At 53.8% G+C, this 57671-nt stretch carries 53 protein-coding genes and 2 tRNA genes (1 of these 55 only partly in view); 36 read left to right on the top strand and 19 right to left on the bottom strand.

Going from position 1 to position 57671, the window contains the following annotated elements:
* The 4 genes from KUC_RS16850 to KUC_RS16835 form a co-directional block, all read left to right on the top strand.
* Positions 1–661, top strand: the 3' portion of a protein-coding gene (locus KUC_RS16850) for an SPOR domain-containing protein (protein WP_007114443.1). The gene continues 56 nt to the left of window position 1, outside the view; only the last 661 of its 717 coding nucleotides appear in the window; its start codon lies off the left edge, out of view; the stop codon is at positions 659–661.
* A gap of 3 nt (positions 662–664) precedes the next feature.
* Positions 665–1240 (top strand): CvpA family protein, encoded by a 576-nt coding sequence (locus KUC_RS16845; protein ID WP_007114442.1) that lies wholly within the window; start codon positions 665–667, stop codon positions 1238–1240.
* An 87-nt stretch (positions 1241–1327) separates the two neighbouring features.
* Complete coding sequence (purF, locus tag KUC_RS16840; protein ID WP_009286952.1) at positions 1328–2848, top strand: amidophosphoribosyltransferase; 1521 nt, start codon at positions 1328–1330, stop codon at positions 2846–2848.
* Positions 2849–2860: 12 nt separating this feature from the next.
* Entirely contained in the window at positions 2861–4057 is a 1197-nt protein-coding gene (locus KUC_RS16835; RefSeq protein WP_007114440.1) for an O-succinylhomoserine sulfhydrylase, read from the top strand.
* A gap of 117 nt (positions 4058–4174) precedes the next feature.
* Here the strand turns inward: KUC_RS16835 and KUC_RS16830 are convergent, their stop codons facing one another.
* Positions 4175–4453, bottom strand: a complete 279-nt coding sequence (locus tag KUC_RS16830; RefSeq protein ID WP_007114439.1) for a hypothetical protein — start codon at positions 4451–4453, stop codon at positions 4175–4177.
* 396 nt (positions 4454–4849) lie between these two features.
* Between KUC_RS16830 and KUC_RS16825 the strand changes: the two genes are divergently transcribed.
* The 3 genes from KUC_RS16825 to KUC_RS16815 all read left to right on the top strand — a co-directional run bounded on the left by KUC_RS16825 (position 4850) and on the right by KUC_RS16815 (position 7543).
* Complete coding sequence (locus KUC_RS16825; protein ID WP_040481415.1) at positions 4850–5419, top strand: cytochrome b; 570 nt, start codon at positions 4850–4852, stop codon at positions 5417–5419.
* A gap of 92 nt (positions 5420–5511) precedes the next feature.
* Complete coding sequence (locus tag KUC_RS16820) at positions 5512–6096, top strand: YceI family protein (RefSeq protein ID WP_007114437.1); 585 nt, start codon at positions 5512–5514, stop codon at positions 6094–6096.
* Between the two features lie 100 nt (positions 6097–6196).
* Positions 6197–7543, top strand: coding sequence for an MATE family efflux transporter (locus KUC_RS16815; protein ID WP_007114436.1), 1347 nt, complete (start codon positions 6197–6199; stop codon positions 7541–7543).
* Here the strand turns inward: KUC_RS16815 and KUC_RS16810 are convergent.
* The 4 genes from KUC_RS16810 to KUC_RS16795 form a co-directional block, all read right to left on the bottom strand.
* Complete coding sequence (locus KUC_RS16810; protein ID WP_007114435.1) at positions 7540–9024, bottom strand: hypothetical protein; 1485 nt, start codon at positions 9022–9024, stop codon at positions 7540–7542. The genes KUC_RS16815 and KUC_RS16810 overlap by 4 nt on opposite strands.
* 137 nt (positions 9025–9161) lie before the next feature.
* Positions 9162–10352 carry an amino acid aminotransferase gene (locus KUC_RS16805; protein WP_007114434.1) on the bottom strand — a complete coding sequence of 397 codons (1191 nt, stop codon included), beginning with the start codon at positions 10350–10352 and terminating at the stop codon, positions 9162–9164.
* Complete coding sequence (locus tag KUC_RS16800) at positions 10353–10691, bottom strand: 4a-hydroxytetrahydrobiopterin dehydratase (RefSeq protein WP_007114433.1); 339 nt, start codon at positions 10689–10691, stop codon at positions 10353–10355.
* A 29-nt stretch (positions 10692–10720) separates the two neighbouring features.
* Entirely contained in the window at positions 10721–11623 is a 903-nt protein-coding gene (locus KUC_RS16795; RefSeq protein WP_040481329.1) for a GGDEF domain-containing protein, read from the bottom strand.
* A gap of 245 nt (positions 11624–11868) precedes the next feature.
* Between KUC_RS16795 and cobA the strand changes: the two genes are divergently transcribed.
* The 4 genes from cobA to dcd all read left to right on the top strand — a co-directional run bounded on the left by cobA (position 11869) and on the right by dcd (position 15604).
* Positions 11869–12690 carry a uroporphyrinogen-III C-methyltransferase gene (gene cobA / locus KUC_RS16790; RefSeq protein WP_050804881.1) on the top strand — a complete coding sequence of 274 codons (822 nt, stop codon included), beginning with the start codon at positions 11869–11871 and terminating at the stop codon, positions 12688–12690.
* Between the two features lie 203 nt (positions 12691–12893).
* On the top strand, positions 12894–14051 hold the full coding sequence (locus KUC_RS16785) for a coiled-coil domain-containing protein (RefSeq protein ID WP_040481327.1): 1158 nt from the start codon (positions 12894–12896) through the stop codon (positions 14049–14051).
* Positions 14052–14225: 174 nt separating this feature from the next.
* On the top strand, positions 14226–15026 hold the full coding sequence (gene apbC, locus KUC_RS16780; protein WP_007114429.1) for an iron-sulfur cluster carrier protein ApbC: 801 nt from the start codon (positions 14226–14228) through the stop codon (positions 15024–15026).
* A gap of 11 nt (positions 15027–15037) precedes the next feature.
* Positions 15038–15604, top strand: a complete 567-nt coding sequence (dcd, locus tag KUC_RS16775) for a dCTP deaminase (RefSeq protein ID WP_040481325.1) — start codon at positions 15038–15040, stop codon at positions 15602–15604.
* Positions 15605–15688: 84 nt separating this feature from the next.
* Here the strand turns inward: dcd and purN are convergent, their stop codons facing one another.
* Together purN and purM are read right to left on the bottom strand one after the other, a co-directional pair.
* Positions 15689–16444: a phosphoribosylglycinamide formyltransferase gene (gene purN, locus KUC_RS16770; protein WP_007114427.1), complete on the bottom strand. Its 756-nt coding sequence runs from the start codon at positions 16442–16444 to the stop codon at positions 15689–15691.
* Positions 16441–17508, bottom strand: coding sequence for a phosphoribosylformylglycinamidine cyclo-ligase (gene purM, locus KUC_RS16765; RefSeq protein WP_007114426.1), 1068 nt, complete (start codon positions 17506–17508; stop codon positions 16441–16443). The genes purN and purM overlap by 4 nt, the downstream gene beginning before the upstream one ends.
* 244 nt (positions 17509–17752) lie before the next feature.
* Between purM and KUC_RS16760 the strand changes: the two genes are divergently transcribed.
* Both KUC_RS16760 and hda read left to right on the top strand, forming a co-directional pair.
* The gene (locus KUC_RS16760; RefSeq protein ID WP_040481323.1) at positions 17753–18883 is read left to right on the top strand and encodes an AI-2E family transporter; all 1131 of its coding nucleotides are present in this window, start codon (positions 17753–17755) and stop codon (positions 18881–18883) included.
* Positions 18880–19587 carry a DnaA regulatory inactivator Hda gene (hda, locus tag KUC_RS16755; RefSeq protein WP_007114424.1) on the top strand — a complete coding sequence of 236 codons (708 nt, stop codon included), beginning with the start codon at positions 18880–18882 and terminating at the stop codon, positions 19585–19587. Before KUC_RS16760 ends, hda begins: the two co-directional genes overlap by 4 nt.
* A gap of 110 nt (positions 19588–19697) precedes the next feature.
* On the opposite strand, the gene KUC_RS16750 is transcribed toward hda, so the two are convergent.
* On the bottom strand, positions 19698–20072 hold the full coding sequence (locus tag KUC_RS16750) for a phasin family protein (RefSeq protein ID WP_040481321.1): 375 nt from the start codon (positions 20070–20072) through the stop codon (positions 19698–19700).
* 306 nt (positions 20073–20378) lie between these two features.
* Here KUC_RS16750 and KUC_RS16745 point away from each other — a divergent pair, with 306 nt between their 5' ends.
* Positions 20379–21755, top strand: coding sequence for a class II fumarate hydratase (locus tag KUC_RS16745; RefSeq protein ID WP_040481318.1), 1377 nt, complete (start codon positions 20379–20381; stop codon positions 21753–21755).
* Positions 21756–21791: 36 nt separating this feature from the next.
* Here the strand turns inward: KUC_RS16745 and KUC_RS16740 are convergent, their stop codons facing one another.
* A complete protein-coding gene (locus tag KUC_RS16740; RefSeq protein ID WP_007114421.1) occupies positions 21792–22862 on the bottom strand; it encodes an endonuclease/exonuclease/phosphatase family protein in 1071 nt (356 codons plus the stop codon).
* 203 nt (positions 22863–23065) lie between these two features.
* Between KUC_RS16740 and KUC_RS16735 the strand changes: the two genes are divergently transcribed.
* A tRNA-Val gene (locus KUC_RS16735) sits at positions 23066–23142 on the top strand.
* A 22-nt stretch (positions 23143–23164) separates the two neighbouring features.
* Positions 23165–23241: transfer RNA gene (locus KUC_RS16730), tRNA-Val, on the top strand.
* Positions 23242–23295: 54 nt separating this feature from the next.
* Here KUC_RS16730 and msrC read toward each other — a convergent pair.
* The 4 genes from msrC to KUC_RS16710 all read right to left on the bottom strand — a co-directional run bounded on the left by msrC (position 23296) and on the right by KUC_RS16710 (position 26469).
* Complete coding sequence (gene msrC / locus KUC_RS16725) at positions 23296–23781, bottom strand: free L-methionine (R)-S-oxide reductase MsrC (RefSeq protein WP_007114420.1); 486 nt, start codon at positions 23779–23781, stop codon at positions 23296–23298.
* A 100-nt stretch (positions 23782–23881) separates the two neighbouring features.
* Positions 23882–24673, bottom strand: coding sequence for a MetQ/NlpA family ABC transporter substrate-binding protein (locus KUC_RS16720; protein WP_007114419.1), 792 nt, complete (start codon positions 24671–24673; stop codon positions 23882–23884).
* 103 nt (positions 24674–24776) lie between these two features.
* Entirely contained in the window at positions 24777–25430 is a 654-nt protein-coding gene (locus tag KUC_RS16715; protein WP_007114418.1) for a methionine ABC transporter permease, read from the bottom strand.
* Positions 25411–26469: a methionine ABC transporter ATP-binding protein gene (locus KUC_RS16710; protein WP_007114417.1), complete on the bottom strand. Its 1059-nt coding sequence runs from the start codon at positions 26467–26469 to the stop codon at positions 25411–25413. Before KUC_RS16710 ends, KUC_RS16715 begins: the two co-directional genes overlap by 20 nt.
* A 589-nt stretch (positions 26470–27058) precedes the next feature.
* Between KUC_RS16710 and KUC_RS16705 the strand changes: the two genes are divergently transcribed.
* From KUC_RS16705 to moaE, 10 genes are all read left to right on the top strand, one after another.
* A complete protein-coding gene (locus KUC_RS16705) occupies positions 27059–27715 on the top strand; it encodes a riboflavin synthase (RefSeq protein WP_007114416.1) in 657 nt (218 codons plus the stop codon).
* A gap of 201 nt (positions 27716–27916) precedes the next feature.
* Entirely contained in the window at positions 27917–29215 is a 1299-nt protein-coding gene (locus KUC_RS16700) for an NCS2 family permease (protein ID WP_007114415.1), read from the top strand.
* A gap of 38 nt (positions 29216–29253) precedes the next feature.
* Complete coding sequence (locus tag KUC_RS16695) at positions 29254–29799, top strand: adenine phosphoribosyltransferase (protein ID WP_007114414.1); 546 nt, start codon at positions 29254–29256, stop codon at positions 29797–29799.
* A 6-nt stretch (positions 29800–29805) separates the two neighbouring features.
* Positions 29806–30285: a xanthine phosphoribosyltransferase gene (gene gpt / locus KUC_RS16690; protein ID WP_007114413.1), complete on the top strand. Its 480-nt coding sequence runs from the start codon at positions 29806–29808 to the stop codon at positions 30283–30285.
* Between the two features lie 2 nt (positions 30286–30287).
* Positions 30288–30971, top strand: a complete 684-nt coding sequence (gene ung, locus KUC_RS16685; RefSeq protein WP_176459045.1) for a uracil-DNA glycosylase — start codon at positions 30288–30290, stop codon at positions 30969–30971.
* Positions 30972–31067: 96 nt separating this feature from the next.
* Positions 31068–31697: a uracil phosphoribosyltransferase gene (gene upp / locus KUC_RS16680; protein WP_007114411.1), complete on the top strand. Its 630-nt coding sequence runs from the start codon at positions 31068–31070 to the stop codon at positions 31695–31697.
* Positions 31698–31784: 87 nt separating this feature from the next.
* Positions 31785–33017: a uracil-xanthine permease family protein gene (locus KUC_RS16675; protein WP_007114410.1), complete on the top strand. Its 1233-nt coding sequence runs from the start codon at positions 31785–31787 to the stop codon at positions 33015–33017.
* 84 nt (positions 33018–33101) lie between these two features.
* Complete coding sequence (gene mobB, locus KUC_RS16670) at positions 33102–33710, top strand: molybdopterin-guanine dinucleotide biosynthesis protein B (RefSeq protein ID WP_040481317.1); 609 nt, start codon at positions 33102–33104, stop codon at positions 33708–33710.
* Positions 33711–33714: 4 nt separating this feature from the next.
* Positions 33715–34512 (top strand): cyclic pyranopterin monophosphate synthase MoaC, encoded by a 798-nt coding sequence (moaC, locus tag KUC_RS16665; protein WP_007114408.1) that lies wholly within the window; start codon positions 33715–33717, stop codon positions 34510–34512.
* A 2-nt stretch (positions 34513–34514) separates the two neighbouring features.
* A complete protein-coding gene (moaE, locus tag KUC_RS16660) occupies positions 34515–34982 on the top strand; it encodes a molybdopterin synthase catalytic subunit MoaE (protein WP_007114407.1) in 468 nt (155 codons plus the stop codon).
* Positions 34983–35230: 248 nt separating this feature from the next.
* Here the strand turns inward: moaE and KUC_RS16655 are convergent, their stop codons facing one another.
* Positions 35231–36841, bottom strand: coding sequence for a ribonuclease J (locus tag KUC_RS16655; protein ID WP_007114406.1), 1611 nt, complete (start codon positions 36839–36841; stop codon positions 35231–35233).
* Between the two features lie 230 nt (positions 36842–37071).
* Between KUC_RS16655 and purU the strand changes: the two genes are divergently transcribed.
* Together purU and KUC_RS16645 are read left to right on the top strand one after the other, a co-directional pair.
* Positions 37072–37926 (top strand): formyltetrahydrofolate deformylase, encoded by an 855-nt coding sequence (purU, locus tag KUC_RS16650; RefSeq protein WP_007114405.1) that lies wholly within the window; start codon positions 37072–37074, stop codon positions 37924–37926.
* A gap of 34 nt (positions 37927–37960) precedes the next feature.
* The gene (locus KUC_RS16645) at positions 37961–38632 is read left to right on the top strand and encodes an energy-coupling factor ABC transporter permease (RefSeq protein WP_007114404.1); all 672 of its coding nucleotides are present in this window, start codon (positions 37961–37963) and stop codon (positions 38630–38632) included.
* Positions 38633–38640: 8 nt separating this feature from the next.
* On the opposite strand, the gene lexA is transcribed toward KUC_RS16645, so the two are convergent.
* The gene (gene lexA, locus KUC_RS16640) at positions 38641–39321 is read right to left on the bottom strand and encodes a transcriptional repressor LexA (RefSeq protein WP_040481316.1); all 681 of its coding nucleotides are present in this window, start codon (positions 39319–39321) and stop codon (positions 38641–38643) included.
* A 267-nt stretch (positions 39322–39588) separates the two neighbouring features.
* Between lexA and KUC_RS16635 the strand changes: the two genes are divergently transcribed.
* From KUC_RS16635 to KUC_RS16620, 4 genes are all read left to right on the top strand, one after another.
* Entirely contained in the window at positions 39589–40281 is a 693-nt protein-coding gene (locus tag KUC_RS16635) for a TetR/AcrR family transcriptional regulator (protein ID WP_007114402.1), read from the top strand.
* The gene (locus KUC_RS16630; protein ID WP_040481315.1) at positions 40259–40795 is read left to right on the top strand and encodes a L,D-transpeptidase; all 537 of its coding nucleotides are present in this window, start codon (positions 40259–40261) and stop codon (positions 40793–40795) included. The genes KUC_RS16635 and KUC_RS16630 overlap by 23 nt, the downstream gene beginning before the upstream one ends.
* Positions 40796–40858: 63 nt before the next feature.
* Positions 40859–41890 carry a beta-N-acetylhexosaminidase gene (nagZ, locus tag KUC_RS16625; protein ID WP_007114400.1) on the top strand — a complete coding sequence of 344 codons (1032 nt, stop codon included), beginning with the start codon at positions 40859–40861 and terminating at the stop codon, positions 41888–41890.
* A 49-nt stretch (positions 41891–41939) separates the two neighbouring features.
* Positions 41940–42518 carry a hypoxanthine-guanine phosphoribosyltransferase gene (locus KUC_RS16620; RefSeq protein WP_007114399.1) on the top strand — a complete coding sequence of 193 codons (579 nt, stop codon included), beginning with the start codon at positions 41940–41942 and terminating at the stop codon, positions 42516–42518.
* A gap of 119 nt (positions 42519–42637) precedes the next feature.
* Here KUC_RS16620 and ppsR read toward each other — a convergent pair whose 3' ends face one another.
* The gene (ppsR, locus tag KUC_RS16615) at positions 42638–43471 is read right to left on the bottom strand and encodes a posphoenolpyruvate synthetase regulatory kinase/phosphorylase PpsR (protein WP_040481311.1); all 834 of its coding nucleotides are present in this window, start codon (positions 43469–43471) and stop codon (positions 42638–42640) included.
* Between the two features lie 275 nt (positions 43472–43746).
* Between ppsR and ppsA the strand changes: the two genes are divergently transcribed.
* Together ppsA and ggt are read left to right on the top strand one after the other, a co-directional pair.
* A complete protein-coding gene (gene ppsA / locus KUC_RS16610) occupies positions 43747–46122 on the top strand; it encodes a phosphoenolpyruvate synthase (protein ID WP_040481410.1) in 2376 nt (791 codons plus the stop codon).
* Positions 46123–46233: 111 nt separating this feature from the next.
* On the top strand, positions 46234–48024 hold the full coding sequence (ggt, locus tag KUC_RS16605) for a gamma-glutamyltransferase (protein WP_007114396.1): 1791 nt from the start codon (positions 46234–46236) through the stop codon (positions 48022–48024).
* Positions 48025–48032: 8 nt separating this feature from the next.
* On the opposite strand, the gene KUC_RS16600 is transcribed toward ggt, so the two are convergent.
* The 3 genes from KUC_RS16600 to acnB all read right to left on the bottom strand — a co-directional run bounded on the left by KUC_RS16600 (position 48033) and on the right by acnB (position 53308).
* Positions 48033–49976: a glycerophosphodiester phosphodiesterase family protein gene (locus tag KUC_RS16600; RefSeq protein ID WP_007114395.1), complete on the bottom strand. Its 1944-nt coding sequence runs from the start codon at positions 49974–49976 to the stop codon at positions 48033–48035.
* A 41-nt stretch (positions 49977–50017) separates the two neighbouring features.
* The gene (rraA, locus tag KUC_RS16595) at positions 50018–50515 is read right to left on the bottom strand and encodes a ribonuclease E activity regulator RraA (RefSeq protein WP_007114394.1); all 498 of its coding nucleotides are present in this window, start codon (positions 50513–50515) and stop codon (positions 50018–50020) included.
* 189 nt (positions 50516–50704) lie between these two features.
* Positions 50705–53308, bottom strand: coding sequence for a bifunctional aconitate hydratase 2/2-methylisocitrate dehydratase (gene acnB, locus KUC_RS16590; RefSeq protein ID WP_007114393.1), 2604 nt, complete (start codon positions 53306–53308; stop codon positions 50705–50707).
* Positions 53309–53868: 560 nt separating this feature from the next.
* Between acnB and KUC_RS16585 the strand changes: the two genes are divergently transcribed.
* Both KUC_RS16585 and KUC_RS16580 read left to right on the top strand, forming a co-directional pair.
* The gene (locus KUC_RS16585) at positions 53869–54552 is read left to right on the top strand and encodes a MiaE family protein (protein WP_040481309.1); all 684 of its coding nucleotides are present in this window, start codon (positions 53869–53871) and stop codon (positions 54550–54552) included.
* Positions 54553–54579: 27 nt separating this feature from the next.
* On the top strand, positions 54580–57671 hold a 3092-nt coding region (locus KUC_RS16580), incomplete at its 3' end, for an ATP-binding protein (protein WP_244264830.1).

Raw genomic sequence — 57671 nt, 5'->3', positions numbered from 1 at the left:
GGCGATCTTTGTGCCGTGGCTAATGAGTGACCCTGCGCCTAGGGAAGAGCGTCCCCAGCCGAATTTTGTGATTGAGCAGCCAGTTGAAGTGGATCGCCGTGACGTTCCTGCACCGGAAAGGCCTTCAACCATTGGTGAAACGTCGTTATCGTCGACTCCTCGTGGCGATGGTGAAGAAGGCGATATACCGATTGACGCCGATCCGCGGTTGCCGGAAGCCGATCAAATCACTGCTTCTAATCAATCGCCTTCCAGTTCAGAAATACCGGGTTCCAGTGAACCCGATGAAGCCCCGGCCCCCCCCAAGAGCGACCCTATTGCTGATTTAATTGCCAGCAATAGTGGCAGTGGTCAAAGCAGCAGTGGAAGCTCGTCACAAAGCGGGTCACAAAGTTCATCGCAGAGCGCACCCAGCCCCTCATCCAGTGCTCAAGGAGAGTGGGCGGTGCAAGTCGGCAGTTTTGGTGAACCCGGTAATGCGCAGCGCCTAAGCGAACAGCTTTCTGGTGAGGGTTTTACTGTTTATCAGCGTGAGCGCGATAACAATATGACCACTGTCTTTGTGGGGCCTTATGCCACTTCTGAAGAGGGAGAGTCCGCCATGTCCGCGATTAAAGAGCGAGCTAATGTACAGGGCCTTCTTGTTCGGGTAAGAGACTAAAACATGGCGTTAACATGGATTGATGCGGTGTTCTTAGCCGTGCTGGCGTTATCAATGCTAGCCGGATTCGTAAGGGGGTTTGTTCGCGAAGCGTTGGGTTTGGCCGCTTGGGTGGTTGCCTTAATGGTTGCCCGAGTGCTCGCCGAGCCAGTGGCCGAACTGATGAGCGGGTTTATCGATAGCTTTGATGCCCGCCTAGTGCTCGCTTTTATACTGGTGATCTTTGCTGTTATTTTGCTTTGCGGAATTGTGATTCGCTTGGTGCACGCCGCGATTGAGTGGGTGGGGATGGGGCTTTTGAACCGCGTAGCGGGCGCCGCTTTTGGCGTTGCCCGCGGGGCGGTTATTTTACTTATTGCTACCGTGCTGATTACCCTTACCCCGCTGGCGGAACTGCAGGCGTGGCAGCAGGCTGAGCTGCGACCAACTTTTATTCAATTGCGCGATTGGGCGGTGAGCCAGTTAGATCAGTGGGATCGCGAGCTGCCCGAAGCGCCATCGTCGCTGCGCGACATCTCTCTACCCGAGCTGCGTCTGCCCGGTTCGACGGAGCGTGAGGTTATCCCAACAGGTGATTGACCTGTTACTGAAGTTGATTCTACGAACGTTCGTGTTTGCCTAGGTAAGTGACTTAGGTAAGCCATGTCATTAAGCGAGGTAACGTGAATGTGCGGTATAGTGGGCCTTCTGGGCAAGCAGGCGGTAAATCAGGGAATCTACGATGCTCTGACCGTACTTCAGCATCGTGGCCAGGACGCTGCCGGCATGATGACATGGAGCGAGGGACGCTTCCTACTGCGCAAGAGTAATGGCTTGGTACGTGATGTATTTCACACCCGCCACATGGCCCGCCTAAAAGGAAACCTAGGCATTGGTCACGTGCGCTACCCGACGGCAGGCTCTTCCAGTGAAGCTGAATCACAGCCGTTTTATGTTAATTCTCCTTACGGTATTGCGCTGGCGCATAACGGCAACCTGACCAACTCAGAGCAGCTGAAGCAAGAGCTATTCTCTACCGATCTGCGTCATATCAATACCAGCTCCGATTCAGAAGTGCTGCTCAATGTTTTTGCTCACGAGCTGGGCAAGCAGGGATTGCATCTGGAAGCGGAAGATATCTTTGATGCCGTGCGTAGAGTTCACCGTCGCTGTAAGGGTGGCTATGCCGCCGTGGCGATTATTAACGGCTTCGGTATGGTGGCATTCCGTGATCCTTTCGGTATCCGCCCAGTAGTGTTCGGTACCCGCGAAGAAGAGAATGGCCAAGCGGTGATGATCGCCTCCGAATCCGTTGCATTAGACGTAGGCGGCTTCGAGCTTGAGCGTGATTTATCGCCTGGTGAAGCCATCTTTGTCGATATTGAAGGCAATATTCACACCCAGGTATGTGCTGACCGCCCTGAGCTGCGATCGTGCATTTTTGAACATGTTTACCTAGCTCGCCCGGATTCACTGTTGGACGGTGCTTACGTTTACGGCACCCGGATGCAGATGGGGCGTAAGCTGGGTGACCGCATTCTCAACGAGTGGCCGGATCACGATATCGACGTGGTCATCCCGATCCCTGATACGTCGCGCACCTCCGCCCTGGAAATGGCCCAGCACCTCGGTGTGACCTACCGCGAAGGGTTCATGAAGAACCGCTATATTGGTCGTACCTTTATTATGCCGGGGCAAACCCAGCGTAAAAAATCGGTACGCCAAAAACTCAATGCTATAGACGTTGAGTTTAAAGGCAAAAACGTTCTGCTGGTGGATGACTCCATTGTGCGCGGCACGACCTGTAAGCAGATTATTCAAATGGCCCGCGATGCTGGTGCTCGCAAGGTCTATTTTGCGTCTGCGGCGCCCCCGGTACGTTTCCCCAACGTGTATGGCATCGATATGCCTGCGGCGTCAGAGCTGATTGCTCATGGCCGTAGCGAAGAGGAAGTGGGCGATTTGATTGGCGCTGACCGTATCTTCTATCAAAACCTAGAAGATCTAAAAGCAGCCTGCCGCGAAGTGAATCCTGAAATGGAAGAGTTTGATTGCTCGGTATTTGACGGTAACTACGTGACCGGTGATATCGACGACGCCTACCTAGCCGCATTGGAAGCTAGCCGTAATGATTCCGCCAAGGATCAAAGCGCTGGTGACCATGCCCTGGTTGATATGCATAATCAGGACGATGACCTGGACGATTAGGAGAGAAGTTTGATGGATGATGACAATCACCAGGATGAATGGTCACTAGAGACATTGGCGATCCGGGCTGGCCATCAGCGCACCTTCGAGCAGGAGCACTCGGAGCCTATTTTTCCGACCTCAAGCTTTGTCTACGAAAGCGCGGCAGAAGCAGCACGTAAGTTCGGTGGGCAGGAGCCGGGTAACGTCTACTCGCGCTTTACCAATCCCACGGTACACACCTTTGAGCGTCGTTTGGCGGCCCTTGAAAGCGGCGAGCGCTGTGTTGCCACCAGCTCGGGTATGTCCGCTATTCTCTCCACTGCGCTGGCGCTGCTTTCAGCAGGGGACGAGATTGTGGCCTCCCGGTCGCTGTTTGGCTCTACGGTTAGCCTGTTCGATAAGTATCTTGGCAAGTTTGGTATTACCACGCGCTATGTTGAGCTTTCCAACGTCTCTGCCTGGGAAGCGGCAATTACTCCTAAAACGCGGCTACTGTTTGCCGAAACGCCCTCTAATCCGCTGTCAGAAATTGCTGATATTCCGGCCTTGGCAGCGTTGGCAAAGCGTCACAATGCGCTATTGGCTATTGATAACTGCTTTCTTACCCCGGCACTCCAGCAGCCCCTGGCGTTAGGCGCTGATTTAGTTATCCACTCGGCTACCAAGTACCTGGATGGCCAAGGCCGTGCAGTCGGTGGTGCCGTGGTAGGTAGCCATGCGCTGCTTGAAGAAGTCTTCGGCGTGGTGCGCACTTGCGGGCCTTGCTTGAGTCCCTTCAATGCATGGATTTTTACCAAGGGCCTGGAAACCCTGTCGCTGCGTATGAACGCCCACTGTGAAAACGCCTTGACCCTGGCGCGCTGGCTGGATGCCCACCCGGCGGTTACGCAAGTGTTTTATAGCGGTCTGGAAGGTCATCCTCAGCACGGTTTGGCCAAACAGCAGCAAAAAGGCTTTGGCGCCGTATTGGGTTTTGAAGTGAAAGGCGGCCAGGAGGGCGCTTGGCAGGTGATCGATGCGACTCGCATGCTCTCTATTACAGGTAATTTAGGTGATGTTAAAACCACCATTACCCATCCTGCGACGACGACCCATGGCCGTTTATCGGACACCCAGAAAGAAGTGGCGGGTATTGCGCCAGGGCTGGTTCGTGTGGCAGTAGGTCTCGAAAGCCAGCAGGATATCCAGCGCGACCTTGCCCGTGGCCTGGACATCCTGGCTGGCTAGTTGATAGTGAGCATTCAGGCGCGGTGACGAAAAACCCACCTTTGATGAAGGTGGGTTTTTCGCATTCCTGAAACCTAAAGGATCATATGCTGCTCAAGCAAAGAACCATTATGTGTTTTATGAAGCGTTGCGGTGGTGCAGATCTGACACCGCAATCTCGTCTTCATTACTGGAAGAGTGATTGATGTGCGAGCTTGGAGCAGCAACGCTGTTTTTCTCTGCACCGCCGTTAACCAAAGGCAAATCAGCCGGCGTCATGTGCAAAGTGTCAGTACTGTAATTCGCTGAAGAGCTAGGGTGAACAATTTGGTTAAGTTCGCCAGATCCCTGTTCAGCTAGAACGGCAGTAGAAGTCAATGTCATGGCAATAGCGGTGATAAGGGTAATTTTTTTCATGATTGGCGCGCTCTCTAATAGAAAATTTGTGTGCAGCTGTTTGATGACGCTGCATGATGTCTCTCAGGACATGTAATAATAGTAAGCGTGCAAACAAAATAATAAAATTGAATATAATTGCTTATATTTTCTTAAATTATTCGCTTTTTTAGAATGAAGTGTCGTGACCATTTCACAAAAGCGCTGCGTAAAAATTGTTAGCCGATTATTCAATGGTTTTTACGAATGAAATATTCTGCTTTTTTCAGAGGTTTTCAGTAGCCTATAGCGGTAAGGTTCTGGGCATGGTGAATAACGTAACGAATAGTGTAATCCCTGCTCTGATAAACGCGTTGGCGAAGCTGAAGTAGTCATAGAGAAGAAGTAGTCATAGATAAAATGAGGAATAGCATAATGTTGTGGAACAGCCGCAGCGGATGGGGGTTAATCAGTATTCTATTTCACTGGCTAAGCGCGCTGACCATTATTGGACTGTTTGCGTTGGGCTGGTGGATGACCGATCTGGGCTATTATGATCCTTGGTATAATCAGGGGCCCTGGGTACACCGCTCAATTGGTATCTTGCTGCTGTTTGCCACACTGGCGCGTTTGGTATGGCGCTTCGTCCAACCGACACCCCAAGCAGAGGGTAGCCGTTTAGAAACTATTGCGGCCCATTTAGGTCATATCTTTCTGTACATATTGGTTTTAGTGGTGATGATTAGTGGTTATTTAATCTCCACTGCTAATGGTCGGGGTGTCAGTGTGTTTGGTTGGTTTGAGGTGCCCGCGCTAGTGTATGGCTTACCCAATCAAGCCAGTTTGGCAGGCGATATTCACTGGTACGCTGCTTTAGCATTAATGATGTTAGCTGCGGGGCATGCTCTTGCCGCCTTTAAACACCACTGGTTAGATCGGCATAAAACATTGGTACGCATGCTGAACCCATTGCATAGCCAAGCTGGTGATCACAAGGCATCAAAGTAATAATATTGTCCATATACGTTTTTTCTAAACATCGCGAGTAAGATAACTACCTGCCCGCGGTGCCTATTAAGTAAAGCAAGGAGCAATTCAATATGTTCAAGAAGACAGCATTTGCATCCGCGATTGCCGCTGTAGCGCTGGTACCTTTGAGCCAAGCGCAGGCAGCTGACTATCAAATTGATACCGAAGGCCAGCACGCCTTTATTCAATTTAAAATTAATCACCTTGGCTTCTCGTATATTCTGGGTAGCTTTGAAGAGTTTGATGGTCAGTTCTCCTACGATGCTGACGATCTCGATGCCTCTTCTGCCGAAATTGAAGTGCAGGTTAATAGCCTGAACAGCAACCACGCGGAGCGTGATCGCCATTTCCTAAGTGATGATTTCCTCAATGCTAGCGAGTTTCCGACCGCGACATTCAGCTCAACAGGCTTTGAATCAACGGGTGATAATGAAGGCGTGTTGACAGGTGATCTGACCCTGCACGGCGAAACTCAAGAGATTGAAATGCCGGTTACACTGATGGGTGAAGGTGATGACCCTTGGGGTAACTACCGTGCTGGTTTTGAAGGCAGCACCACGCTGATCCTGAGTGATTATGGAATCGATATGAGCGATTTCCCAGAATCCATGCATGAACTTGAGCTATACGTTACGTTTGAAGGCATTCGTCAGTAAACTGTGACTGTTGTGTCTACGCCACTGCCCTTTAAGGGGCGGTGGCGTTTTACGTTTAACCATACCAAATGTTGATACCGTCAAAATAAGGAGAGAGTGTTTGGCAGCTGTCATACATCAAAAAGAGTTGGCGATAACCCTATGGCGCCAAACCTGGCCGATGGCCATCGGAGTGTTAGCGCTATTGGGTTTTCAACTTGTTGATAGCGCCTTTATTGCCCGTTTGGGTACTGCACAGCTAGCTGCGCAGTCGTTCACCTTTCCGCTGTCATTTTTAATTATTGGCATTCAGGTGGGCATGGGCATTGCTATTGCCGCACTTATTTCCCGGGCGCTAGGCGCAGGGGAAGGGGGGCGAGCGAGGCGCTTAAGCAGTTTGGTGTTAATGGCCGGCGGTGGCGTTATCGGTGTGTTAGCGGTCGCTTTGTGGCTATTCCATGTGCCCATTTTTCAGCTACTGGGGGCGGATGTAACCACGCTCTCGTATATCCGTATCTACTGGGGCCCGCAGCTGTTATCTGCTTGGCTGGGGGCGCTGCTCTATTTTAGCTACAGCGTGTTTCGAGCCCATGGGGATACCCGGTTACCGGGCAAAATGATGGTGCTTAGTAGCCTTGTTAACCTTGTGCTCGACCCTTTGCTGATTTTTGGAGTAGGTAATTGGGAAGGCTGGGGGTTACCTGGCGCTGCCTGGGCAACCGCCATTGCCTTCTCTGTGGGGCTGTTGGTGACCTCGCGTAAATTATTCAAACGTCAGTGGGCATCTCAACAGGGGCTGTGGCCAGAGGCGAAACAGTCGTGGCGGCCGTTTACGGGCATTGCCGCCCCCGCTATGGTCAGCCAATTGATGCCGCCCTTGGCGGCGATGCTGGCAATTTCAGTGGTGGCAGGCTTAGGTGAAAGTGAAGTGGCGGCCTGGGGCTTGGCGAGTCGTTTGGAAACACTCTCACTGATGGTTATTCTGGCCATGACCATGTCGCTGCCGCCCTGGTTAGGCCGCTGCTATGGTGCTGGTGATTGGGGGCAGATACAGCAGCTTATGCGTTTGTCAGTTAAGGTCGCGCTAGTTTGGCAATTAGGTCTGGGTGTATTCCTGGCGCTAGGAGCACCCTGGCTAGCCATGGCCTTAGCGGGCAACCCCGAGGTGCAAAACGAGCTGACACTGCTGATTCGCTTTCTGCTGCCCAGCTACACAGCACTGGGTGTCTGTATGCTAGTGGTTTCGGCGGGCAATGCGCTAGGTTGGCCGCTGCGAGCGATGCTGTTATCCAGCGCTCGGCTGTTTATTTGCTATTTGCCCTGCCTATGGCTGGGCTCGCAGTTCTTCGGCTGGTGGGGGCTGGCGGCGGGCGCCGCCGTGGGTAACCTGTTAGCGGGCTTAATGGCGTGGCAAGTCATGCGGCGCATTTTATCCCGCCCGCATCGGCAGGCGGGATTCGTCAATTAACGCAGTCGCGAAGCTTCTTGAAAGGAGAAGTAGATAAACAGCAGTGCCATGCCTAAGTAGCCGATCACGAACTCTGGGGCGGCATTGAGTGACAGTTCGGGGGCGTGCATCAGACCGACGAACGAAAAGCCAGCGGCAATGGTAGCAAAGGCAGCCGCGCGTCGAAATTGGTGGTCAATCACTGACACCGTCATCGCACCGAGCAGAATGGCCATAAACATGGCCCCTTGGCCCATTACCACAATGGCGCTAGAGATGTCGGTGACGACCTCGCCAGCTCCGCGGTTAAAACGCGTCATCACATAGTTGGCGAAGTAGGGCAGCATGGCCAGCGCCACGGCGGGGTAGTAGCGCGTGTCATTGGCTTGAAACGCGGTGGCAATCATCGACATGCCGACAAAGACCAAAATCGGTGCGACCACTGAAACGGGAATAATCGCGGCCAGGGCAGCGATTAAGCCGAACATGGTGGCTAGCGCATACACGGCACCGTTGAGAAGGCTGTAGCCCCGGCCTGCGCCCATCCACTTGGCCCCCACGGTAGCAATATAGACCGTGGTAGGAAAGACGCCACCAAATAGCGCACCAATCATAGTGCCTGCACCATCGACTGCCTGACACTCGCGCACATCGTACTTATCGCCTGCAGCTTCCATCGCCTCGACGTTGTTCATCGTCTCAATGGCGTTATAGAGCGTAATCGGTAGCACTACTGTGAGTACCGCAAGCATACTGGTCAGCAGCAATCCAAGCCCTTCAAACCAGGCTAGGTTGGGGAGTAGTGGATAAAAACCTAAATGAGTAAATGCATCGCTAAAGCGCTCGGTACCGGCGTCGCCAATTAAATAGGCCATGGCGGTACCAACGATAATGGCGAATAGCGAGGTAGGCAGCTTAAACGGCATGCTCACTCTTGCGACCAGGCCAACAATGATGATCGCTAACACCAGCAGACCAATAATCGGCATTTCCAGCGTTTTGAACAGCATTTCACCGGCGATAAATGTCAGTGCGACACCGGCAACGGCACCCAGCATGGCGGCACGCGGCAGGTGATACTGCACCCAGCGGCCAATCACGCTGATCGCGGCTTCGATGGCGCCGCTTATAAAGCAGGCGGCGACCGCCACTTTCCAGGCCATTTCTGCATCACCGGTGAGCTGTTTGGCGGGTAGCAGTACGCCGAATAGAAACACGAACATGACCGGCGTTGAGATACCGTAAGAGAGCGCTGTGACATCGGCGCGGTTCTCTTTGCGTGCCAGCCTTGCCGCGCTCCAGGCGTAGTAGAAGTTACCCACCATAACCGCTACCGCAGCACCCGGAAGCACTTGGCCGTATACAATAGAGGAGGGGAAGCCCATGCCCAGCATGGTGATGGCGATAATCACAAAGTTGGCAATGTTATTTTGGAACAGGGCGAAGAACGCGTCGGTATCTTCTTTTTTGTACCAGGGGTAGTGGGTGCTGGCAGCCGCCATGATAAGCCTCTTAATTATGGTGTGTTGTATACAAGGCAACGCTGAGTGTGCCGAATTGTTGACTAATCGGTCAAGCGCCTTGCACACAAAAACGCCCAGGAAGACCTGGGCGTTTGTAGTACGGTAATGCTTGGACGTTAGTCGTTTACAGCGGCGATAGCTTTGGCCAAGTAGGGCAGGTTCTCGTGGGAGAAGCCCGCTACGTTGGCGCGCCCCGAGCGCACCATGTAGATGCCAAACTCATCGCGCAGACGATCTACCTGTTCCGGCGTTAAGCCAGTGTAGGAGAACATGCCGCGCTGCTCGGCTACGCAGGCGTACTTTTCGTCCAGTCCATAGGGCTTCAACGCTTCGACGAAGTCGCGACGCAGGGTGTTAATGCGATCGCGCATTTCGGTGAGTTCTTCACGCCATAGCGCTGTTAGCTCTGGGTCGTGGAGAATCTCGCTGACGATAGCGCCGCCATGAGCAGGCGGGTTTGAGTAGTTTTCACGTGCCACGATCGCGACCTGCGAGCGGATGTTATCCATCTGTTCGCTGTCTTTTGCCACCATGATCAAGCAGCCGGTACGCTCACAATAAATACCGAAGTTCTTCGAGCAGGAACTGGTGATAATCGCTTCGTCGAGGTTCTCCGCCAGCAGGCGAACGCCGTAAGCATCTTCATCCAAACCTTCGCCAAAGCCCTGATAGGCAAAGTCGATCAGCGGTAGTAGCTTGCGCTCACGGACAATCTCTAGCACTTCTTGCCACTGGTCGTGGGAAAGATCGAACCCGGTAGGGTTGTGGCAGCAGGCGTGAAGTACCACTACATCGCCTTCTGGAATGCTTTTTAGCGCTGCGCGCATACCGTCAAAATCGAGACGGTTATCGGGATCAACGTAAGGATACTTGTGCAGCTCAATACCTGCCGCGGTAAAAATACCGTGGTGGTTGGGCCATGTGGGGTCGCTTACCCAAATCCCTTTGCCCGGCAGCTGGGAGGAAATAAAGTCAGCTGCTAAGCGCAAAGCACCGGTGCCGCCAGGCGACTGCGTCGCACTGGCACGGTTGGCTTTTAGTACCGGTGACTCAGTGCCTAGTACCATGGGAAGCACTACTTCGCCATAGCTAGGCGCGCCGTGAGAACCGATATAGGTTTTCGTCGTTTCATTCTTGAGCAGGCGAGCTTCTGCTTCCTTAACGGCGCGCATTACCGGCGTGTTGCCTTGGGTATCGCGGTAAACACCAACACCTAAATCCACCTTTTGCGGATTGGTATCCTTTTTGAAGGCTTCGATCAGCCCGAGAATGGCGTCTCCTGGGACTCGCTCAATATGCTCAAACATTTAGTCGGCTACCTCGTCGGTTCTGGCGGCAAGAATGAAGTCATTAACATGCAGGCCTTTGATAGCGTGAGACCACCACGTGATGGTGGCTTTGCCCCACTCAGTCACGATAACGGGGTGATGGCCCGCCGGCTCTGCAATATCGCCAACGCGTTGGGTAAATGCCAATGCGCCGGCAAAGTCACGGAATTTAAAACTTCGCGACAGCTTCATGATGCCATCGTGCTCGACAATCTGCCACTGGCTGAGGCTTTTTAGCCGCTCTTGGGCTTCATTTTTGCTTAACGGCTGAGCATTTTTGCTGCACGGTTCGCAAATAGCGTCGGCTAGCGTGGTCATCGTTTGGCCCCTGTATTTGGTTATCCCTTTTAGCGTAGATGGCAAACGCAGTCGCGACCAACGTCTTTGGCACTATACAGCGCTTGGTCGGCGCGCTCGATCAAACTGGTGAGGGGTTCACCACAGCGATACTCGGCAACCCCAATGCTCAACGTCACCTGGCCCGGACCCATGCCAAAGTCGCATACACTGATGGCTTGGCGTAAGCGGTCGGCAAGTGCATGGCATGGCTGCAGCGGCGTGAGCGGCAGCACGACCATAAACTCTTCTCCTCCCAGCCGGGCAATCATGTCTTCACAACGCAGTAGCGACTGGGCGTGAGTTGCCAGCTGTTTAAGTACGTCATCGCCATGCAGATGGCCCCAACGGTCGTTAAGGCGTTTAAAGTGATCGATATCGATCATCATGATGGAGAGCGGTGTGCCATGACGGGTACTCAACGATGCAACATGGGTTAAGTGCATCATCAGTTTGCGCCGATTGGGCAGTTGAGTCAGGGGGTCTGTATCGCATAGCTTGCGAAGCCGCTGTTCTTCGCCGACCTGATGGCTAATATCCATCATTATGCCGTTCCACTGAACACCATCGACGACGGGCTTGGGCTTGGCGCTCACCGCAATCCAGTGAGGTTTGTCTTTAGGAAACGGTAGTCGAAAGCGTGTCGTGAGAGGCAGCATCCAGCGGGCCGAGCGTTCGATCGCCGACATTATCCTGGGGTGGTCGTTGCCGGTCAGTTGCTCAACCAGCTGGCCAGCATTTTGCGCGAGCAGGTCGCAGTCAATATGTTTAAGAGCCGCGCCGCCGCCCTCTAAATAGGGGAACCGCATATGGCCATTGCGAGCGCGGTGGAACTGAAAGATAACGCCTGGTATGTGGGCAACAAGGTGGTCTGCACTGACTCGCTCGGGTGCGTCTATATCATTCACGGGCATGCGTGAATCTCCAAACATATGCCAATTTAAATTCGATCGTGAAGATTAGACCTAAATATGTAATCAGGATGTAAGCCATTGCAGACAAAATGGCTATTATCTATATTTTTTTAGAATATATATGTTCTATTTTTATATATATTCGATTGTATTCTAAGCAACAGACAAGGCGTTATTGGCATTTAGTGGTAAAATTAATTACTTTTTGGCATATCAAAAACTTTTTTTATTCCTGGGGTGGTTTCTTGGAAGCAGCACGAAAGCAAACGTCTCAGCCATATGGCTTGGTAAGCCTAGTGGGCGCCGGCCCAGGCGATCCAGAGTTATTAACGCTAAAAGCTTATAAGCGCCTGCAGTCAGCTGAAGTGGTGCTGTATGACCGTTTGGTTAGCGATGAAATTGTCGCCTTTATACCGCCACAGGCGCAGCGTTTCTATGTTGGTAAAGCACGCTCACTGCATAGCGTTCCTCAAGAAGGTATTAATCAAGCGCTTGTAAAGTGGGCTCAGCAAGGTAAACGCGTCGTGCGCTTGAAAGGCGGGGACCCGTTTATTTTTGGCCGTGGCGGAGAAGAGCTCGAGGCGCTGGTGGCGGCACAAGTGAGTGTGGAAGTGATTCCAGGGGTGACGGCGGCATCAGGCTGTGCGGCATATGCAGGCATTCCTTTAACCCATCGCGATCATGCCCAGTCGGTGCGTTTTGTCACTGGGCATTTACAGCAAGGCGAGTGTGAGCTTGATTGGGATGCGTTAGCGCGGCCCGGGCAAACCTTGGTGTTCTATATGGGGTTAGGCAGCGTTAATGTGATCAGCCAGGCGCTGGTTGAGCACGGCTTAGCGCCAGAAACGCCGCTGGCGCTAATTGAACAGGGGACAACCCGACAGCAACTTACCCACGTAGGTACTTTGTCTACGCTGCCAGATGCTTTCTTGGCGGGCCACATTAAACCGCCTACGCTACTAATAGTGGGTAGCGTGGTGTCACTGCATACCACGTTGGATTGGTTTGATGCACTAAGTGGAGAGGCTTCTGGCTTTCATGAGGGAAAGCATCCACCTTCAGACTAAAATAATAAACATATTTGTCTGACTGGTAACACTGCGGCAACATTTATACACGATTTTGCAAGCAGACTGGCTAGATACAGTGAGCTGTGTATGCTTAAGGGGAGATCATCCACGGTTAGCGCGTTATCCACGTACTTGATCATCGCGCAGCTGATTATCGTTAGCTTGGACAAACGTTAGCTTAGACCATAGAGGAACGCATAATGTCGGAAGCAAACCACTCGGATCCCCAGTCGCCTGCCAACAAGCCAGAGCCGGCTAAAAAGTCGGACATGAAAACCCTCTTCCAAGATAACCGGGTAAAAGCAATTGCTGGTATCGCAGCCATTGCGGTTATCTGGGCGATTATGGCGCAGTCTAATGCAGGCTCCCGCCAGGATCGCGTCGAAAGCTTAGAAGAGCAGCTCGCCAGCGCTGAGCAAGAAAATAACCGAATGAGCCAGCGCATCAGAGAAATCGAGGAAGCTGAAACCAATTTAGCTGCGCTGCGGGAGGACATGGCATCCCTGGAAGCACAGCAGGAAGAGGCTCGTTCGTCCCTTGAAAGCGCTCAAGGCAATGTCGGCGATGTTCAATCGCGTTTAGAAGCGCTTGAGACCGAGCGAGATGCGCTGGAAGAAGAAATTGCCTCTGTTAACGAGCAGGTAGCAACCGCTGAGAGCGAGATGACTGAACTGCGCGAAGAGCGTGATGAAATCATTAGCACCCGAGATGAGGCGGAAAGTGCCCTCCAGCAAGTAGAAGAAGCGCGTTCTAGCGCTGAAGAAGCCCGCCAGGAGGCTGAGGCAGCCCGCCAGGAAGCTGAGCAGCAGCGTCAGCAAGCGGTTGAAGAGCTGGGCAGCACCAAAGAGGAGCTGACTACGCTAGAAGATCAGATCAACCAGTCAAATGAACAGCTAAGCGGCTTAGAAGAGGAAATCTCGACTTCCCAAAGCGAGCTTGATGAGCTAAAAAATGAGCGTGACTCACTCACCAGCGAACGAGATGAACTGAAAAGCGATGTGGAGTCACTGACGGTGCTACGCGAAGAGGAAGAACAAAGCTTGAGTCAGGTGCGTAGTGAGCTGGATGACGTTATGGTCGCCCTGGACATGGGCCGTGAAGAAGTGGCAAGCGTTGAGAGTGATATCGAACAGCGTGAGAGCCAGCTAGAGCGTTTAGAGAGCCAGTTAAGTGAATGGCGCGAGGAGCTGTCGACGTTAGACAGTCGCTTGGCAGATGCGGAAGAGTCAGCTGGCGAGGCTGTATCATCTTCACAGGACAACTCGTCTGAAGAAGGTTCGTCAGGTGGGCCCTCTGCTAGTGAGAGCGCCAACGACAGCGATGGTAGCAGTGAAGAATCGCAGCAAAACGCTGGTTAATAAAAGGCTAGATGTTAACGCTGTAATGGATGTTCCGTGTTAACAGAGTAAGAGCGGATGCTGGGGAACCGGCATCCGCTCTCTTGTTGTTGGTTTATGATTTAGGCTGCGAGGCGTATCATTCACTCAACGTTAATTCAGTTATTAAGAGCCTAAGACGAGGAGTGCCATTGAATGGATGGGGTTAAGCATATTATTGCAGTGGCATCGGGCAAGGGAGGCGTGGGAAAATCCACCGTCACCGTGAATTTGGCATTAGCGCTGGCAGCTCAGGGCTATCGTGTGGGTGTCCTAGATGCGGATATCTATGGACCCAGCCAGGCGCAAATGCTCGGTGTTAAAGAGGGCGTGCGCCCTCAAGCGGCTAGCAACGACAAATTTCTACCGCTCCAGGCCCATGGTATTCAGGCCATGTCGATGGCGTTCATGGTCAATACTCGCGAGCCGATGGTTTGGCGTGGGCCGATGGTGGTGGGCGCGTTCCAGCAGATGCTGACGCAAACTCAATGGGATAATCTCGATTTTCTGTTGATAGACATGCCCCCTGGCACCGGTGATATCCAGCTGACCCTGGCCCAGAAAGTGCCAGTGGCGGGTGCGGTGATTGTAACCACCCCGCAGGACATTGCCCTTTTAGATGCACGTAAAGGGATCGAAATGTTCCGTAAGGTTAACGTTCCGGTGCTTGGCGTGGTTGAAAATATGAGCCTCTACCACTGCGAAAATTGCGGTCATGAAGCGGCTATTTTTGGCACCGGCGGTGGCGATAGCATCGCTCAAGAGTACGATACCCAAGTGCTTGGACGACTACCACTGACGCTCTCCATCCGGGAACTGACTGATTCGGGGCGCCCAAGCGTAGTGTCTGAACCTGAGGGGGCAGTGAGTCAAACCTTTGTGGCTATTGCCAAAAAAGTTGCTGAAGCGGTTAGCGCGAATCAAAGCGACGGCCCAACTATTTCCTTTAGTGAGTGATAACGACATAAATGAGTATCAAATCTGATAATTGGATTCGTCGTATGGCCAAAAGCGACGCGATGATCGAACCGTTTGAAGCCGAGCAAGTGCGCTATGTGAACGAACAGCGAGTGATTTCATACGGCACATCGAGCTATGGCTATGACGTGCGCTGCTCAGATGAATTCAAAGTCTTCACCAATATTCATTCAGCGATTGTTGATCCCAAAGCGTTTGATGCTAAAAGCTTCGTCGATATTAAAGGCGACGTATGCATTATTCCGCCAAACTCTTTCGCGCTGGCGCGTACGGTAGAGTACTTCCGTATTCCCCGTAACGTGCTCACTATTTGCTTGGGTAAATCCACCTACGCGCGCTGTGGCATTATTGTCAACGTGACGCCGCTTGAGCCTGAGTGGGAAGGTCACGTTACTCTGGAATTCTCTAATACCACCAATCTGCCGGCGAAAATCTATGCTCATGAAGGCGTTGCGCAGATGCTTTTCCTAGAGTCCGATGAAGTGTGCGAAACCTCGTATAAAGACCGGGGCGGGAAGTATATGGGACAGCGTGGGGTGACCTTGCCGCGTACCTAATTATCGAAATGCTTTGCTACAAAAAAGCGCCTTACGGCAAAAAACTGTAAGGCGCTTTTTAATGCTTATTGTGACGATACCATTCTAGCCCTGCGACTCTTCGTCGAGCTCCTCATCAAGCTCTTCTGCAGCGTCGGCGTGGGAAAGACGCATTCCGTGTTCCGGCAGAAGATGACCGTCCATTTTGGCGCCTTCGGCACTAAACTGCAGCCTGCCTTCCAAAAACCACTGCACCGCAATCGGGTAGATTAGGTGCTCCCGGGAGCGAACCTTCTCTTGCAGTGTTTCAGCTGTGTCGTCATCGCTGACCATCAGCTCCGCTTGCAGTACGACCGGGCCACCGTCTAGCTCTTCGGTGACGAAGTGAACGCTACAGCCGTGGCTGGCAACACCGTCTGCGAGAGCGCGGGCGTGAGTGTTGAGCCCTTGGTAGTCCGGCAGCAACGAAGGGTGGATATTCAGCATCCGACCCAGGAAGCGCTGGACAAAGCGAGGCGTTAAAATGCGCATAAAGCCCGCCAGCACAATCAGATCCGGCTCGTGGCGCTCAATGACTTTGATTAAGGCGCCGTCATAAGCTTCGCGGCTATCGTATTCCCGGTGGGGTAGAGCAACCGCGTCAATGCCTGCTTGATGGGCGCGCTTCAAACCATAGGCGTCAGCAATATTGGAAATGACCGCGACAATCTCTCCGCCGCCTAATCGGTCGTGAGACTGAGCATCAATCAGCGCCTGCAGATTGCTACCACTGCCTGAGATAAGCACCACTATGCGGCGTGCACCGAGGGGTTCTGGCGTTACGTCTTTAATGGTATCGCTCTGGTAGTCCGTGTTGGTCATGCCGAGAGGTTCTCCAGAATAACGGCGTCCCCTTGGCGCTCAACGATCTGGCCGAGGTGGTAAACTGATTCGCCCTCGGCTTCTAGATGAGCCATCGCCTGCTCTGCTTGATGTTGCGGCACCACAACGACCATGCCAATACCGCAATTAAGCACGCGGTGCATTTCGGTTTCATTAACGTTGCCGTTGGCCTGCAGCCAATCAAACACGGCTGGGCGCTTCCAGCTAGCAATATCAATATGCGCAGCGAGATTGTCGGGCAGTACGCGAGGAATGTTTTCAAGCAAACCGCCGCCGGTGATGTGCGATAACGCGTGTACGGCAATATTGCTGCCGCGCATTAAGGAGAGCAGTGATTTAACATAGATGCGCGTGGGCGCCATGAGCGCATCGCCAAGGGTTTTACCGTCGATGTCGGTCTCTAACGAAGCGTCGCTGACCTCGAGGATTTTACGAATCAGCGAGTAGCCGTTGGAGTGTGGCCCGGATGAAGCAAGTCCCAATATGACGTCGCCTTCGGCCACTTTGTTGCCATCTAAAATATCTGCTTTTTCAACCACGCCCACGCAAAAGCCCGCTAAATCGTAGTCGCTGCCTTCATACATGCCCGGCATTTCGGCGGTTTCGCCGCCTACCAGGGCGCAGCCAGCCAGTTCGCAACCAGCGCCAATGCCGGTGACAACGTCAGCAGCAATATCCACATCGAGCTTACCCGTGGCATAGTAGTCTAGGAATAACAGCGGTTCGGCACCGGCCACAATGAGATCGTTGACACACATAGCGACCAAGTCAATACCAATGGTGTCGTGTTTGCCAAGATCCATCGCCAGGCGCAGCTTGGTGCCGACGCCATCGGTACCAGAGACTAGCACGGGCTGCCGATAGCCCGCTGGGATCTCGCAGAGCGCGCCAAAACCGCCAAGTCCGCCCATTACCTCTGGGCGAGTAGTGCGCTTGGCAACGTGTTTAATGCGGTCAACTAAGGCGTTACCGGCATCAATATCGACGCCTGCGTCCTTATAGCTGAGTGAAGGAGTAGCCGAAGAAGTGGAGGTCTCGGTCATGACGGATCCTGTGAAGCAAATAGCGGTGCTGGTAGTGCTGGCGACATGGCCAGTGCTGGACGATAACTGGAGCGGATTGTAACACTCAGCGGCGCAGGCCGCACCGCTGTCACACATTATGAAAAGCTTACAAGCGGCTTTCACTCATATGCGGCATAGTAGCGATGAGCAGCGATAGTAGCGATAAATGAAAATAGCTACGATAAGTGAAATGGTCGGGTTAAATCACGTTTGAGAGGGAACTATGCGGAATTCTTGGTGGGGTGTTCTATTTTTGGTGGTGATAGGCGGTTTAATCTATTTGTTAGATGCGGTTTTGATGCCTTTTATTGCCGGGATGATTCTCGCTTACTTAGCTGATCCGCTGGCTAACCGTTTTCAACGCTGGGGCATGAATCGGCCATTCGCGGTGGGTAGCGTGTTTTTAGTGCTGCTGGTCGTGCTTGTGGTGAGTATGTTGATTTTAATACCGCTTCTTGTTCAACAGCTTAAACAGCTGGGCGAGGCTATTCCAGGTATCTTCAATTGGGTAGAAAATACTCTCGCTCCCCAGGTGCAAGAGTGGACCGGTTATGACTTAACTGCGGAGTTAACCAATGCGCGTGAGACACTGGCCGAAAACTGGCGCGATGCAGGCGGCTATTTAGCCCAGGCGCTAGGACAAATTGGCCGTTCCGGTATGGCCTTTGCATCATGGATCACCTATGTGGCGTTGATTCCTGTGGTTACCTTCTATCTACTCTTGGATTGGAACCGCCTACTGACCAGTATTGCCAATCTCGTGCCGCGCCAGTGGGCAAACGATACCTTCCGGTTGGCGCGTCGTTGCGATGAAGTGCTGTCATCGTTTTTACGTGGTCAACTGCTGGTGATGCTCTGTTTAGGGATTATTTATGCGGTGGGCTTAACGCTGATGGGGCTTAATTTTGGTCTGTTGATCGGCTTTGTATCCGGATTAGTAAGCATTGTGCCGTTCTTGGGCTTTATTGTCGGCCTGGTGATTGCCCTTGTCGTCGCGCTGTTCCAGTACGCCACATGGTGGGCGGTGCTAGGCGTTATCCTGGTATTTAGTATTGGCCAAATGGCCGAGAGCGTTGTTCTGCAGCCTAAATTATTGGGCGATAAGATTGGCCTACACCCGGTCGCGGTTATATTCGCCGTGCTGGCGGGTGGTAATCTGTTTGGCTTAACAGGGGTGTTGTTGGCACTGCCCGTTGCTGCGGTGATTCTAGTGCTGCTAAAAGAAGTTAAAGTTCGCTATCAGCATAGCGAACTGTACGATGAAAATAATACCGACAAACATACGCCAATCATTGAGACCAGTTCTTCACACCACGACGAGCTGGGCCACCATGATGGACGGGAGTCACCATGAGCCGAGCACCGGCACAGCTTCCCTTGGGAATTGGACTGCGTGACGACGCGACCTTTGATAATTACTATGTGGCGCGTGCAAATACGCCGCTGGTAGATAAACTTGCCCAGCAGCTGGCCCCGGAGGGTGAGCAGTTTCTTTATCTGTGGGGAGCGCCAGGAGTGGGGCGTAGCCATCTACTTCAGGCGGCTTGTCATGCGGCATCTGATGCAGATAAACGCGCGCTTTACTTACCGCTGGATGAATTGGGCCATTTTCCGCCGTTAATGCTGGAAGACATCGAGCGTTTGGATCTTGTTGCCATTGATGACTTGGAGTGCGTAATTGGCCGCAAGCGCTGGGAGGAAGCGCTGTTTCACGCCTTTAACCGGCTAAGAGATGCTGGGAAAAAATTAGTGATTGCCGCCAGCGCCTCCCCGCGACAGCTAAACGTGGTGCTGCCCGATTTGGCTTCGCGTCTGACCTGGGGAGTGACTTTTCACGTGCGCACTTTAGAGGATGACGATGAGCGGTTGGCAGCTCTAAAGCTGCGTGCCAGCGTGAGAGGTATGCAACTTCCCGATGACGTTGGGCGCTATATTTTGCATCGTGGCCCTCGCGAGTTAGGCGAACTTTGCCGTGCGGTGGAAACCCTGGATAAAGCATCACTATCAGCCAAGCGTAAATTGACCATACCGTTTGTAAAATCCGCCCTCGGCTGGTGAAGCGCCGGGTAAAAACATGCTAAAGATAATCACTAAAACGCCCCAGAAGGCTAGAGCCAGCAGGGGCGTTTTACACGATTTGTTTACCAGCTTATTGTTTCAATAAGCGATTAAGCGGTTTTGCTTAACTTGCTAGCTGCGGTTTGCGCCTGCTTAACGTTGTCTTCGGTAATTTTCTGGCTTTTCTGGATAAAGTCCTGCTGTAGAGATACGACTTTATCGGTATCGCCTTTAACACGCTCAGCCAGCTCTTTAGCAACTTTTTGCTGACCTTCCATGTAGCTACGCAGGCCGTCTGCGTCTTTCACATCCATCACTTGACGCATTTGAGCAATGCCAGTGTCGACATAGGCTTTGCTAGCGTCCATCTGAGCGTTAATCATTTTTTCGCTGTAATCGATGCTCAACGCCATGTAAGCGCGTACAGGCGCCATAAACATGTTGTCAAACTGCTGAGTCATTTCGTTAGTATTTAATGTACGCATCGTCATACCCTCCAGGGGTTAGTCTTGCCAAAAGCAGCTATCCAGAGGTTGGCGCTGCCTATTGAGTGGTTAGCTTTTTAAGCTATCTTGCGTTGCAGCATAGCAAGTGTTTTTGTGCAGTGCAACATTTGGCTTTTGGCATTTACTCAGCGGGTGGTGGGGCAAGCTTGCCTGGATGGCCGAACCCGCTAGCTTGAAGGGAATCGAGGTGGTTTCGCACTAGTGAACAAAAGCGTGAGCGAACGAAAACGTGGTGATACGCTCAGATAGCCAGCACTATGAATCTGACTGATGGGAGAAAGAGCAATGGCAACACGGATGGAACGCGATAGCATGGGCGAGCTGGAAGTGCCTTCCAAGGCCCTGTATGGCGCGCAGACCCAGCGAGCGATCAATAACTTTCCTGTCTCTCATTCGCCCATGCCCCCAGCCTTTATTCACGCCGTCGCGCGCATCAAGCTCGCGGCAGCTCGGGCGAATCAAACCCTGGGAGGGCTGGATAGCGCCCGCGGCGAGTCAATTCAAAAAGCCGCCCGGGAAGTGTTAACCGGTAAACACGACGAGCATTTTCCCATCGACGTATTCCAAACCGGTTCAGGTACCTCTACCAATATGAACGTCAACGAAGTGTTGGCGACATTGGCAAGCCGTGAGGGCCTCGAAGTCACCCCGAATGACCACGTCAATATGGGGCAGTCCAGCAATGATGTGATCCCCACGGCGATTCATCTATCAGCTGCCATCGCAGTACACGAATCGCTACGCCCAGCCCTGGTTCACCTGCGCGATACCATCGACCAGCGTGCCGGTGAGCTTAGCCATGTGGTGAAAACCGGCCGTACTCACCTGATGGACGCCATGCCGCTACGCATGGATCAAGAGCTGGGCGCCTGGTCGAGCCAATTAAGTCAGGCCATTGAGCGCTTTGATAGCGCCATGAAGAGGCTGTGTCGATTAGCCCAGGGCGGAACCGCCGTGGGTACTGGCATTAACGCACCGATCGGTTTTGCTGAACAGATAGCGCAAGAGCTGAGCGAACAGACGGGGTTGATGTTCACCCCAAATGACAGCTTCTTTGCTAGCCTCTCTTCCCAGGATGCGGCGGTGGAGCTTTCTGGGCAATTGAAAGGTTTAGCCTGTGTGATTATGAAAATTGCCAATGACCTGCGCTGGATGAATTCAGGGCCGTTGGCTGGACTAGGGGAAATTGAGCTTGAGGCATTACAGCCCGGTAGCTCGATTATGCCAGGGAAGGTTAATCCTGTTATTCCTGAGTCAGCCGCTCAGGCTGCCGCACAAGTCATCGGTCTGGATGCCGCGATCACCATTGCAGGGCAGAGCGGCAATTTCCAGTTAAACGTTATGTTGCCGCTGGTGGCTTTCAATTTGCTTACCTCAATTAGCTTAATGAGTAATACCGCCCGGCTGCTGGCTGACCGTGCGATTGCCACCTTTAAGGTTCGTGAAGATAATTTAAAAGGCCCGCTGGCGAGGAATCCCATTTTGGTGACGGCGTTAAATGGCGCTATTGGCTACAACGCCGCCGCGGCTATTGCCAAAGAGGCATACCAAGCGGGGCGGCCAATTATTGATGTGGCTGAGGAGAAGACTGATCTCGACAGGGAGACGCTAGAGCGGCTGCTGGACCCGGCCGCGTTAACTCGGGGAGGCATCCCCGAGTAACACGAATTAAATCAGCTAACTACAAGTGACCGGCGTTTAGGTTTCTTGCCGTTCGGTTTTGCCTTCCTGAATTGTTTCGTTTGCTTCGCTGCGCTCCTCTGTATTCGCTTCGGGCGTTTCATGCTCATCTTGGCGCGAGGGGCGATAGCAAAAGGTTGCCAGTATCGGGAAGTGGTCGGAACCGAAGTAGTGAAGCCGCTGCATGCCGACTAAGGTAAAGTGCTCGGTGACAAAGATATGATCGAGAGGCCAGCGTAGCACTGGGTATTTAGCGTGAAAAGTGCTAAATAACCCGCGTCCCCGGCGTGGGTCGAGCATGCCGCCAACACGGCAAAAAAGCCGTGTGGTGCGCGACCAGGCCACATCGTTCAGATCCCCAGCGACCAGCGTCGCTTGGGGATCTTCATGAATCTTTTTACCCACCAACAGCAGCTCAGCATCCCGCCACAGGGATTTTTCACTCTCGCTGGGCGCCGGTGGCCGGGGGTGCAGCGCGTAGAAGCGAATACTCTCGCCGCTGGCTAGCGTTACTCGGGTATGAATGGACGGAATGTCGTCTTGAATCAGCCACTCAACGGAGGTGTCGGTGAGTTTCAGATGCGAGTAGAGGTGCATACCGTAGAGGTTGTCGAGCGGAATTTTAACGCTGTGCGGCCACTGCTCGGCGAGCGCTGGATCCAGCTGATCCTGCCACCACTGGTCTGACTCCAGGGTTAGTACAATGTCTGGTTGATGCTGACTGATCATATCGATCAGCGCTTGCGCCTGGCGATTAGGGGTCAGCACATTGGCGATCAGCAGCGTGATCTTTTTATCGGCATCGTTACTCTCTGCCGTTTTAACCTGCACAGGCCACAGCGGCGTCCAGGGCAGAATATAGTAGACTTGCACCAGTAAAGTGATGCCCGAGGCGAGTAGAGCTGTCCATAACCAGGGGCCGGGCTCAATGAAGATAACGGCTAATAACCAGGTGATTAAGGCTAGAAAGGCGATCTGCAGGCGTGGAAATTCAAAGCTGCGAATCCACCACCAGTGTAAATGTATGCGTGCAACCAGCGTCGCCAATAACAGCACGATAGCGATGCTTCCTAGCAAAATACCCAGCATGGTTTATCTCCCTATAGATAACGCCCAGCACATTAAAGCGATAAGCCTAGCGCTAGAAGGTTACAGGTGTCGAATGAACATATATTTGTAATGGGGTTAACGCTTGGGAGAAGGGTGTTGAAAAAGAAAAGAGCTTGCAATTCAGTGATGAGGGCGTAAGATATGCATCCGTTGCAAGGCATGTGACTTTTGAATAGTCCAATAGAACCATAGCTCAGTTGGTTAGAGCGCCACGTTGACATCGTGGAGGTCGGCGGTTCAAATCCGCCTGGTTCTACCAGTTAATGTCAGCATCTCTTTTCAGGACCATAGCTCAGTTGGTTAGAGCGCCACGTTGACATCGTGGAGGTCGGCGGTTCAAATCCGCCTGGTCCTACCAGTTTTTATCAGAAACGCCTCAGGCAGTGATGCTTGGGGCGTTTTTGCGTGGGTGTTATGTAGCGGACACAATCAGGTCGGGCAGGTCGGTCTGGTGCATAAACGTTGCTACCAGGGCTTCAATGCCTGCTTGGTCTTGTTGGCTGAAGCGTGCATGTAGTGGGCTATCCAGGTCGAGTACACCCCACAGTTGGCCTTCCACCACGATGGGAACCACCAGCTCGGAGCGAGAGTTGGCATCGCAGGCAATATGGTCGGCGACTGCATTCACGTCGTCCACTCGCTGGGTGGTCTGCAGGCGGGCAGCCGTGCCGCATACGCCTTTGCTAAAGGGAATCGGGTGACAGGCGGGCTGCCCCTGAAAGGGCCCTAGGGCTAAAACCTCGGGCTGGCGCTGAAGATAAAAGCCTGCCCAGTTCAAGTCGCTAAGCTGCTGATGAATAAAGGCACAGGTTTGCGCACTGTTGGTGAGCCAGTCGCGTGTATCGAGCAGCGCTTCAAGCTGGCGATTGAGAAGTGGGTAGTCAACACTGTTTTGCATGTGGGCTCCTATGCTACTAACGCAACAGGCCGACACTTTTTCATATGGCTGCATATGAGTGTCGGCCTGGATGTTATCTATTGGCTGCTAAATCGGGGTGTTACTCGATCCAGCCAGGAACTGCTGCGCCTTTAAACAGCTCTTCGGCTTTTTCAATCACTTCATCGCGCTGATAGGCGTCGACCAACTGACGAATCTCTTCGCGCTCTTCGTCACCGCCGCGAACCGCGATCAGGTTGACGTAAGGGGACTCGGGGCCCTCTTTGATCAAGGCATCATCCAGACTTAAACCAGCCGGCTGCGCGAAGGTGTTGTTGATGAAGGCCATGTCGACATCGGGCAGTACGCGGGGTAGTTGGGCGGCTTCGATTTCGCGGAAACGGAAGTCGCGGGGGTTTTCAGCGATATCGATAGGCGTTGATTCGAGAAATTCCGGATCGTTAAGGGTGATCAGGCCTTCGTTGTGCATCAAAATCAGCGCGCGACCTTCATTGGAGGGGTCGTTGGGCAGCGCGATTTGTGCGCCGTCAGGCAGGTCATCGATGCTGTCGTATTTTTCGGAGTAAGCGCCAATTGGGTAAACGAAGGTGTAGCCAGCGATAGCCAGGTCATAGCCACGGTCGTCGACCATCGACTGTAAGTAGGGCTCATGCTGGTAGGCATTGGCGTCTAGGCTGCCGTCGGCCAGGGCGGCATTCGGGGTAACGTAATCTGTGAACTCGATGATTTCCACATCAAGGTCGTACTCTTCTTTGGCAATGCGCGCAGCCACTTCCATCACTTCGGTTTCGGGTCCAGCAACGGTACCCATTTTGATACTGCGCGTTTCAGCATTGGCGACGTTAACCGCGAGCGCCAGGGCGGTAAGGCTACCAATAATTAATTTTTGCATAAAATCTCTCCAGTGACGTTGTGCTTAATAATGCAATGATGCGGTAATAAAAAACCGCTGTCTAATGCATTTTGGTTATAACGAATGATTGTTGTACGCAATGTCACTTGCGGTCACTTTTGCGTACCAAGTAGTCGCCCAGGCTCTGAAAGCCCTGCACCATGATGACCAGGATCACCACCGTAATAAGCATGATGGTAGGGTTGAAACGGTTATAGCCGTAGCGAATGCCTAAATCGCCGAGGCCGCCGCCGCCCACTGCGCCTGCCATGGCGGAGTAGCTGACCAGCGTCACAACGGTAATGGTTAAGCCTGTCATGATCCCACCGCGAGCTTCTGGAATTAGCACTTTGCGAATAATTTGCCAAGGCGTTGCCCCCATGGCTTGGGCGGCTTCAATTAACCCCGGCGAGATTTCATTAAGTGCCGCCTCGACCAATCGAGCGACAAACGGGATAGCGGCAATCGTCAGTGGTACCGACGCGGCATTAATACCAATCGAGGTGCCCACCAGCATGCGCGTAAAAGGAATGATCGCCACCATCAAAATAATAAACGGAATAGAGCGGCCGACGTTGGTAATAATGCTCAACACCTGGTTGAGAACCGGCTTGGCCAATATTTGCCGCGGACGGGTAACATAAAGCATCACCCCAAGAGGGAGGCCGACGAGGGTAGAGATCAGTCCTGAAACGGCCACCATATAAAGGGTATCCAGCGTGGCCTGTAAAATTAAATCAATCATTGCGCTGGACATGGCCGAGTACCTCTACTTGCAGTTGATGAGATTCGAGATAGTGCATGGCTTGCTGGGTTTGCGTCGGGGTGCCCAGCAGTTCCGCGATCATCAGGCCCAGGGTGCGTTCCTGAATCGACTCTACTTTAGCTTGTAAGATGCTGACATCGACCTCGCACTCCCGGGCAAGGCGCGAAATCAGCGGCGTTGAGACCGCATCGCCCGAGAAGGTTAGGCGTACCACCGGGTGAGTATGTTCACTGGGGGCATCAAGGAGCCTTTCGATTAGCTCTTTGGGGGGTGTTAGCTGTAGGAAATCGTTGAGAAACTCACGACCCAACTGGGTGCGCGGGGCGGTAAAGAAGTCGCCGACTTCCGAGTCCTCCACCAGTTCGCCGTCTGAAATCAGGCTCACCCGGTGGCAAATCGATTTAACTACTTCCATCTCGTGGGTGATCAACAGGATGGTAATGCCCAGTTGATGGTTAATATCGCGCAGCAGCTCCAGTATTGAGCTGGTGGTTTGTGGGTCTAGCGCAGAGGTAGCCTCATCGCAGAGTAGTACCTGTGGTTTGCTGGCTAACGCTCGGGCGATCGCGACCCGCTGCTTCTGGCCACCGGAAAGCTGGGCAGGGTACTGATTGGCTTTATCTGCCAGGCCGACCATCTCCAGTAGCGGAATAACGCGATCGCGAACGGTGTGGCGCTTTTGCCCCATTAGCTCCAGAGGCAGGGCAACGTTGTCGAACACCGTGCGTGTGGTTAGCAAATTGAAGTGTTGAAAAATCATGCCAATACGGTGGCGCGCTCGATTGAGTGCTGCGTTACTCAGGCGCGTCATTTCTTGACCATCTACTGTCACGCTGCCGCTAGTGGGGCGCTCTAACAAGTTAACGCAGCGAATGAGTGTCGATTTGCCCGCGCCGGACAGGCCAATAACGCCGTGAATCGTGCCCTTGGGCACATTGAGAGAGGCGTCTTTAAGTGCATGGATGGCGTGTGCACCGTTGCCCTTGTTATTACTGAAATAGGTTTTACTAACGTTGCTAAGTTCAATCATAGCGTTTGCCTTACCGGTAGGCCGAAAACAGTGTGCGGGAGTGCGCGACCCACGCGGTTAAAAAGCTCGGAGCGAGCAGAGCGGCTAAGCTCTCGGGTCACTAAAAATAGGGCGGCTAAGGATAGGGCGGGGAATAAAAAAGCCACCCTAGTGGGTGGCCATCAACGCTGGACACACCCTTTTAGCTGCACTTCACTAGGTCAACAACCAATTCTAAGTCAGTGACCAAGTGGACGCCCGCAATCTGGGTACAAATCGGCGTCATTACATTTGCGGCAAAATTTTAGAGTTTGGTAGCTATCTTGTCAATTTTAGCCCTCTGGTTTTATGTTTAAAGCCTGTGAATTAGCATTATTTTCTATCGTTGATGAATATTTAAGTTTTTAGTTCTGCATGGGCGATTTAAGAAACGGGTGGCGTAGAATAGGTAGTCCAAGAAACCATCAATACAGAGGGCACAAATATGAGGCACCAGTAGTAAGCTTGTGCCAATTATTCAGCATTTTGACTGCTCAGTTCTTACTGTTCAGTCTTTACTACTCAATTTTTACGACACGGTTTTTTTAATACATTAGGAGAGAAGAACCTTATGTTTACAGGCATTGTGCAAGGGGTGGCCAGAGTAGTGGCGGTACGTGAGCTGGATGATTTTCGCGTACATGTGGTGGAATTGCCGCCCTCGATGCGCGAGGGGCTTGAGATTGGAGCATCGGTTGCTCACAACGGTGTTTGCTTAACGGTAACAGCGATAGAGGGCGATAACGTTAGTTTTGATTTGATGCGTGAAACGCTGCGATTGACTAATCTTGGTGCAGTCGCCCCTGGGCAATGCGTCAATATAGAGCGCGCTGCGCGTTTTGGTGATGAAATTGGTGGCCACTCCATGTCGGGCCACATCATTTCCATGGCAGAAGTGGTAGCCATCGAAGAGGCGCCGAACAACCGTCGGTTGTGGTTTTCAATACCGGAAAGGCTGGGCCGGTTTGTGTTTGAAAAGGGCTATATCGGGGTGGACGGTATCAGCCTGACCATTGGTGATGTACGTCATACAGAGAGCAGTGGTGTGGAGTTCAGTGTCAATTTAATTCCGGAGACGCTGTCGCGCACTACGCTTCAGGATCGAGCGCCCGGTGATCAGGTCAACATCGAAATTGACCCGCAGACACAAGTGATCGTTGAAACCGTGGAGCGCGTGCTTTCTCAAAAAACGGGGTTCGGTAATAGCCGCTGCAGCGTCAATAATTAGCTTTAACGGCTACTGGGTTGACCGATCGGTTAGATCATGGCCTAAAGATTGCTTGGCATTAGGCGGCGGGGCTATTTCCGCCAACACTGGTCGCCACGCTGAGGCGCTCGCATCACGGCGAGCGTTTCGGTAGTATGTGCGGCTTTTCTCAGCACCAGAACGCATACTCATGCGGCGTTAGCGCTAAGGATAAGAAGATTCATGAAACTTCTGGATAACTATTTCAAGCTCTCCGAGCACAAAACCAATGTGAAGACAGAAGTTATCGCCGGGATTACCACCTTCCTGACGATGGCCTACATCATCTTTGTTAACCCGAGCATCCTGTCTGAAGCGGGGATGGACTACGGCGCGGTGTTCGTCGCGACTTGCTTGGCGGCAGCGATTGGTTGTTTCGTCATGGGAATGTGGGCCAACTACCCAATTGCCCAGGCGCCAGGCATGGGCTTGAACGCCTTCTTCACCTACGGCGTGGTGTTGGGGATGGGCTATACCTGGGAGGCGGCGTTGGGGGCGGTCTTCTTCTCTGGTTTAACGTTCTTCTTGTTAAGTATTTTTAAAATTCGTGAGTGGATCATTAATGCCATTCCAATGACGTTACGGCTGGGGATTGCTGCTGGTATTGGTCTTTTCCTGGCGATGATTGCGCTTAAGAATGCTGGTATTGTGGTCGCCAACCCCGCTACCTTTGTTTCATTGGGTGACCTTTCCCAACCGCCGGCTATTTATGCGCTGCTAGGCTTTTTTGTGATAACCGCTCTGGCGTACCTTAAAGTTACCGGCGCAGTAATGATTGGCATCTTAGGTGTGACTGTAGCGGCGATGGTGCTTGGCCATAATGAGTATGGTGGTCTGATGTCGATGCCGCCCTCCATTGCGCCTACCTTTATGGCGATGGATTTGATGGGCGCGCTGGATGTGGCGATGCTCAGCGTGATCTTTGCTTTCCTGTTTGTTGATCTATTTGATACATCAGGCACGCTGGTCGGTGTTGCCCATCGTGGCAAGCTGCTGGACAAAGATGGCAAGTTACCGCGCATTGGTCGCGCCATGATGGCCGACAGCACCGCGTCAATGGCGGGTGCCGCCTTGGGTACTTCCACTACGACGAGCTACATTGAATCTACTGCGGGTATTGCATCGGGGGGCCGCACCGGCTTAACGGCGGTAGTCGTGGGTGTTTTGTTCCTGATCAGCTTGTTCTTCGCGCCATTGGCGGGTTCGATTCCGGCCTACGCTACCGCGGGTGCGCTCCTGTATGTGGCTGTACTGATGGCGGGCAGTTTGGCCCACGCTAATTGGGAAGACCCCACCGATGCAGCGCCTGTGTTGATTGCTGCCCTAGCAATGCCGCTGACATTCTCGATTGCCGAAGGGATCGCGCTAGGCTTTATTAGCTACGTGGCGATCAAGGCGCTTTCGGGCCGCTTTGCCGACCTGAACCCAGCGGTGATTATTTTGTCACTGCTGTTTGCGGCAAGATATCTTTTCTTGGTTTGATTAAATACTACCCTTTTTATTACTCAATGAGAGACGCGATGAGCATCTACGGCGACTACATTAAGTCCGTTATTCGCACGGTTCCCGATTGGCCTGAAAAGGGCGTGAATTTTCGCGATATTACCCCCTTGTTGCAAAATAGCGCTGCCTTTCGCAAGCTGATCGATAGCTTCGTACACCGCTATCAAGAGATGAACCTGGATGCCATCGCGGCCATTGATGCGCGGGGGTTTATTATTGGTGCGCCGCTTGCCTATGAGTTGGGCTGTAGCTTTGTGCCAGTGCGTAAGAAGGGTAAGCTACCCTTCAAGACGATTAGCGAGACTTACACGCTTGAGTACGGTCATTCTGAAGTGGAGCTGCACTCCGATGCGTTCCAGAAAGATGACCGTATCCTGCTAATGGATGACTTGATCGCCACCGGTGGCACCATGCTGGCAGCGGCCAATCTGATTCAGCGCAGCGGTGGCCAGGTGGTTGAAACGGCCACCATTATCGATCTGCCTGAGCTGGGTGGTTCACAAAAAATTCGCGATGCCGGTTACAGCGTATTCGCCGTTTGTTCTTTCACCGAAGACGAGTAACTCCCCATGAGCAGCGATCGTTATCACCAACATTTCACTGTCTCCTGGGATCAGTTGCACCGTGATGTGCGCACCCTGTGTCATCAGATGATTGAGCGTGATTTTAAAGGCATTGTCGCGATTACCCGCGGCGGTTTAATTCCCGCCGCGCTGATTGCTCGGGAGCTTAATATCCGCCTGATCGATACCGTGTGTATTAAAAGCTATGACCATATGGATCAAGGCGGCCTGGATATTATGAAGGGCGTCGATCATGACGGTGAAGGCTGGTTGCTGGTCGATGACTTGGTGGATACCGGCAAAACAGCGCGGGCAGTACGCAAAATGTTGCCTAAAGCTCACTTTGTGACTATCTACGCCAAGCCGGACGGTCGCCCCCTGGTGGATCAATACCTGACGGAAGTTTCCCAACAATGCTGGATTCAATTCCCCTGGGATATGGGCGTTGCGTACGTTGAGCCGCTTGTCGATCAAATGAAGAGGTAATGATGGCCAATCCACTTCCCGGCGATTGGAGTCAGTGGCTGGGTAATGAGTTTCAGGCTGACTATATGCTGGCGCTAAAAGCCTTTTTGGCGCAGCAGAAAGCGGCCAAGAAAATTATCTACCCACACTCCACACAATGGTTTCGCGCCTTTGAGCTGACGCCGTTGAGCGAAGTGAAGGTGGTTATTTTAGGCCAAGATCCCTATCACGGCCCTAATCAGGCTCATGGCTTATGTTTTTCCGTGCAGCCCGGTGTTCCTGTGCCGCCATCGTTGGTCAATATCTACAAAGAGTTGGCCACCGATGTCGGTTTCACCCCTGTGCGCCACGGCCATCTGGAAGCATGGGCCAAGCAGGGCGTGCTGTTGTTAAACACCTCGCTTACCGTTGAGCAGGGCAATGCGGCCTCGCATCGCGGTAAAGGGTGGGAGCCGTTCACCGACCGCGCCATTGAAACTGTTAGCCAGCACGCGCCGCCGTGTGTATTTCTGTTATGGGGAAGTCATGCGCGCCAGAAGAAGGCGTTAATCGACCAGGGGCGCCACTTAATACTTGAAGCCCCGCATCCTTCACCGCTCTCTGCGCACCGGGGCTTTTTCGGTACTCGGCATTTTTCCCAAGCCAATCAGTTTCTGCAGGCCCAGGGTCGAGCCCCCATTGAGTGGCAATTGCCGGAAACCCCTTAACCTCGTAAGTGGTTGCGGGTAGAATACGCGCAATTTTGTGCCTAGCTGATGCAACCCTGGTTGCCATTCTGAATCCCCCTGCAGTGAGGAAGTCCCATGAGTGTTTACGCCATTAACCATCCGCTTGTTCAACATAAGCTGGGACTGATGCGCGAAGCTGACTTGAGCACTAAAAGCTTTCGTGAACTGGCAGGTGAAGTCGCCAAGCTGTTGACCTATGAAGCAACCAAAGGTCTGGAGCTGGAAGATCATGAAATCCAGGGATGGAACGGCGAGCCGATTGCCACCCGTCGGCTAAAAGGTAAGAAAGTCACCGTTGTACCGATTCTGCGTGCTGGGCTCGGCATGCTGGAAGGCGTAACGGATCTGATTCCCAGTGCACGGGTAAGCGTTGTCGGTCTATACCGCGATGAAGAGACGCTGCAGCCGGTGCCTTATTTTGCCAAGTTTGCCAACGATATCGAAGAGCGCATGGCCATCGTGATTGACCCCATGCTGGCGACGGGTGGATCGATGGTGGCGACACTGGACATGCTGCGTGAACGCGGCTGTGAAAGTATGAAGGTGATCGTGCTCGTCGCCGCCCCTGAAGGCATCAAACGGGTACAAGATGCCTACCCTGATATTGAAATTTACACCGCCTCAATCGATGACCGGCTGGACGAAAATGGCTATATCGTCCCTGGGCTGGGTGATGCTGGCGACAAGATTTTCGGAACTCGCTAAGCGTCTTTAAATATATTGCCCCTTACGCCCAGCGTCAGGGGCATTTTTTTGCACTCCTGCTATCGAATAATTACTAGGGATTCACTTATGCGTGAAGCTACCAGTCAGGCTGAGTCGTGGCCGAAAGTCATCTTAACCGGCGCCCAAATGTTGTTTGTGGCGTTTGGTGCCCTGGTGTTAGTGCCTCTTCTGACCGGTCTTGACCCAAGTGTTGCACTGTTCACGGCCGGGGTGGGAACCCTAGTATTCCACGCGGTGACCAAACAGAGCGTGCCGGTTTTTTTGGCCTCATCGTTTGCTTTTATTGCCCCGATTCAAGGCTCTGTGGCGAGCTTCGGCGTGTCAGCGACCATGGGCGGGCTTATGGCGGCAGGGTTGGTCTATGTGGCGATCTCCCAGGCCGTGCGTTTAAAAGGTACTGCTTGGCTGCACCGCTTGCTTCCCGCTGTAGTGGTGGGGCCGGTGATTATGGTGATTGGCCTGGCGCTGGCACCGGTGGCGGTTAGCATGGCGACCGGGGAAACCAGTGACAACATCGGCTATGGCGCGGCAATCTTTCTCTCGATGACCAGTTTATTAGTGACGTTAGTGCTGGCCGTGTTTGGACGGGGGCTTCTTCGCTTAGTGCCGATTATCGGCGGCATTGTCACCGGCTATTTTTTAGCGCTGCTGATGGGTGTTGTGGACTTTACGCCTGTGCGTGAGGCGGCGTGGCTATCGATACCCAGCTTTACCGCACCCAGTTTTCACTGGGCGGCTATTCTGTTTATGATTCCGGTCGCGATTGCCCCGGCGGTAGAGCATATTGGCGATATGGTGGCGATTGGCTCGGTGACCCGCAAAAACTACCTGGAAAAGCCTGGCCTACATCGCACGCTGTTAGGCGATGGGTTGGCGACCAGCGTGGCAGCGCTATTCGGCGGGCCGCCGAATACGACCTACTCGGAAGTCACAGGGGCGGTAACCCTCACTCGGGCGTTTAATCCCAAGTACATGATCGTCGCCGCTATTATTGCCATTGTGCTGGCATTTGTGTCCAAGCTTGGCGCGCTATTGCAGACCATTCCGGGCCCGGTAATGGGCGGTATAATGACGCTGTTGTTTGGCTCCATTGCGGTCGTCGGTATGAATACGCTGGTGCGCGCTGGTCAGTCGCTGACGGCACCCCGCAATTTAGTGGTGGTCTCACTAATACTGGTGTTCGGCATTGGTGGTATGCAGTTTGGCGGTGGCCAGTTCACCCTGCAGGGCGTTAGTCTTGCCGCCTTGGTGGGTATCGCGTTGAACTGGCTGTTACCCCGCGAGCAAGAGGGCGAGTAAGCTAATCGCCAGTAACACCGTGTGCATCGCAAGGATGACAGGTCTTGTAAAGTGCGTTTAGAGATCATCAGGAGTGTCGGCAGCATGGAAAACGAACTAACCGCAGCTTTTCCAGTTCTGGGGATTGCTGCCTGGAGCGGTACCGGTAAAACCACGCTGTTAGAGAAGCTGCTGCCACGATTAGCCGAGTATGGTTTGAAGGTCGCTGTGATCAAGCATGCACACCACTCGTTTGATGTCGACCAGCCCGGCAAAGATAGCTATAAGCTGCGCAGTGCAGGTGCCGCACCGGTACTGGTGGCTTCTCGTCAACGATTTGCGCTGATGCAGGAAACCCCCGGCCAGAAAGAGCCGGATTTAGCCCAGTTAATTGCCATGATGGCGCCGCACCAACCCGACTTGGTGATTGTCGAAGGTTTCAAGGCTTGGCCGATTCCCAAGCTGGTGTTATACCGCGATGGCATTGGTGATACGACTATTTTAACCGGCCAATGGGTTGAGGCAGCCGCGCTGAGCGCACCATCGCCTATAGACCTAGCGGCTACGGTGACCCAGTTAAATCTAGACGATAGCGAAGCAATAGCGAGCTGGATAGTCAGTTGGTTAAGCGCGAAAACCGACGCTAGATTCTCAAGTTCTTCGGCTTCAAGTACTTCGGTTTCAAGTGCTTGGGCTTTAAAAAAGAAACGGTGACAACATGTATCTAACCCATCTCAATACCCGTGGCGAAGCCAATATGGTAGATGTCGGCGATAAGCAAGAAACCCGCCGCGAAGCCGTCGCCTCGGGCCGCATTGTGATGCAGCCTGAAACGCTGAAATTGCTTAGCGATGGTGAATTGCCCAAGGGCGATGTGCTGGCCACAGCGAGAATCGCCGGTATCCAGGCCGCCAAGCGCACCCATGAGCTGATTCCTCTCTGCCATTCACTGGCGCTCTCCAAGGTGTCAGTTGAGTTCGATATTGATGTTGCCGAATCCTGCGTTCACGTGACCTCATTGTGTCGCTTAAATGGCCGCACCGGGGTTGAAATGGAAGCCCTTACTGCCGTCTCGGTAGCCTGTTTGACGCTTTACGATATGTGCAAAGCGGTCGATAAAGGTATGCGGATCGAGGCCATTCAGCTCGATAGCAAGCAGGGTGGCCTGCGCGGTGACTACCAGCGTATGAACTCCCAGGCGCCCATTGTTACTGGCGACGGCGTGGCCGGAGAAGTCAGCTTGGGCGAGCGCTGCCCTTCACCCTGCGTGCGGGTTAAGTTTTTAGCTGAACTGCGCGAGCGAGTAGGCGAAAGCGAGGCGGTTGTGAGCCTTGATCAACTGGCTAGCCGCGACATTAGCGGATTAAAGGCCGCACTAGTCGAGCAGGATAGTCGCTTTAAACAGCTCACTGACCAGCGCACGCTGTGTGCAATTAACCAAGTCATGGCCAATGACGAAGCGTTAGTGACCGATGATGACGAAGTGGCATTTTTCCCGCCAGTTACAGGGGGGTGAGTGTGGATAATAAGCTGGATATTAAAGTAGCGATTCAAGCAGCCCCATTCTCAATGGCCTACGGCTATGACGATGCCTTAGCGGGGCGTAGCGATATTGGCGCGGTGGTGAGTTTTACCGGCTTAGTGCGTGATTTTAATGAAAAACCGGATGTCACGGGGTTAACGCTGGAGCATTACCCGGGCATGACCGAGCGCACGTTGACAGACATTGGCGAACAGGCTTGGCAGCGCTGGTCGCTCCAGGCAGTGCGGATTATCCATCGCGTTGGCTATCTGGCGCCGGGTGACCCAATTGTGCGGGTGCTGGTGGCTAGTGCACACCGGCGTGAGGCATTCGAAGCCTGCGATTTTATAATGGATTACCTGAAAACCCAGGCGCCCTTCTGGAAGAAAGAGCACTCTACCCAGGGTGAGTATTGGGTCACAGAACGCCACTCTGATCAGCAGGATGCAGCGCGCTGGGAATGAAGTGCCGCGTCACTGTGCTCCTCGCAATAACACGAAACTGTCATTGCGAACGCAGTGAAGCAATCTCGGGGTTAGGCGTCAACGCTGGTTGAGATTGCCGCGTCGCTGCGCTCCTCGCAATGACAAATAAGAAGGCTCCTCGCAGGGACACGAAACTGTCATTGCGAACGCAGTGAAGCAATCTCGGGGTTAGGCGCCACCGCTGGTTGAGATTGCCGCGTCGCTGCATTCGTTGCAATGATGCGGCTCTAACGGTTTGCGGCGCTTTCATACGCAGCAGATTCGGGCATTTCGGCGGCCATAATCTGTAGGTGCACGTCGGGCAGGTGCTGCATATGCTCCGCCAGCCAGTGAACCAACCGCGGCTGCAGTGCCTGACGCAAGTCGGCAAGCGTCTCAGCTGCAATCTCCTCAAGCTGATCATCCAACCAATCGCTAAAGCTATCTTCATCCAGCGGGCTGGCCCCTGAGGCATCCAACATCAAGCGGCCAATCCGTGCCCAGCCAGTGTCAGTCGCGGTCACCGGCAGCGCAAGATACAAGCTGCCGCGACGGGCCTTATTGACGTCATTCACCTCAAGACCGGGGTGGGGCACCACGCTGTTCTGGCTGACAATGCAGGGCGGCTGCGGGTAGCGTGTTTCACAGTGCAACCCGTGGCTATCAAAATTGATCATATCGCCGTTTACCGGCGTCAGTGGGGCGCTAATGCCCAGCTGGTTGGCGATGGCCTGGTGGGCCTGCTGATGGCGTGCTTCGCCATGCACCGGCATAAGATGCTTGGGCCTAACCCATTGATAGAGTTTGATCAGCTCATCCTGAGCAGGATGCCCTGTGGCGTGCAATTCAGGGTGATTGAACTCGTCATAGATGCTGACACCGAGATGCGCCAAACGCTTTTTAAGCTGTTCGATGGGGCGCTCATTGCCGGGAATGGCTTTGGCCGAGAAGATGACGTTATCGCCCGGCTGAAGATCCACATAGGGGTGACGGCCCTGGGTGAGACGCTGAAGTGCGGCGCGGGACTCGCCCTGACTGCCGGTGGCGATAATCACCACTTCATCCCGAGGCAGGTAGCCAAGGTCGTGGTTGGGCACCAGCGGTGGCAGATCATCCATATAGCCTAAGCCACGCGCGACGCTGACCATGCGCTCCATGGAGCGCCCCATTAAGCTGATACGACGGCCACATCGATGCGCCGCGCGTCCTATCGCTAACACCCGGGCAAGATTGCTGGCAAAGCAGGAGATCACCACGCGCCCCTGGCAATTGCTAAGGGTTTTTGCCAACGCCCGGGCGACATCCCCTTCGCTGCCAGAGTGGCCGGGCATAGGAGCGTTGGTGGAGTCGCCCACGACTAAGTCAACTGGTGCAAGCGCCTTGAAGTGGGCCGCGCTGATCGGCGTGCCGATGATCGGTTCAGGGTCGAGTTTCCAGTCACCGGTATGCAAGACACGGTAGCCACCGGCGATCATCATCAACGCACAGCTTTCTGGGATCGAGTGGGTTAACAGCAAATAGCGCAGCGTGAACGGCCCGCTTTCCAGCGCCTCGCCAGGTTCAATGACGTGGATAGCCGCGCTGCTAAGCTGATGCTCGGCAAACTTTAGCCGCAACAGGCCTGCCGCCAGCGGAGTGGCGTAAATGGGGCAGTTCCACATCGGCCAGAGCCAGGCAACCGCACCAATGTGGTCTTCATGGCCATGGGTGATAAATAGCGCTTTGGGCACGATGCCTAATGCTTTCGGCGTATTGAGATTGGGCACTTGCAAAGGCGAGTTGGGAAGATCCTGGCGGATCATCATGCCGCAGTCCACAGCTATCCAATGATCGTCATAGCCGTATAGCGTTAGATTCATTCCAATCTCACCGCATCCCCCCAGCGGCAAGATGCGCAGCGGTGGACGACGACGGGGACGAATTTGAACGCGTGGTGAATGCATCTGTTATGAAAAACCTAAAAAGTAGTGACTTAACTATACGGGAAGGCAGGGGCGGCTAACAATCATCCTTGGCCTTCCGATACAATATGCAGCCTAAGCCGCTGGTTTGTCATAATTACCTTAGAAATAGGTCAAGAGTAGCTCACATGTCTCATTATTATCGTTTAGTGGTTTCCTGTCCTGACCGGGTGGGGATTGTTGCACGGGTCTCGAGTTTTATTGCCCAGCAGGGCGGCTCTATTACCGAAGCCAGCCAGCACTCTGATTTAGAAACCGGCTGCTTTTTTATGCGTTATGAAATTCTGGCGGATTCGGTAGGTATGTCCGTAGAAGCGCTGCGCGAGGCGTTTGCGCCAGTAGCCAGCGAATTCAATATGCAGTGGTCACTGGTGGATACCCAGCAACGTCGGCGCGTAGTACTGATGGTGTCGCGGGAGTCACACTGCTTGGTCGATCTACTTTATCGCTGGCAGGCAGGTGAGCTGGATTGCGATATTGTTGGGGTTATCTCCAATCATGACGATATGCGTTCGCTGACCGAGTGGTACGGCATTCCTTACCACCATGTACCGGTCGACCCTGACAATAAGCAAGCGTCGTTTGCCAAGGTACAGGCCGAAATTGACAGCGCCCGTGCGGACTGCGTGGTGCTGGCGCGCTATATGCAAATTCTGCCCCCCGAGCTGTGCGCGCGCTATGCGGGACGAGTGATCAATATTCATCACAGCTTTTTGCCCTCTTTTGCTGGGGCAAAGCCCTACCACCAGGCTTACCAGCGGGGCGTTAAGCTGATCGGGGCTACCTGCCACTATGTGACAGAGGAACTCGACGCAGGCCCGATCATCGAGCAGGATATTCATCGCGTTAGCCACTGTCATACGCCCACTGATCTAGTCCGCTTTGGCCGTGATGTAGAGAAGGCGGTGCTCGCTCGCGGTTTGCGTTGGCACTTAGAAGACCGCGTGCTGGTGCACGGCAATAAGACAGTGGTCTTTAGCTAAAGGCTCCCTAACACCATCAACCTGAGAGGCCGCCATGTCGTTCGCGCAAAGTGTATTAGCGCCCTGGGCGCTGCTGCTCACCTGGCTACTCTCGTTAGTAGTGATCGCATGGGCGCTTTGGGGGCGGCCCTGGCAGGTGTTGATAGCCGATACGGCGCTTCAGCACCGCTGGCTGGGTGCCACGCTGGCGGTGATGCTGATGTGGCAGCTTCGTGCGCAGGCGGTTGATTGGCTAACGCTGCACCTTGTTTTCACAGTATTAATGACACTCGTTTTTAAAGCGCCATTAGCGCTGATCAGCAACGTACTGGTTAATATCACCATGGTGGTCATTGGTCGCAACGAGTGGATGTTGTTAGGGGCAAACGTGCTGGTTACCGGGATAGTCCCGGCGGCCGTCATTGGTACGGTATGGCGGCTGGTAGATCGCCGCCTTCCGGATAATTTGATGGTCTTTCTGTTTGCCTGCGGCTTTTTCGGCGCGGCGCTGGCAACGCTGGGGGGAGGGCTGGCGGCGGTGCTGCTGATCATCGTCGCAGGGACTGACCCTGAAGCGATCTACTTAGCCCAAGAGTATGCGCGCTTCTTGCCTCTGCTGATGCCTTCCGAGGCATTTATAACAGGCATGCTGCTGAGTATTCTGCTGGTCTATCATCCTGACTGGGTAGCCACCTTCAATGACCACCGCTATATCGACTTGCAGTAGTGCGGATACTAGCCGAGTGCCTGACCGTTGCCGCCCCGAATCACACCCACGCCGACACCTTCGATGTCGAGAGGCTGAAATCGTAGGTCGATTTCAATTGGCGCAAAGTCAGGGTTCTCTGCAAATAGCGTCACTTGGTGCCCCTGGCGTTTGAAGCGTTTAACCGTTACTTCATCGTCCAGGCGGGCAACCACGATCTGGCCATCGCGAACCCGGTCGGTGCGATGAACTGCCAATAAGTCACCTTCCAAAATGCCAATATCCTTCATTGAAAGGCCGCGCACGCGCAGCAGATAATCGGCTTTGGGCGTAAAGTACTCGGCTGGCAGCGGGCAGTAGCGGTCAATATGTTCAGCGGCCAAAATGGGGCTGCCAGCGGCCACTTCGCCGATCACGGGTAGGCCAGTCGGCAGCGTCTCAACGTTGGCTGCAGGTAACGTGGTGACTGCGCTATCCAGGGCTTCTTGAGGTTCCTGGTTGGGCAGACGGATGCCGCGAGAGGTGTTGCGGATAATGCGAATAACGCCTTTGCGTTCCAGCGCGCGTAGGTGCTCTTCAGCCGCATTGGGGGAGCGGAAACCAAGTGCTTTGGCAATCTCGGCGCGTGTAGGAGGGTAGCCAAATTCGCCCATAGTCTTAACGATAAAATCAAACACGTGCTGTTGGCGAGCGGTTAGCGGACGCGACATGCCAGACTCCATAAATAGTGAATAGACAGTAACAAGTTAAATGTCGACTTAATCAATAAGTGTTTAAGTATACAGTATGTTCCTCTGTCCAGTATATGGCTTGTCAGTGCCTATCAGCGATGTCTATACAATTTTCCTAATCGTTTGAAACTAAGTTTCTACTTATTTAACCAGCCACATTTTGTCAATAAATCAAGCGTTGAGCCCGTCAAAATTATGGCATAGTATTTTGCTATGTTTTAAACACCTGTTTCCCTGGAGAGTGACATGGCTCAATCTGATACGGTGACCCGTATACTCGACACTGCAGAGGTGCTGTTTGCAGAGCGGGGTTTTGCCGAAACTTCGCTGCGCAACATCACTAGCAAAGCGCGCGTTAACTTAGCCGCTGTTAATTACCATTTTGGCTCCAAAAAAGCTCTGATCCAGGCCGTTTTTTCTCGCTATCTGGATCCTTTTACTCAGCGTTTTCATACCGCGCTGGATGAGCTGGAAGGTCAACACGCTGGACGCGTTATCCCGCTTGAAACATTGCTCGAAACCATGGCCACGACCGTTCTTGCTGTGCCCGCCGAACGCAATAGTTTAAAGGTGTTTATGCGCTTGCTCGGCCTCGCTTACAGCCAAGCGCAGGGGCATCTCAGGCGCCATATCCAGCAAGAGTATGGCGATGTGTTTACCCGCTTCACCGAGCTTGTGCGTAAAGCAACGCCGGACCTACCTGACGCAGAGCGCTTTTGGCGGCTACACTTTATGCTTGGCACGGTAATATTTACCCTGTCTGGCCTCGACGCACTGCGCGATATCGCGGAGAAGGATTATCACGAACAGGTATCTGTGCGTGATTTGGTAAGACGGTTACTCCCGGTAGTCGTGGCTGCCATGAATGCGCCGCTACCGCTGGCCCTTGAAGAAGGCAAACCAGAAGAAGGAAAACATGCGAACGCCTACGCTAGCTGAGTTACCTCCGACTGAGAACATCTGGCTGGAGATTGATACCACCCAACAACTGCTGCGCTGTTGGCGAGGGCCGAAAGTGCTCCATGAGTGTGCGATTTCATCCGCTGCCGCCGGAAGCGGGGAGCGCAATGGTAGTGGTAAAACACCCCACGGCTGGCACTATGTGCGAGCCGCCATTGGTGGTGATATGCCTGAAGATGCGGTATTTCGAGGCCGTCGCTGGACGGGCGAGACGTTTTCACCCGCGCTAGCCGAAGCTCATCCACAGCGTGACTGGATTTTGACCCGTATCCTATGGCTTTGCGGGTTAGAAAAGGGCGTCAACCGCGGTGGTCAGGTGGACTCACAACGGCGCTATATTTACCTGCACGGTACGCCGCCTGCCGAGCCCATGGGGGTTGCTGCGTCCCACGGCTGTATCCGTTTACGTAATAGTGACTTGCTATATATCTTTTCGCTAGCGTTGCCAGGCACTCCGGTTTGGTTGCACGGTGGCCGACAATGCTTTGATTAGTCAGATTTTGACACCGCGAGACGATCGTCTAGAATCATCGGCCCTTTTCATGGACCTATCACGATGACTCAACCGTTAGGCCCGGTCATGCTTGACCTTGAAGGCCCAAAATTGACGGCTGCTGAAAAACGCTTGCTGCTAGAACCGACGGTCGGGGGTGTTATTCTATTTGCCCGCAATGTCGAGAATGGCTATCAGGTTCGCCAGCTCTGCAGCGATATTCGCCGCGTGCGTGCTGATTTACTGCTCGCCGTGGATCAAGAGGGCGGTCGCGTTCAGCGTATTAAAGAAGGGTTAACACGCCTACCTGCCATGGCGCGTATTGGCGAGTGCTATCGCACTACCCCGGAAGAGGGGCTGGCATTAGCCAAAGATGCCGGTTGGTTGTTGGGGATGGAGATGGCCGCCTGCGGGCTGGATCTAAGCTTCGCTCCAGTATTGGATGTTGAGAGCGGCCTATCCAGTGTTATAGGTGACCGTAGTTTTAGTAGTGATCCCCTGCACGTGGCCCAACTGGGCAGCGCCTTTATTCAAGGGCTTCACGATGCCGGTATGGCCGCTGTAGGTAAGCATTTCCCCGGTCATGGCGGCGTTGCGGCGGACTCCCACGTTGCGCTACCGGTCGATGACCGCCCGCTAGACGTGATTAAACAGCATGATCTTGTGCCCTTTACCCAGTTAGCCTCACAGCTGGATGGGGTTATGCCTGCGCACGTTATTTATAGCGCTTTCGATACGCGCCCAGCGGGATTTTCACCCACTTGGCTGGGCATGCTACGGGAATCGCTAGGCTTCAAAGGCTGCGTTTTTTCTGATGATCTGAGTATGGCGGGCGCTCACGAAGCAGGTGAGCCCAAGGCGCGTGCCCAGGCAGCATTAGCAGCAGGCTGCGATATGCTGTTGGTATGTAATGACCGACCTGCTGCGCTCGAAGTTATGCAAGCGTGCCAAGGGATCAATACCAAACGGCCCGCCAAACTTCGCTATAGCCGTGCGCGGCCAGACCTGGATGCACTGAGTGCGCTGGGCCGTTGGCGTCGTGCCCATGCTAAGCTGGAAGCGCTAGCTGATCAGCCGAAGCCCAGTGCTGAATAAACCCCTTGCTCGAATAAATGAAGCTTTTAACCCGCCCTGGAGTTGGTAGATGTCAAAGTTGGATAAAGAGGCATTAGAGTCGTTGGACTCGATGCGCGAATTGATGGATAACGCCGACTGCCTAATTTCCCAGCAAGAGGTAGAGCGGGCGCTTGATCGTATGGCGGAAGCGATCACCCGAGATTTAGGCGATAAACTGCCGGTATTTTACTGCGTGATGAATGGGGGCTTGATTACCACAGGGCACCTGCTTACCCGTTTGGGCTTTCCGCTGGAAGTCGATTATCTGCATGCCACTCGCTATCGCAACGAGCTGCGCGGCGGCGAGCTCTTCTGGCGCGTTTCACCTGAAGTGCCAATGGCGGGCCGTCACGTAGTGATTGTTGACGATATACTGGATGAGGGTGCCACGCTGGCGGCCATTTTGGCTTACTGCGAAGAAGCCCAGGCCGCCAGCGTCACCACGGCAGTGCTGGTCGATAAACAGCACAACCGTAAAGCAGTGCCCGGTTTGAAAGCCGACTACTGCAGCCTAGAAGTTGCCGACCGCTACGTGTTTGGCTTTGGCATGGACTACAAAGGCTACTGGCGCAACGCGCCGGGTATTTTTGCTCCCAAAGGAATGTAAAAGGGCTGCAGGAGCTGCAAGTAACTCCCTTTACAAATATCTTGACTGTGGGTCGGGGCGGAAATCTGCCCTCGACACCGACATGTGCAGAGCGCCAAAATTAATAACCTTTTTTTGCATTAGCGGGGCGAGAAACGCCTCGCTAAGCCGGTTTCCGCAATCATCCGTGTCGAAATTTCCTCAACCGAGAAGCGCGTCGCGTCAATGAAGGGAATGTGCATAGTACGGTAGAGTGATTCTGCCTGCTCAACTTCTTGCAGGCACTGATCCATCGAGCTATAGCGGCTATTGGGGCGTCTCTCGTTGCGAATCGCTGACAGGCGTCGCGCATCGATGGTTAAGCCAAACAGCTTTTGCCGATGGGGTGAGAGTGCCTTGGGTAGCTTGAGCATGCCATCTTCGTCTAAATCGTCTTCTGTCAGCGGATAGTTAGCAGCCCGAATGCCAAACTGCAGCGCCAAATAAAGCGAGGTAGGTGTTTTGCCACAGCGCGAGACGCCGACCAGAATGATATCTGCTTTATCGTATTGGTGGGTGCGTGCACCGTCATCATTATCCAGCGCGAAGTGTACGGAGTGAATGCGATCCATATAGACATCATCGCTGCCAATCGAGTGAGTACGCCCAACGCTGTATGAAGAGTGCGTCTCTAGCTCTTGCTCCAAGGGCTTCAGAAAGGTTGAAAAGATATCGACTTTAAATCCGGATGCCTGACGAATGACGTCGCGGATTTGTTGATCCACAATGGTGTCAATAATGATTGGGCGGTGCCCGTCGCGGTTGGCCGTTGTTTCAATCACCGCGGCTAACGCCTGAGCTTTTTCCAGCGTATCGATATAGGGCTTGGTCTGCATATCGATCTCAACATCGCTGAACTGGGCCAGCAAGCTACGTCCTAAACTTTCCGCCGTGATGCCGGTGCCATCTGAAATAAAAAAAGCCGTACGTTTCATAATGAAATCCACTGGTGAGCGATCCGGCTATTGTGAGCCGAGCCGTTTGCCAGCACAACGTGTCATCATCGGTTGTTATTTTGGCGTTGAATGCGACTGACTACATAAATAGCCCAAAAAGCCCTGCTGTTGTAAAAATCCTCCACTCCCTTCGCTATTAGACCAATGGCGAATATATTGGCGCGGTGCTAGGGTAGCTAAGTCAATTATCCATGGCCCGCGGCGTTTATGCCTATATCAGTGGCCATGCCGATATCTATGAGCGAGGGGGTTACGTGGAAGAGTACATTCTGTGGTTCGATCAGCTGGGCATGGCGGACGTCGAACGCGTAGGTGGTAAAAACGCCTCGCTAGGTGAAATGATTTCTAACCTGTCCGGTGCTGGCGTAACGGTACCTGGCGGTTTTGCCACTACCGCCCACGCTTATCGTGAATTTCTCTCCCACGAAGGGTTAAACGAGCGAATTAATGCCACCCTGGCTCGCCTGGATGTTGACGATGTCAAGGCGCTGGCCGAGGCGGGCCGCACTATTCGCCAATGGATCATCGATACGCCACTGCCTCCCACTTTTGAAGCAGCCCTGCGTGATGCCTACGGGCAGCTGCAGCAACAGCACCCTCAACTAAAAGTGGCCGTGCGCAGCTCAGCGACCGCCGAAGACCTACCCGATGCCTCTTTTGCGGGCCAACAGGAAACCTTCCTGAATATCGAAGGTTTCGACAATATCAAGCGTGCGGTGCACGAGGTCTTTGCCTCACTGTTTAACGATCGCGCGATCTCCTACCGTGTGCACCGCGGCTACGCCCACGAAAATGTCGCCTTGTCGGCAGGCGTGCAGAAGATGGTGCGCTCTGAGACAGGCGCGGCAGGCGTCATGTTTACCCTGGATACCGAGTCCGGCTTTAAAGATGCCGTGTTTGTCACTGGCTCCTGGGGCTTGGGTGAAACCGTGGTACAGGGCGCCGTTAACCCTGACGAGTTCTATGTGCACAAACCGACCCTGGCAGCAGGGCGTCCGGCGGTATTGCGCCGTAACTTAGGTTCCAAGCTGATCAAGATGGTTTACGGCCAAGATGCCAGCGCCGGTAAATCGGTGGAAACCGTCGATGTACCCCATAATGACCGCGGCCGTTTCTGTATCAATGATCAGCAAGTGATGGATCTGGCCCGTCAGGCGATGACTATCGAGCAGCACTACCAGCGACCCATGGACATTGAGTGGGCATTGGATGGAGATGACGGTGAGCTGTATATCGTCCAGGCGCGCCCTGAAACGGTGGTCTCCCAGCAGGAGGGCGGGAAGCTTGAGCGTTTCCAGCTGCGTGAAAAGGGCCGCACCTTAATAACCGGCCGAGCGATTGGTCAGCGCATTGGTCGGGGCACCGTCAAAGTCGTGCTCAGCCCTGACGACATGGATAAGATCCATGATGGCGATATCCTGGTCACCGATATGACCGACCCGGATTGGGAGCCAATCATGAAGAAAGCCTCTGCGATCGTCACCAATCGCGGCGGGCGTACTTGTCACGCAGCGATCATCGCCAGGGAGCTTGGCATCCCCGCAGTGGTAGGCTGTGGCGATGCGACTACCCAGTTAAAAGAGGGTATCGACGTTACGGTCTCTTGCGCGGAAGGTGATACCGGCAACGTCTATGCAGGCTTATTGGAGTTTGATTGCAAAGTCTCCAGTGTCGATGCAATGCCGGAAATCCCCTTTAAAATTATGATGAATGTGGGCAATCCCGATCGCGCCTTTGGCTTTGCCAGTTTGCCCCACGCAGGGGTTGGCTTGGCGCGTCTCGAATTTATCATTAACCGCATGATCGGCGTCCATCCTAAAGCGCTGCTGGAGTACGACACGCTGCCGGTGGATCTACAGCAGGTGATCGATTTACGTACCGCGGGCTATACCGACCCCGTCAGTTTCTATGTGGATAAACTGGTAGAGGGTATCTCTACGTTGGCGGCTGCGTTCCATCCCCAGCGTGTCATCGTGCGGCTGTCAGACTTTAAATCAAATGAATACGAAAACTTGATTGGCGGCAAGCTCTATGAGCCGGGCGAAGAGAACCCCATGCTGGGTTTCCGGGGTGCATCGCGCTACATTTCAGAGGCGTTCCGGCCCTGCTTTGAGCTCGAGTGCCGTGCTCTGAAGCGGGTTCGTGAAGAGATGGGTTTCGAGAACATCGAAATCATGGTGCCCTTTGTGCGCACCACCGACGAAGCACGTGAGGTGGTAGAGCTGCTGGCGGCCAATGGGCTGGAGCGAGGCGGTCCCACTGGGCTTAAAGTGATTATGATGTGCGAGCTGCCCGCCAATGCGCTGCTGGCCGATGAGTTCCTCGAGTACTTTGATGGTTTCTCGATTGGCTCTAATGATCTGACCCAGCTAACGCTAGGTTTGGATCGTGACTCGGGCATCGTGGCGCACCTGTTTGATGAACGGAATGGGGCGGTTAAAAAGCTTCTCGCCATGGCGATTCAAGCGTGTAAAGCGAAGGGCAAGTATGTCGGTATTTGTGGTCAGGGGCCGTCAGACCACCCCGATCTGGCTAAATGGTTGATGGAGCAGGGCATTGACTCTGTATCACTCAACCCTGATGCAGTACTGGAAACCTGGTTTATGCTGGCAGGGCAAAAAATCGAGTAATCGAGTCCACCTCAACCTTTACCTTACGCCCGGCCATTGTGCCGGGCGTTGATGTTTTAATAGGCTACCCTTTTGGAGTGTTTTTTTTAACTTGTCACGGAGAGCGTTGAGATGTCACCAAAGTCGGTTAAGTTTGCGCTACCTATTCTGCTGGTAGCGCCGTTATATAGCTGGGGGTTTAGCTATGAGGCACCCTCCATTTCTCCTGAAAGCGAGTCTGGCTATGAAGAGAAACCCGGCTGGGCGGTGGAATCGTTTGCGGTGGCTGCGGCCAACCCCTTAGCCACCGATGCCGGGTACCAAGTACTTAAAGCCGGTGGTAATGCCATTGATGCGGCTATTGCGGTACAGATGGTGCTTAACTTAGTAGAGCCCCAGTCCAGCGGTATCGGCGGCGGTGCTTTTTTGATGCATTACGATGGCGATGAGGTGCGCGCCTATGATGGCCGTGAAACGGCGCCCCAAGGGATCAATGCTGAGCTATTTATGCAAGATGGCGAACCGCTAGCGTTTAACGAAGCGGTGGTTAGCGGCCTCTCCGTGGGGGTGCCGGGCACGCTGCGTATGCTTGAGAAGGCCCACGCTGAGCATGGTGCGCTGGCTTGGGAAGCGCTATTCACCCCGGCAATTACCCTGGCTGAGGAGGGGTTCGCGGTTAGCAATCGGTTGCATGCTAGCTTGGCAGGCGATGAATTCCTGCGCCAAGCCCCGTTAGCGAGTCAGCTCTATTATGATTCAGAAGGTGAGCCAATTGCGGTTGGCGAAACGCTCAAAAACCCTGCCTTGGCAGCCGTTTTTCGCCGTGTAGCAGAGCAAGGCAGCGCTGCCCTGCATGAAGGCACAGTGGCTGAAGACATTGTTGAGCGGGTTCAGAACCACCCAGAGCGTCCAGGCGCTATGACGCTTGAGGATATGAGCGGCTATGAAGCCGTTAACCGTGAACCGTTGTGCACACCTTGGCAGCAGTGGAAGGTGTGCGGTTTCCCACCGCCCTCATCCGGTCACCTTACCGTGATGCAAATTTTGGGTATGCTTGACCAACAGCCGCTACTGGAAGCCCCGTTAGATGATGGCGCCTCAAGCAGCGGGTGGCTGCACCAGTTTTTAGAAGCCTCGCGCTTGGCATTTGCTGACCGTGGTCGTTACATCGCTGACCCCGACTTTGTCGAGGCGCCGGGCGGCGACTGGTCACTAATGCTGGCCCCCGGGTATCTGGAGCAGCGCAGCGTACTTATCGAAGATATGAGCATGGGCGATAGCGCTGAACCGGGTAATCCCGGCGAACTTGCCGTTAGCTGGGCTAGCCAGCCCGAGCAGCCCGAGTACGGTACCAGCCACATCAGCATTGTGGATGAGGAGGGTAACGCGGTGGCCATGACCACCACTATTGAACAGGCGTTTGGCTCGCGGATTATGTCCGATGGTGGCACTGGTTTGTCGGGTGGGTTCCTACTCAATAACGAACTTACCGATTTCTCATTTGTGCCTGAAGTGGATGGTGTTCCCGTGGCGAACCGAGTAGAACCCGGCAAGCGGCCACGTTCCAGCATGAGCCCGACGCTGGTATTTGATCAAGAGAGTGGCGAGCTAGTGGCTAGCTTGGGCTCACCGGGTGGCGCCGCCATTATCCATTACACTGCCCGTACGCTAGTAGCGCTACGTGACTGGGGGTTGAGTGCTCAGGAAGCGCTCAATCTTCCCCATGCCATTACGCTGGGCGGGGATGTCTATGTGGAAGAGGGCCGTTTTCCTGAGGCCACCATCGAATCACTGCGCGAGCGCGGCCACACGGTAAGCGAGCGGGAGTTAACCAGCGGGCTTCAGGCCATTATGCGGCTTAACGATGGCACCCTGTTTGGCGGCGCTGACCCGCGTCGCGAAGGTGTGGTAATGGGCGACTAAGTGAGTGCCTATTGGCGAAGCCAGTTGCGCAACTTCACCAACATCAGCGCCCCGTCGCTTAATGCGCGCCGGTCTTGAATAAGTTTGGTTAAACGATCTGGGTAGTCGGTGATGATGGCATCGACACCCAGGTCAATCAGCGTCGACATTCGGGCTCTATCATTGACGGTCCAGGCGTGTATTTCGTAGCCATACAGTCGCGCTAATTGAATTTCCCCTTCCGTGATGCGGTTATGCCGCAGTCCTAATGCGTCAAAGTCGCGCCGATTGAGTGTGCCGGGCAGTATAAGCTGGGCCAGTAAGGTAACGCGCAGCTCAGGCGCTTGGGCTTTGATATGCTTAAGTAATGAAGGCGACATGGTTGCCATACGCATGGCTAACAGCGCATTGGGAAAGCCGCAAGCTGCATAGCCATCGAATGCGCTTTGTTGGGTCGCCCAGCAACGATAGCGCACGTCGCTCTCAGCATTTAAGGCATCAATAACAGCATCGGCTAATGCCTCCTCTTGGCCTGGCAGGGGCTTAATGTCGATCATTAATCCTGCTTTTCCGCGTACTTTTTCGAGTGCTTCATCCAAGCCTGGAATGTGCTCGCCTTGAAAAGCATCGCCAAACCAGCTTCCCACATCGAATTGGCTAAGTTGGTCTCTGGTTAGCTCGCCAAACTCGCGGTTGTCGCCAGTTAGCCGCGCCATACTGCGGTCGTGGTAGAGCATTACCTGTTGGTCATTGCTCAAACGCACGTCAATTTCGATATAGTCAGCACCATCAATCAGTGACTGTTCTAACGCGGCAAGGGTGTTTTCAGGCGCGACCATGGAACTGCCGCGGTGGGCAATCACTGCAACATTGTCACGGATCTCAAAGCTATTGAGTATCCACCATGCTTGAAGGCCGGCAAAAATCAGTACGCTGAGTTCTACCGCCCAGGCCAGCTTGCCCGCATTGATGCCCTCTGGAGGAGGCGCTGGGCGAGTTTCTCGGTGAGCCAATTGCATATATAGACAGGCGGAAAGCAGTGCATTGGCGGCAATGCCGACAAATGTAGTGGCCAGGGTAACCAGCACATAGCCGATTAAGTACGCGAGCATCGCTGGGATAAGCACGGCATTATGCTCTGGTAACCACCACAGTAGCGGCGTAAATAGCCGGTCAAACAGCAGTGTAACCAGCAGCGGCAGACTAATAATCAGCACCAATAGCAGAAGTACTGCAGCGCCAATGGAACGGCGCCAGCCACGGGTTAAGCTGACGCTTCGTTTAAGTGCCTGCCAGGGGTTACTGCTTTCCAGTGCAACAAAGGGTAGCGCCAAAAGCCAGCGCAGGTAGAGCCATGATGCTGCCCATACCCAGGCTATAATCAGCGGTAGTGCGCAAGCAATGAAATACCACAGTGCGGGGGGACGCACACGCTGGAGATAGTAAGGGTCTATGCCACTCAGCCAGAAGTCGTAAAGCCATGCGAGGCCGATCATAAAGGGCGCGAGTAATAATAAGTGTGTGCCAACTTGGAGTATGACAAGACCCGCCAGGGCGGGCAGCCGACGAGTGCTTAGCCAGAGTGCTTCGAGGGCGAGCCGGTAGTGGTTATCGCGGGGTCTGACGGCCACCTGCAGCATGCCCGCCTGCTGCCAGTAAATAATCAGAAAAGCGAACCCAAGCCCAACCAGCATGCCTGCCAATCCCAGCGGGCTAAAGAGCAGTGCAATCAATTCATCGTTGGTGACGACGGTGCGGTTGAGTTGGGCTAATAGCCCATGAATTACCCGGGTGATCGCTGGCAGCAGCAAGGCTGAGGCGAGCAGGGTGAAAAATAGGTGATAGGCGATCAGTGGGCGAAGATGATCGCGCAATGTGCGCAGTAAGGCAGAGCCAAGATAGGTCAAAGGCTGCATCGTCATTAAACGGTAAGAATGAGCCACCAGGGTGGCAGTATCCTCTATACCTGGCAAGGGGCTCTTTTAAGACAAATTTCTTTAATACAGAGCTGTTATTAAGAAAGCGGAAGCTCATGATCAGCAACAATAATGCCGTTGTTATCTGCATACAGCCACTGGCCGGGCTGAAGAGTGACACCGGCAAAGGTGACGTCGATATCGCGCTGTCCTTCGCCGCGTTTTTCGCTTTTGCGCGGGTGGCTGCCCAATGCCTGAACGCCAATGGGTAGGGCGGCGAGTATATCCACATCGCGTACGCAGCCGTACATAACGACTCCCGCCCAGCCGTTGGCGACGGCCTGCTCAGCGAGCATATCACCCAACATGGCGCAGCGGTGCGAGCCACCCGCATCAACCACCAGCACAGCGCCGTTACCCGGCTCGGTGACAGCTTGTTTAACCATGGAATTATCTTCAAAGCACTTTATTGTACGAATGGGGCCGTAGAAGGCTTCAAGCCCACCAAAATTAGCAAACAGCGGGTCAAGTACTGCGACCTCTGGATGCGCATCGCATAGATCAGGCGTCACTATATCAATCGAATTCGTCATCATATGCTCCTAAAGGTAAAAGCTATTGGTATCCTAGCTGACTAGATAAGGTAGTGCATAAAAAAAACGCCCCGCCCTGTAAAACAGTGGCGGGGCGTTCGGTCATCGACTCAGAAAATGTAACATGTCACATCTTCTGTGATGGTGCGAGCATCGGCGATGGGGCGGTCTATCTCAAACGCTTAACAAACGTTAGGCTTCTTGAGCGACCGGAATCACGTTTGAGGCGATCTTTTGATACTCCTCAATTTCGTGAAAGTTCATATAGCGATAAATCTCGCCCGCCATGGCGTCAAACTCACCCATATAGCGTTGATACTCTTCAACACTGGGTAGGCGTCCTTCTACTGCGGCAACGGCCGCCAGTTCCGCAGAGGCGAGGTACACATTGGCACCATCACCCAGGCGGTTCGGGAAGTTACGTGTAGACGTAGACACCACGGTGCTCTTAGCGGCAACGCGGGCCTGGTTACCCATACACAGTGAACAACCCGGCATCTCCATGCGGGCACCGGCACGGCCGTAAATACCGTAGTAGCCCTCTTCGGTCAGCTGATGCTGATCCATTTTCGTCGGTGGTGCCAGCCACAACCGGGTTTTTAAGCTACCGGCGGGCTGCTTCTCAAGCAGTTTGCCAGCAGCCCGGAAGTGGCCGATGTTGGTCATGCATGAACCGATAAAGACTTCGTCGATTTTCTGGCCTGCTACTTCAGATAGCAAGCGCGCATCGTCGGGGTCGTTCGGCGCACACAGAACCGGTTCTTTAATTTCAGCCAGATCAATTTCGATAACTTCGGTGTACTCGGCGTCTTGGTCGGCACGCATCAGGCTAGGGTTGGCCAGCCACGCTTCCATGCCTTCAATACGACGGCTAATGGTGCGCTCGTCGCCGTAACCGTTGCCCATCATCCACTTCAATAGAGTAATGTTGGACTTCAAGTACTCGGTAACGCTCTCTTCTGACAGGGTAATGGTACAGCCAGCGGCGGAGCGCTCGGCGGACGCATCAGAAAGCTCAAAAGCTTGCTCGACGGTTAAGTCTTCGAGACCTTCAATTTCCAACACGCGCCCGGAGAAGGCGTTTTTCTTGTTGGATTTATCAACGGTCAGCAAGCCTTGCTTGATGGCGTAGAGCGGAATGGCGTGAACCAGGTCGCGCAGCGTTACGCCAGGCTGACGCTTGCCCTTAAAGCGAACCAGCACCGACTCCGGCATGTCCAGCGGCATGACGCCGGTGGCAGCAGCAAACGCGACTAGGCCGGAGCCGGCCGGGAATGAGATGCCGAGGGGGAAGCGGGTGTGCGAGTCGCCGCCGGTACCCACGGTATCGGGCAGCAGCATGCGGTTCAGCCAGCTGTGAATGATACCGTCACCGGGGCGCAGCGAAACACCGCCACGGTTCATGATGAAGTCAGGCAGGGTGTGGTGGGTATCCACATCCACCGGCTTCGGATAAGCGGCAGTATGACAGAACGACTGCATGACCAAGTCTGCCTGAAAGCCCAGGCAAGCAAGGTCTTTCAACTCATCACGGGTCATAGGCCCGGTGGTGTCTTGTGAGCCAACGGTAGTCATCTTGGGTTCGCAGTACATGCCGGGGCGAACGCCATCCAACCCACACGCTTTACCGACCATTTTCTGCGCTAAAGTAAAACCTTTACCGGTATCTTTGGGTTGATCAGGTAGCCGGAAAACGTCAGAGGTGGGTAGGCCCAGTGACTCACGCGCCTTGCCGGTTAACCCGCGGCCAATGATCAGGGGAATACGGCCGCCAGCGCGTACTTCATCCAGGATCAGCTGCGTTTTAAGCTCAAAAGTAGTGATGACATCATCGCTATCGTGTTTGCACACTTTACCTGCATAGGGGTAAACATCGATGACATCGCCCATATTCAGGTTGGTGACGTCCATCTCAACCGGTAGGGCACCCGAATCTTCCATGGTGTTAAAGAAGATAGGCGCAATTTTGCTACCAAAGCAGAAACCGCCAGCGCGCTTGTTGGGGGCGTAGGGGATATCGTCGCCGAAGAACCATAGCACGGAGTTGGTGGCTGACTTGCGCGATGAACCGGTGCCTACCACGTCGCCTACATATACAACCGGGAAACCTTTGGCTTTAACGTCTTCGATCTGCTTAAGCGGGCCCGTGGTGCCTGGAGTTACAGGCTCAATGCCGTCACGCTCGTTTTTGAGCATGGCATTGGCGTGGAGCGGAATATCCGGGCGTGACCAGGCATCCGGTGCGGGAGACAGGTCATCGGTATTGGTTTCGCCAGGTACTTTAAACACGCTGAGAGTGATTTTTTCAGCGAGTGCCGGTTTAGATAAGAACCACTCGGCGTCTGCCCAGGATTGGATAACCTCTTTAGCAACGCTGTTGCCGTTCTTGGCGCGGCTTTCCACATCGTGAAAAGCATCGAACATCAGCAGGGTGTGCTTCAGCTGCTCACCTACTTCGCGGGCAAGTTCCTCGTTATCGAGTAGCTCCACCATTGAAACGATGTTGTAGCCACCTTGCATGGTGCCAAGAAGCTTAACGGCGTGAATCTTGTCGATCAGCGGAGAGCTTGCTTCACCTTTGGCAATAGCGGTGAGTAAGCCTGCTTTTACATAAGCGGCTTCGTCAACGCCAGGCGGTACGCGGTTGGTGATTAAATCAAGGATAAACTCCTCTTCACCGGCCGGTGGTGTTTTCAGTAGCTCAACCAGTGAGGCTACTTGTTCGGCGGTTAGGGGTTTGGGCGGGACGCCCTCAGCGGCACGTTCCTCGACATGTTGGCGGTAAGCTTCAAGCACGTTGGGGCCCTCTCATTGACGTTCTCATTTGACGTTCTCATTAATCTTATGGTGACGGCCTCCAAGTTGCACGGTGTGGGTCATGCCGTGTTAGGTAGTGAGGCCGATCACATATGACAGACGCTTGACAAACAGCGTGTGGTTGGATGGCTAAGATTCTACGGCAAACTGTCGACAATGTTAAGCTGGCAAGCCGAGACGGCTCTTGTACTTTATGTTGATGCCACGATTTAAACGAATCAAAAAAGCGCATTTTATTAGCCAATTGGCTAATAATCATGGAAATTTTTTTCCATTTAAAAGCGAACCTCCGGCTGTGCGGGTGTCATTGTCGTTATAGCGCGTTAGCATAGCCCTCACTTTAAAACCTTAGAACCATCCTACTGCTGTGGTACTCATGTAAGCGTGTTGAATAAAAGTGTGTGGAGCATTTTTAAGCGCGCAGCTACATTAGTGATAGTCGATGCAAGATATAAAGAACGCAATGCAACAGGGAACTATAAGCGCCTTGCGCGCTTATATGTTGTACAATAGTGAGATATAAGCTTGGTGGTGGTGTTATGTTGATACAACCTGGTATGTCACAGCCTTCTGTGCAAACGAGTGCTTTGCAAACGGCTGATCACGCAGTGAAAGCGGATGATCTATTGCCGGAAAGTCTGCACCAGTTTTTGGCCTGTGCAACCCCTGAAGCGTGGCTGCAGTGGGCGCTCGAAAACCCAAAAACGCTGCTGATTGACCATGCGCAGTGTGAAAAAAAAGCCGCTTCTACCGCAATGAGCTTGCTCTATCGCTACGTTGATCAGCCACTTTTGCTAAGCAAAATGTCGCAATTAGCTCGGGAGGAGTTGCTGCATTTCGAACAGGTGGTCGCGCTCATGGAGGCACGCGGTGTTGCCTACCAGCACTTAACCGCTTCACGCTATGCAGAAGGCCTTAGGCGGCACTTGCGCAGCAACGACCCGGAGCGGCTGGTCGATGTATTAATTATCGGCGCGCTTATTGAAGCGCGTAGCTGTGAACGATTCGCTTGCTTAATTCCTTATTTAGACGAAGAGCTTGCCAAGTTTTATCGCACCCTGGTGAAGTCAGAAGGTCGTCATTTTGAGGACTATCTGTTACTGGCTCGCCAACAAACATCGGACTCAATTGATGAGCGGATTGCTTTTTTTGTAGCGCGTGAAGCGGAGCTGATTACTTCGACCGATACGGCTTTTCGTTTTCATAGCGGTGTGCCAGCTTAAGCCACTTAGCCCGGCAGGATGTTTATCATGCGCGATGCTCGTGAAACAGATCAGTTAACTCTCTTCGGCCACTTTTCGCTTACCCAGGGCGAAGACGTCTTAACTCACTTTAGTTACGACAAAGTGAAGGCGCTGCTCGTTTATCTGCTGCTGCACCGACAGCCGGTTAACCGGGCCGCGCTGGCCGAACTACTGTGGCCCGACCAGGGATTATCTTCTGGTCGAACTAACCTGCGTCACGCGCTGCACTGTTTGCGCCAGTCGTTAGGTGAGAGTGCCGACCAAGTGTTGAGTGTCTCCCGGCAAACGATTGCCTTTCAGCTTCCTGCTCATTGGAAAGTCGACCTGCATACGCTGCAGCAGCTGCTCGAAGGGCCACGCGACTTAGATACGCTTGAAGCGCTGATGGCCTGCTACCAAGGCGATCTGATTGAAGAGCTTCAATTGGCGAGCTGTAGTGAATTTCAGCGCTGGCTAGTCCAGGTACGCAATGAGTGGCGTCAGCGCGTCATCCGTTTTGCTGAACAGGTGCTCGACGCTCACAGCGATGTGCCGGATTTGATTCTGGAAACCTTGGTGAGTCGTTTTTCAGGCTACGGCCCCTTTCATGAGCGTCTGGTGCGCCAGCTTGCCGAGCAGAACCAATTGGCCGCCGCTCACGAGCAGTATAATAGCTACTTGCAGTTACTGGCGCTGTCAGGTCAGCAGCCTGAACCCAGCTTCTTACAGTTGGCGAGCTACTGGTCTGACGGTCACCACGACCCCCGCATGATGAGTCCCCAAGGTGCTTTTTCTCGCGCGCTGGCGGCGGACAGCAAGCCACTGCGTGAAGATGAAATTGAGCTGCGCCAGCTTTCTGTGATGGCTATCCGGCTGCGCTTAAAAGGGGAGTGGCAGGCCCGAGCCGCGACCAGACACTGCCTCACTCTGCAATTAGAGTTGCTGCGTTGGTTAGAGCAGCAGTGCCATCACTTGGGTGGCTTCTGGTTGCCTGGCGCCACCGGCGGCTTAGGGTTGGCGTGTTTCGGTACCCATGGGCCTGCTCACCAGTTAGCTGAGTTAGTGGCGCTCTATGAACACTGCCGTCAGGCGCTTCCCCAAGAGAGCGCCCGTCACTGGTCTGGCGAAGACGAAGTGCCGCAGTTTGAACTGGCGGCTGGTTTGCACAGTGGGCGCGTTGTCTACCTGCCCGAGCGGCAGTTGGCCGATCCCCTTGGGCAAGTCACCCAAACCTCTCTGGAATTAATGAGTGCGGCCGAAGGCAGTGAGCTGGTTATCTCACAAGAGGCCAGCCAGCATATGCCGCCAGCGCTTGATCTACAGCCTCGGCTGGTATCGCGCTTGGTGGCTAGTGACGGCCGCGTACGTTTGCGTGCGCTGGTGTTAGGCCAAAATGAAGGCGGCCGCGATGCGCTGCCGCCTAGCCTGGTTGGGCGTGAAACCTCGCTGCGTACCCTGCGCGATGCGCTGGCGCGAGCAGGTATTGGCTTGCGTCAAAGCGTTCTGGTGCGCGGCGCATCGGGTATGGGCAAATCAGCGCTGATGGTCGGATTTCGCCAGTTAGAACTTAGCCGCGATGCGGCTATTTGCTGGCAGCCCACCACGCGGCTGTCGGTGCTCGATCCCTACGGGGTTGCCCGCACGCTGGTGGGCTGGTATCTCAAACAGCCGCTGACCGTCGAGGCAATTCACGCGCTTCAGGCAACGCTTGAGTTTGATCAGCTTACGCCCGAGCGTCAGCAACTGCTGGAAGAGGCGCTTGGGTTGCACGAAGTTCAGGAGATTACCCAGCTTGCCCAAAGCGGTGAAGCCGTTGAGCTGGTGGTGATGTTCCTGCACCGCTTAATCGAGCGCCAAGCGACTACACATACCCTGGTGCTGATGGTCGACGATCTCCAGTGGCTGGATGAGCCTTCCTTTAAAGTGCTCGCCGGGCTACAGGCACGCTTGCCCATCAATACTGCCTTTATGCTGGTGGCCAGCCATCATGGTCGCGAGCTGCTGCCGGTGAAACTGCATTGGGATCAGCAAATTAGTTTAGGAAATCTGGATCCGCTGCAGTCCTCACGGCTATTGTCACAGCTGTCACGGCGCTACCGCATTCATTTGAGCCCACGGCTACGCAACCAGATTATTGAGCGCTGCGATGGTGTACCGCTCTATATGCAGGAGATTTGTCGCCGTTTGGATATGGATCGTCGCGAAGGCCGCAGTGTCCAGTTCGACGAACTGCCTAAAGGGCTGCTGGGCCTATTGGCCAGCCGTATTGATCAACTGGAAAGCGATCGAGAAATTGCCCATGTGGCAGCAGTGTTAGGTAAGCGCTTCCGGTTGGATTTCCTACAGGAGTGCAGTGGCTGGGAAACAGGGCGGCTGAATCAAGCGCTCGAACATATGCGTGTACTGGAGATTGTCGAGCCGGTCGATAAAGAGAGCGGTGAGAACGAATATCAGTTTAGCCATCAGCTGCTGCAAGAAGCGGCCTATCTTTCCTGTCCGCGTGATGTACGCGTCAAGCTGCACCAACAAGTAGTGACCTTAATCGAGGAGCGCTTCCCGGTGTGGATTAGTCGCCACCCCGGCGATTTTGCCACCCATCTGCGCCGTAGCGGTCACTATGCCCGTGGCGCACGCTATTTCGAACTGGCCGCCCGTGAAGCGCTCAAGGTGAGCGCCAACCGAACCGCGCTACGTATGGCTGATTTCGGTTTGGCGAGCCTGCGCCATGTTGAACATGAGATTGAGCGTGAGGTGAGTTTACTCACCGTGCGTGGCCAGGCGGCGTTCTCGTTAGAAGGCCACGGTTCCCCAACTGCTCACGAAAGCTTTGTACGTGCGAGGGAGCTGCTGCGTGAATCGGGTGCCGATAGACTGGAAGACCCAGAAGATCTAGAGCAGATATTCCTGGTTAAATGGGGGCTTTGGGTGGGTCGTAGCCAGCGCTATGCCCATGCAGATGCCTTCGCACTGGCTTCGACGCTTGCTGATATCGCCGCGCGTCTTGAAGATCCTCGCTATCGTCGTTTGGCCGATTATGCCCGTGCCAATTGTGAGTATTGGGCTGGTCGCATTCAGCAGGCTCATGACCATTTAGATGAAATCGATCCGCTCAATGTGCA

The sequence above is a fragment of the Vreelandella boliviensis LC1 genome (assembly GCF_000236035.1).
GTDB classification, from domain to species: domain Bacteria; phylum Pseudomonadota; class Gammaproteobacteria; order Pseudomonadales; family Halomonadaceae; genus Vreelandella; species Vreelandella boliviensis.
The sequence above is the reverse complement of the archived record's forward strand: the minus strand, read 5'-3'. Positions and strand labels throughout refer to the sequence as shown.

Coding starts and splice junctions, on each gene's coding strand:
- KUC_RS16800 (WP_007114433.1), bottom strand. CDS start 10,691: ATGACCACGCTAGCCGACGCTATTTGCGAACCGTGCAGCAAAAATGCT.
- dcd (WP_040481325.1), top strand. CDS start 15,038: ATGAGTATCAAATCTGATAATTGGATTCGTCGTATGGCCAAAAGCGAC.
- KUC_RS16715 (WP_007114418.1), bottom strand. CDS start 25,430: ATGTCCAGCGCAATGATTGATTTAATTTTACAGGCCACGCTGGATACC.
- rraA (WP_007114394.1), bottom strand. CDS start 50,515: ATGATGACGAATTCGATTGATATAGTGACGCCTGATCTATGCGATGCG.
- ppsR (WP_040481311.1), bottom strand. CDS start 43,471: ATGAAACGTACGGCTTTTTTTATTTCAGATGGCACCGGCATCACGGCG.
- gpt (WP_007114413.1), top strand. CDS start 29,806: ATGAGCAGCGATCGTTATCACCAACATTTCACTGTCTCCTGGGATCAG.
- lexA (WP_040481316.1), bottom strand. CDS start 39,321: ATGTCGCGTCCGCTAACCGCTCGCCAACAGCACGTGTTTGATTTTATC.
- KUC_RS16675 (WP_007114410.1), top strand. CDS start 31,785: ATGCGTGAAGCTACCAGTCAGGCTGAGTCGTGGCCGAAAGTCATCTTA.
- KUC_RS16695 (WP_007114414.1), top strand. CDS start 29,254: ATGAGCATCTACGGCGACTACATTAAGTCCGTTATTCGCACGGTTCCC.
- nagZ (WP_007114400.1), top strand. CDS start 40,859: ATGACTCAACCGTTAGGCCCGGTCATGCTTGACCTTGAAGGCCCAAAA.
- KUC_RS16845 (WP_007114442.1), top strand. CDS start 665: ATGGCGTTAACATGGATTGATGCGGTGTTCTTAGCCGTGCTGGCGTTA.
- KUC_RS16655 (WP_007114406.1), bottom strand. CDS start 36,841: ATGAATCTAACGCTATACGGCTATGACGATCATTGGATAGCTGTGGAC.
- purM (WP_007114426.1), bottom strand. CDS start 17,508: ATGACCGAGACCTCCACTTCTTCGGCTACTCCTTCACTCAGCTATAAG.
- KUC_RS16750 (WP_040481321.1), bottom strand. CDS start 20,072: ATGCGTACATTAAATACTAACGAAATGACTCAGCAGTTTGACAACATG.
- KUC_RS16835 (WP_007114440.1), top strand. CDS start 2,861: ATGGATGATGACAATCACCAGGATGAATGGTCACTAGAGACATTGGCG.
- KUC_RS16710 (WP_007114417.1), bottom strand. CDS start 26,469: ATGATTGAACTTAGCAACGTTAGTAAAACCTATTTCAGTAATAACAAG.
- KUC_RS16810 (WP_007114435.1), bottom strand. CDS start 9,024: ATGGCGGCTGCCAGCACCCACTACCCCTGGTACAAAAAAGAAGATACC.
- ung (WP_176459045.1), top strand. CDS start 30,288: ATGGCCAATCCACTTCCCGGCGATTGGAGTCAGTGGCTGGGTAATGAG.
- KUC_RS16720 (WP_007114419.1), bottom strand. CDS start 24,673: ATGCAAAAATTAATTATTGGTAGCCTTACCGCCCTGGCGCTCGCGGTT.
- KUC_RS16635 (WP_007114402.1), top strand. CDS start 39,589: ATGGCTCAATCTGATACGGTGACCCGTATACTCGACACTGCAGAGGTG.
- upp (WP_007114411.1), top strand. CDS start 31,068: ATGAGTGTTTACGCCATTAACCATCCGCTTGTTCAACATAAGCTGGGA.
- purN (WP_007114427.1), bottom strand. CDS start 16,444: ATGACCAACACGGACTACCAGAGCGATACCATTAAAGACGTAACGCCA.
- KUC_RS16630 (WP_040481315.1), top strand. CDS start 40,259: ATGCGAACGCCTACGCTAGCTGAGTTACCTCCGACTGAGAACATCTGG.
- purF (WP_009286952.1), top strand. CDS start 1,328: ATGTGCGGTATAGTGGGCCTTCTGGGCAAGCAGGCGGTAAATCAGGGA.
- KUC_RS16705 (WP_007114416.1), top strand. CDS start 27,059: ATGTTTACAGGCATTGTGCAAGGGGTGGCCAGAGTAGTGGCGGTACGT.
- hda (WP_007114424.1), top strand. CDS start 18,880: ATGAGCCGAGCACCGGCACAGCTTCCCTTGGGAATTGGACTGCGTGAC.
- KUC_RS16760 (WP_040481323.1), top strand. CDS start 17,753: ATGCGGAATTCTTGGTGGGGTGTTCTATTTTTGGTGGTGATAGGCGGT.
- KUC_RS16830 (WP_007114439.1), bottom strand. CDS start 4,453: ATGAAAAAAATTACCCTTATCACCGCTATTGCCATGACATTGACTTCT.
- mobB (WP_040481317.1), top strand. CDS start 33,102: ATGGAAAACGAACTAACCGCAGCTTTTCCAGTTCTGGGGATTGCTGCC.
- ggt (WP_007114396.1), top strand. CDS start 46,234: ATGTCACCAAAGTCGGTTAAGTTTGCGCTACCTATTCTGCTGGTAGCG.
- apbC (WP_007114429.1), top strand. CDS start 14,226: ATGGATGGGGTTAAGCATATTATTGCAGTGGCATCGGGCAAGGGAGGC.
- KUC_RS16700 (WP_007114415.1), top strand. CDS start 27,917: ATGAAACTTCTGGATAACTATTTCAAGCTCTCCGAGCACAAAACCAAT.
- msrC (WP_007114420.1), bottom strand. CDS start 23,781: ATGCAAAACAGTGTTGACTACCCACTTCTCAATCGCCAGCTTGAAGCG.
- KUC_RS16740 (WP_007114421.1), bottom strand. CDS start 22,862: ATGCTGGGTATTTTGCTAGGAAGCATCGCTATCGTGCTGTTATTGGCG.
- purU (WP_007114405.1), top strand. CDS start 37,072: ATGTCTCATTATTATCGTTTAGTGGTTTCCTGTCCTGACCGGGTGGGG.
- moaC (WP_007114408.1), top strand. CDS start 33,715: ATGTATCTAACCCATCTCAATACCCGTGGCGAAGCCAATATGGTAGAT.
- KUC_RS16585 (WP_040481309.1), top strand. CDS start 53,869: ATGTTGATACAACCTGGTATGTCACAGCCTTCTGTGCAAACGAGTGCT.
- KUC_RS16745 (WP_040481318.1), top strand. CDS start 20,379: ATGGCAACACGGATGGAACGCGATAGCATGGGCGAGCTGGAAGTGCCT.
- KUC_RS16805 (WP_007114434.1), bottom strand. CDS start 10,352: ATGTTTGAGCATATTGAGCGAGTCCCAGGAGACGCCATTCTCGGGCTG.
- KUC_RS16820 (WP_007114437.1), top strand. CDS start 5,512: ATGTTCAAGAAGACAGCATTTGCATCCGCGATTGCCGCTGTAGCGCTG.
- KUC_RS16795 (WP_040481329.1), bottom strand. CDS start 11,623: ATGCCCGTGAATGATATAGACGCACCCGAGCGAGTCAGTGCAGACCAC.
- KUC_RS16645 (WP_007114404.1), top strand. CDS start 37,961: ATGTCGTTCGCGCAAAGTGTATTAGCGCCCTGGGCGCTGCTGCTCACC.
- KUC_RS16785 (WP_040481327.1), top strand. CDS start 12,894: ATGTCGGAAGCAAACCACTCGGATCCCCAGTCGCCTGCCAACAAGCCA.
- KUC_RS16620 (WP_007114399.1), top strand. CDS start 41,940: ATGTCAAAGTTGGATAAAGAGGCATTAGAGTCGTTGGACTCGATGCGC.